Annotated in this window: 51 protein-coding genes (1 of these 51 running past the window's edge); 35 read left to right on the forward strand and 16 right to left on the reverse strand. The window is 40.8% G+C overall.

The window, feature by feature from the left end; all coding sequences use genetic code 11:
* The first annotated feature begins 377 nt into the window (after positions 1-377).
* The 6 genes from tig to CWB65_RS05385 all read left to right on the forward strand — a co-directional run bounded on the left by tig (position 378) and on the right by CWB65_RS05385 (position 8,948).
* Complete coding sequence (tig, locus tag CWB65_RS05360) at positions 378-1,682, forward strand: trigger factor (RefSeq protein ID WP_008126620.1); 1,305 nt, start codon at positions 378-380, stop codon at positions 1,680-1,682.
* A gap of 165 nt (positions 1,683-1,847) precedes the next feature.
* Positions 1,848-2,465 (forward strand): ATP-dependent Clp endopeptidase proteolytic subunit ClpP, encoded by a 618-nt coding sequence (gene clpP / locus CWB65_RS05365; RefSeq protein WP_008126622.1) that lies wholly within the window; start codon positions 1,848-1,850, stop codon positions 2,463-2,465.
* Between the two features lie 133 nt (positions 2,466-2,598).
* The gene (gene clpX / locus CWB65_RS05370) at positions 2,599-3,882 is read left to right on the forward strand and encodes an ATP-dependent protease ATP-binding subunit ClpX (protein WP_006794855.1); all 1,284 of its coding nucleotides are present in this window, start codon (positions 2,599-2,601) and stop codon (positions 3,880-3,882) included.
* Between the two features lie 149 nt (positions 3,883-4,031).
* Positions 4,032-6,392, forward strand: coding sequence for an endopeptidase La (gene lon / locus CWB65_RS05375; protein ID WP_008126626.1), 2,361 nt, complete (start codon positions 4,032-4,034; stop codon positions 6,390-6,392).
* A 186-nt stretch (positions 6,393-6,578) separates the two neighbouring features.
* Positions 6,579-6,875, forward strand: a complete 297-nt coding sequence (locus CWB65_RS05380; protein WP_286364811.1) for an HU family DNA-binding protein — start codon at positions 6,579-6,581, stop codon at positions 6,873-6,875.
* Positions 6,876-7,046: 171 nt separating this feature from the next.
* A complete protein-coding gene (locus CWB65_RS05385) occupies positions 7,047-8,948 on the forward strand; it encodes a SurA N-terminal domain-containing protein (RefSeq protein ID WP_058429502.1) in 1,902 nt (633 codons plus the stop codon).
* A gap of 104 nt (positions 8,949-9,052) precedes the next feature.
* Here CWB65_RS05385 and CWB65_RS05390 read toward each other — a convergent pair whose 3' ends face one another.
* The 7 genes from CWB65_RS05390 to pspF all read right to left on the reverse strand — a co-directional run bounded on the left by CWB65_RS05390 (position 9,053) and on the right by pspF (position 15,964).
* Positions 9,053-9,535: a VOC family protein gene (locus CWB65_RS05390; protein WP_138740104.1), complete on the reverse strand. Its 483-nt coding sequence runs from the start codon at positions 9,533-9,535 to the stop codon at positions 9,053-9,055.
* Between the two features lie 73 nt (positions 9,536-9,608).
* Positions 9,609-10,370, reverse strand: a complete 762-nt coding sequence (locus CWB65_RS05395) for an ATP-binding cassette domain-containing protein (protein WP_138740105.1) — start codon at positions 10,368-10,370, stop codon at positions 9,609-9,611.
* A complete protein-coding gene (locus CWB65_RS05400) occupies positions 10,370-11,362 on the reverse strand; it encodes a peptide ABC transporter ATP-binding protein (RefSeq protein WP_058429500.1) in 993 nt (330 codons plus the stop codon). Before CWB65_RS05400 ends, CWB65_RS05395 begins: the two co-directional genes overlap by 1 nt.
* Positions 11,363-12,256: an ABC transporter permease subunit gene (locus CWB65_RS05405; protein WP_006793652.1), complete on the reverse strand. Its 894-nt coding sequence runs from the start codon at positions 12,254-12,256 to the stop codon at positions 11,363-11,365.
* On the reverse strand, positions 12,243-13,277 hold the full coding sequence (locus CWB65_RS05410) for an ABC transporter permease (protein WP_008126634.1): 1,035 nt from the start codon (positions 13,275-13,277) through the stop codon (positions 12,243-12,245). Before CWB65_RS05410 ends, CWB65_RS05405 begins: the two co-directional genes overlap by 14 nt.
* Entirely contained in the window at positions 13,277-14,884 is a 1,608-nt protein-coding gene (locus CWB65_RS05415; RefSeq protein WP_008126635.1) for an ABC transporter substrate-binding protein, read from the reverse strand. Before CWB65_RS05415 ends, CWB65_RS05410 begins: the two co-directional genes overlap by 1 nt.
* A 15-nt stretch (positions 14,885-14,899) precedes the next feature.
* On the reverse strand, positions 14,900-15,964 hold the full coding sequence (pspF, locus tag CWB65_RS05420; protein ID WP_008126638.1) for a phage shock protein operon transcriptional activator: 1,065 nt from the start codon (positions 15,962-15,964) through the stop codon (positions 14,900-14,902).
* A gap of 186 nt (positions 15,965-16,150) precedes the next feature.
* Between pspF and pspA the strand changes: the two genes are divergently transcribed.
* The 9 genes from pspA to CWB65_RS05465 all read left to right on the forward strand — a co-directional run bounded on the left by pspA (position 16,151) and on the right by CWB65_RS05465 (position 23,987).
* Positions 16,151-16,810, forward strand: a complete 660-nt coding sequence (pspA, locus tag CWB65_RS05425) for a phage shock protein PspA (RefSeq protein WP_006793648.1) — start codon at positions 16,151-16,153, stop codon at positions 16,808-16,810.
* A 66-nt stretch (positions 16,811-16,876) separates the two neighbouring features.
* Positions 16,877-17,110, forward strand: coding sequence for an envelope stress response membrane protein PspB (gene pspB, locus CWB65_RS05430; RefSeq protein WP_006793647.1), 234 nt, complete (start codon positions 16,877-16,879; stop codon positions 17,108-17,110).
* Positions 17,107-17,508, forward strand: a complete 402-nt coding sequence (pspC, locus tag CWB65_RS05435) for an envelope stress response membrane protein PspC (RefSeq protein WP_006793646.1) — start codon at positions 17,107-17,109, stop codon at positions 17,506-17,508. The genes pspB and pspC overlap by 4 nt, the downstream gene beginning before the upstream one ends.
* A gap of 55 nt (positions 17,509-17,563) precedes the next feature.
* Positions 17,564-18,988 carry a YcjX family GTP-binding protein gene (locus CWB65_RS05440; protein WP_008126642.1) on the forward strand — a complete coding sequence of 475 codons (1,425 nt, stop codon included), beginning with the start codon at positions 17,564-17,566 and terminating at the stop codon, positions 18,986-18,988.
* Positions 18,985-20,013, forward strand: coding sequence for a TIGR01620 family protein (locus CWB65_RS05445; RefSeq protein ID WP_008126644.1), 1,029 nt, complete (start codon positions 18,985-18,987; stop codon positions 20,011-20,013). The genes CWB65_RS05440 and CWB65_RS05445 overlap by 4 nt, the downstream gene beginning before the upstream one ends.
* A 140-nt stretch (positions 20,014-20,153) precedes the next feature.
* Positions 20,154-21,335: a methionine gamma-lyase gene (gene megL / locus CWB65_RS05450; RefSeq protein ID WP_008126646.1), complete on the forward strand. Its 1,182-nt coding sequence runs from the start codon at positions 20,154-20,156 to the stop codon at positions 21,333-21,335.
* Between the two features lie 237 nt (positions 21,336-21,572).
* The gene (gene phhA, locus CWB65_RS05455) at positions 21,573-22,370 is read left to right on the forward strand and encodes a phenylalanine 4-monooxygenase (protein ID WP_008126648.1); all 798 of its coding nucleotides are present in this window, start codon (positions 21,573-21,575) and stop codon (positions 22,368-22,370) included.
* 37 nt (positions 22,371-22,407) lie between these two features.
* Positions 22,408-22,752: a 4a-hydroxytetrahydrobiopterin dehydratase gene (locus CWB65_RS05460; protein ID WP_008126650.1), complete on the forward strand. Its 345-nt coding sequence runs from the start codon at positions 22,408-22,410 to the stop codon at positions 22,750-22,752.
* A 203-nt stretch (positions 22,753-22,955) separates the two neighbouring features.
* Entirely contained in the window at positions 22,956-23,987 is a 1,032-nt protein-coding gene (locus CWB65_RS05465) for a DUF2804 domain-containing protein (protein WP_008126652.1), read from the forward strand.
* Between the two features lie 124 nt (positions 23,988-24,111).
* Here the strand turns inward: CWB65_RS05465 and dapD are convergent, their stop codons facing one another.
* The 3 genes from dapD to map form a co-directional block, all read right to left on the reverse strand.
* On the reverse strand, positions 24,112-24,939 hold the full coding sequence (gene dapD, locus CWB65_RS05470; RefSeq protein ID WP_138740106.1) for a 2,3,4,5-tetrahydropyridine-2,6-dicarboxylate N-succinyltransferase: 828 nt from the start codon (positions 24,937-24,939) through the stop codon (positions 24,112-24,114).
* Positions 24,940-24,949: 10 nt separating this feature from the next.
* On the reverse strand, positions 24,950-27,568 hold the full coding sequence (gene glnD / locus CWB65_RS05475) for a [protein-PII] uridylyltransferase (RefSeq protein ID WP_008126657.1): 2,619 nt from the start codon (positions 27,566-27,568) through the stop codon (positions 24,950-24,952).
* 62 nt (positions 27,569-27,630) lie between these two features.
* Positions 27,631-28,416 (reverse strand): type I methionyl aminopeptidase, encoded by a 786-nt coding sequence (gene map, locus CWB65_RS05480; RefSeq protein ID WP_006793637.1) that lies wholly within the window; start codon positions 28,414-28,416, stop codon positions 27,631-27,633.
* A gap of 272 nt (positions 28,417-28,688) precedes the next feature.
* Here map and rpsB point away from each other — a divergent pair, with 272 nt between their 5' ends.
* The 14 genes from rpsB to CWB65_RS05550 all read left to right on the forward strand — a co-directional run bounded on the left by rpsB (position 28,689) and on the right by CWB65_RS05550 (position 42,068).
* Positions 28,689-29,417 carry a 30S ribosomal protein S2 gene (rpsB, locus tag CWB65_RS05485; RefSeq protein WP_006793636.1) on the forward strand — a complete coding sequence of 243 codons (729 nt, stop codon included), beginning with the start codon at positions 28,689-28,691 and terminating at the stop codon, positions 29,415-29,417.
* A gap of 104 nt (positions 29,418-29,521) precedes the next feature.
* Complete coding sequence (gene tsf / locus CWB65_RS05490; RefSeq protein ID WP_006793635.1) at positions 29,522-30,373, forward strand: translation elongation factor Ts; 852 nt, start codon at positions 29,522-29,524, stop codon at positions 30,371-30,373.
* A 158-nt stretch (positions 30,374-30,531) separates the two neighbouring features.
* A complete protein-coding gene (gene pyrH / locus CWB65_RS05495; protein ID WP_006793634.1) occupies positions 30,532-31,281 on the forward strand; it encodes a UMP kinase in 750 nt (249 codons plus the stop codon).
* Positions 31,282-31,330: 49 nt separating this feature from the next.
* Complete coding sequence (gene frr / locus CWB65_RS05500) at positions 31,331-31,852, forward strand: ribosome recycling factor (RefSeq protein WP_282447153.1); 522 nt, start codon at positions 31,331-31,333, stop codon at positions 31,850-31,852.
* Positions 31,853-31,933: 81 nt separating this feature from the next.
* Positions 31,934-32,713, forward strand: a complete 780-nt coding sequence (gene uppS / locus CWB65_RS05505; protein WP_008126663.1) for an undecaprenyl pyrophosphate synthase — start codon at positions 31,934-31,936, stop codon at positions 32,711-32,713.
* 20 nt (positions 32,714-32,733) lie between these two features.
* Positions 32,734-33,600: a phosphatidate cytidylyltransferase gene (locus CWB65_RS05510; RefSeq protein ID WP_006793631.1), complete on the forward strand. Its 867-nt coding sequence runs from the start codon at positions 32,734-32,736 to the stop codon at positions 33,598-33,600.
* On the forward strand, positions 33,597-34,802 hold the full coding sequence (gene ispC / locus CWB65_RS05515; protein WP_033024913.1) for a 1-deoxy-D-xylulose-5-phosphate reductoisomerase: 1,206 nt from the start codon (positions 33,597-33,599) through the stop codon (positions 34,800-34,802). The genes CWB65_RS05510 and ispC overlap by 4 nt, the downstream gene beginning before the upstream one ends.
* A gap of 1 nt (position 34,803) precedes the next feature.
* The gene (gene rseP / locus CWB65_RS05520; protein WP_008126669.1) at positions 34,804-36,156 is read left to right on the forward strand and encodes a sigma E protease regulator RseP; all 1,353 of its coding nucleotides are present in this window, start codon (positions 34,804-34,806) and stop codon (positions 36,154-36,156) included.
* A 96-nt stretch (positions 36,157-36,252) separates the two neighbouring features.
* Entirely contained in the window at positions 36,253-38,724 is a 2,472-nt protein-coding gene (gene bamA / locus CWB65_RS05525) for an outer membrane protein assembly factor BamA (RefSeq protein WP_008126671.1), read from the forward strand.
* A gap of 11 nt (positions 38,725-38,735) precedes the next feature.
* Positions 38,736-39,254, forward strand: coding sequence for an OmpH/Skp family outer membrane protein (locus tag CWB65_RS05530; RefSeq protein WP_006793627.1), 519 nt, complete (start codon positions 38,736-38,738; stop codon positions 39,252-39,254).
* 7 nt (positions 39,255-39,261) lie between these two features.
* A complete protein-coding gene (gene lpxD, locus CWB65_RS05535) occupies positions 39,262-40,284 on the forward strand; it encodes a UDP-3-O-(3-hydroxymyristoyl)glucosamine N-acyltransferase (protein WP_006793626.1) in 1,023 nt (340 codons plus the stop codon).
* A 27-nt stretch (positions 40,285-40,311) separates the two neighbouring features.
* On the forward strand, positions 40,312-40,764 hold the full coding sequence (fabZ, locus tag CWB65_RS05540; RefSeq protein WP_006793625.1) for a 3-hydroxyacyl-ACP dehydratase FabZ: 453 nt from the start codon (positions 40,312-40,314) through the stop codon (positions 40,762-40,764).
* A gap of 2 nt (positions 40,765-40,766) precedes the next feature.
* Entirely contained in the window at positions 40,767-41,537 is a 771-nt protein-coding gene (gene lpxA, locus CWB65_RS05545) for an acyl-ACP--UDP-N-acetylglucosamine O-acyltransferase (RefSeq protein WP_008126674.1), read from the forward strand.
* Positions 41,538-41,675: 138 nt separating this feature from the next.
* A complete protein-coding gene (locus tag CWB65_RS05550) occupies positions 41,676-42,068 on the forward strand; it encodes a septal ring lytic transglycosylase RlpA family protein (RefSeq protein ID WP_006793623.1) in 393 nt (130 codons plus the stop codon).
* Here CWB65_RS05550 and cydC read toward each other — a convergent pair.
* Genes cydC through CWB65_RS05575 form a run of 5 tightly spaced genes read right to left on the reverse strand, consistent with a single transcriptional unit; the run spans position 42,051 to position 48,456 of the window.
* A complete protein-coding gene (gene cydC, locus CWB65_RS05555) occupies positions 42,051-43,793 on the reverse strand; it encodes a thiol reductant ABC exporter subunit CydC (protein WP_138740107.1) in 1,743 nt (580 codons plus the stop codon). The two genes, CWB65_RS05550 and cydC, sit on opposite strands and share 18 nt — an antisense overlap.
* A complete protein-coding gene (gene cydD, locus CWB65_RS05560; protein WP_008126680.1) occupies positions 43,786-45,573 on the reverse strand; it encodes a thiol reductant ABC exporter subunit CydD in 1,788 nt (595 codons plus the stop codon). Before cydD ends, cydC begins: the two co-directional genes overlap by 8 nt.
* On the reverse strand, positions 45,563-45,727 hold the full coding sequence (gene cydX / locus CWB65_RS05565; RefSeq protein WP_006793620.1) for a cytochrome bd-I oxidase subunit CydX: 165 nt from the start codon (positions 45,725-45,727) through the stop codon (positions 45,563-45,565). Before cydX ends, cydD begins: the two co-directional genes overlap by 11 nt.
* 12 nt (positions 45,728-45,739) lie before the next feature.
* Positions 45,740-46,879 carry a cytochrome d ubiquinol oxidase subunit II gene (gene cydB, locus CWB65_RS05570; RefSeq protein WP_008126682.1) on the reverse strand — a complete coding sequence of 380 codons (1,140 nt, stop codon included), beginning with the start codon at positions 46,877-46,879 and terminating at the stop codon, positions 45,740-45,742.
* Between the two features lie 2 nt (positions 46,880-46,881).
* Positions 46,882-48,456 carry a cytochrome ubiquinol oxidase subunit I gene (locus CWB65_RS05575; protein ID WP_008126684.1) on the reverse strand — a complete coding sequence of 525 codons (1,575 nt, stop codon included), beginning with the start codon at positions 48,454-48,456 and terminating at the stop codon, positions 46,882-46,884.
* 299 nt (positions 48,457-48,755) lie between these two features.
* Between CWB65_RS05575 and lpxB the strand changes: the two genes are divergently transcribed.
* The 6 genes from lpxB (at position 48,756) to CWB65_RS05605 (ending at position 56,717) form a co-directional block, all read left to right on the forward strand.
* Positions 48,756-49,913: a lipid-A-disaccharide synthase gene (gene lpxB / locus CWB65_RS05580; protein ID WP_006793617.1), complete on the forward strand. Its 1,158-nt coding sequence runs from the start codon at positions 48,756-48,758 to the stop codon at positions 49,911-49,913.
* Positions 49,903-50,508: a ribonuclease HII gene (gene rnhB, locus CWB65_RS05585; protein WP_006793616.1), complete on the forward strand. Its 606-nt coding sequence runs from the start codon at positions 49,903-49,905 to the stop codon at positions 50,506-50,508. The genes lpxB and rnhB overlap by 11 nt, the downstream gene beginning before the upstream one ends.
* A complete protein-coding gene (dnaE, locus tag CWB65_RS05590; protein WP_008126688.1) occupies positions 50,508-53,999 on the forward strand; it encodes a DNA polymerase III subunit alpha in 3,492 nt (1,163 codons plus the stop codon). Before rnhB ends, dnaE begins: the two co-directional genes overlap by 1 nt.
* Before the next feature lie 16 nt (positions 54,000-54,015).
* Complete coding sequence (accA, locus tag CWB65_RS05595) at positions 54,016-54,972, forward strand: acetyl-CoA carboxylase carboxyl transferase subunit alpha (RefSeq protein ID WP_006793614.1); 957 nt, start codon at positions 54,016-54,018, stop codon at positions 54,970-54,972.
* A gap of 92 nt (positions 54,973-55,064) precedes the next feature.
* Positions 55,065-56,369: a tRNA lysidine(34) synthetase TilS gene (gene tilS, locus CWB65_RS05600; protein ID WP_008126690.1), complete on the forward strand. Its 1,305-nt coding sequence runs from the start codon at positions 55,065-55,067 to the stop codon at positions 56,367-56,369.
* Positions 56,370-56,717: a hypothetical protein gene (locus CWB65_RS05605; RefSeq protein ID WP_008126693.1), complete on the forward strand. Its 348-nt coding sequence runs from the start codon at positions 56,370-56,372 to the stop codon at positions 56,715-56,717.
* Positions 56,718-56,783: 66 nt separating this feature from the next.
* Here the strand turns inward: CWB65_RS05605 and CWB65_RS05610 are convergent, their stop codons facing one another.
* A protein-coding gene (locus tag CWB65_RS05610; RefSeq protein ID WP_006793611.1) for a GGDEF domain-containing protein crosses the window boundary here: on the reverse strand, positions 56,784-57,671 show its 3' portion. Its footprint extends 9 nt past the window's final position; 888 of the gene's 897 nt are visible here — the last part of the coding sequence; its start codon lies beyond the right edge, outside the window — the gene reads right to left on this strand; its stop codon occupies positions 56,784-56,786.

Below are 57,671 nucleotides of genomic sequence, written 5' to 3' on the forward strand. Positions count from 1 at the left end.
AAATCCTGCATCGCCGACCATTTTCTTTTCGAACACTCCTCTGTATTTTTTTAAAATCTATTTTTATATTTCTATAAATAAAACTAAATTAAATTCCTGAAAACAATGGTTAGCCTGTTTTTTACTCGGTTAGGTGCTGTAGTACCCAATCTATCCCAAATAATTGCCCCCCATACTCGACTATCATAAATATTAGGTTATAATGCCGCGTCTATTGTTTAACATAGTGCCCTAAGGGCAAAGCAGCAATGGTATCTCATGGTAGCGACGGATGCTTTTAAGTGTGAAAAATCGCTTAAACTTTATCAAGACTCATGCAGATCACTTTGTTTGTAAGGAAGGCGAACAGTCGCCAAAATTGAATATTGAGGTAAATCATGCAAGTTTCTGTTGAGACGACCCAAGGCCTTGAGCGCCGTATAACTATCACCGTTCCTGCAGAGAACGTTGAGACCGAAGTAAAAAAACGCCTACAACAACTGTCAAAAACACAGCGTATAGATGGTTTCCGTGCTGGTAAGGTACCTGTATCTGTAATTAACAAGCGTTTTGGCGCTGCAGTTCGTCAAGAAGTTGCTGGCGAAGTAATGCAACGTAACTACATTGAAGCAATCGTTGCTGAAAAAATTAACCCTGCTGGCGCGCCTTCATTCGCTCCTAAATCACTTGAAGCAGGTAAAGATTTAGAATTCTCAGCTACATTTGAAGTTTACCCTGAAGTTGAAGTTCAAGGTTTAGACAAAATTGCTGTTGAAAAGCCAGCGGTAACAGTAACTGACGAAGATTTAGCTAACATGCTAGAAACTCTTCGTAAGCAACACGCAGAATGGGCTGAAGTTGATACAGCTGCTGGCGAAAGTGACCGTGTAACAGTTGATTTCGTAGGTACTATCGACGGTGAAGTATTTGAAGGCGGTAAAGCTGATGACTTCCCATTAGAGCTTGGTCAAGGTCGTATGATCCCAGGTTTTGAAGATAACATCGTTGGTAAGAAAGCAGGCGAAGAAGTTGTTGCAGATGTAACATTCCCTGAAGATTACCATGCTGAAAACCTTAAAGGTAAAGCAGCTCAATTCACTATCACAGTGAAAAAAGTAGAAGCGCAAGAGCTTCCTGAATTAAGCGAAGAGTTTGCAACTAAATTCGGTGTTACCGAAGGCGGCGTAGACGCGCTTAAAGAAGAAGTTAAAAAGAACATGACGCGTGAACTTGACCAAGCGGTTAAAGCTAACGTTAAAGACCAAGCAATCAAAGGTCTTTTAGAAAACAACGAAATTGAAGTGCCAAAAGCACTTGTTGATCAAGAAGTTGACGCACTACGTCAGCAAGCAGCTCAACGTTTTGGCGGCGACGCTAAAAACATGCCTGAGCTTCCAGCTGAATTGTTCCATGAGCAAGCTGTAACACGCGTTAAAACTGGTCTTTTATTAGGCGAAGTAATCAAAGCTAACGACATTAAAGTTGATGATGCTAAAGTTGAAGCATTAATTGCAACAGTGGCTTCTGCATACGAAGATCCAACTGAAGTAGTAGAATACTACAAAGCAAATGATCAACTTATGCAACAAATGCGTAATGTTGCAATGGAAGAGCAAGCTGTTGAAGCTATTTTAGCTAAAGCAAATGTTTCAGACGTTGAAAAAGCATTTGATGACATCATGAATCCGCAGCAAGGTGCTTAATAAGTCATTGACTTAAGCTCTCGCTAACGATTAAATGGCTCGTGTTACACTGTTTAAACAGCGTGCCCGGGCCATTTTTAGTTTTTGGCTCTTAATTTGCGAAAAACGATAACTATGCTTCCTTATAATAAGGATAAGTATAAGCGCATAAGGAATTAAATAAGTATGAATACTGGTATTACAGATCCCCTAAATGCATTGGTCCCTATGGTTGTTGAGCAAACACCAAAAGGTGAGCGCTCGTATGATATTTATTCGCGACTTTTAAAAGAGCGTATTATTTTTTTAACAGGCCAAGTTGAAGACAACATGGCAAATCTAATTTTAGCGCAAATGCTATTTTTAGAATCAGAGAACCCTGATAAAGATATTTTCTTATACATAAATTCACCGGGTGGCTCAGTAACTGCTGGTATGGCAATTTACGACACAATGAACTTTATCAAACCTGATGTGAGTACTATTTGTGTAGGACAAGCAGCGAGCATGGGGGCATTTTTGCTTACCGCTGGTGCTAAAGGTAAACGTTTTTGCTTACCTAACTCTCGTGTAATGATCCACCAACCTTTAGGTGGTTTCCAAGGTCAGGCGTCTGACTTTGAAATACATGCCAAAGAAATACTATCTATTAAAGATAAGCTAAATCGCTTGATGGCAGAACACACGGGTCAGCCGTTAGATGTGATTTCAAAAGATACTGATCGTGACAACTTCATGAGCGCTTCAGAAGCTGTAGAGTACGGCTTAGTTGACTCAGTATTTGCAAATCGCGATAAAAAGTAAGCGCTTGGTGAGCAGGGGACCTGTTAATCACTTTTAGTTACTATGCGAAAAACAATAAATTTTGTTATAGTTAAGCGTATTGAAATAGCCACCATAAATTTTGGTGGCCAACGTAATAAGATGAGGTAGCTGAATGTCTGACACTCCTACAGACGGCGACAAAAGTAATAAATTGTTATACTGCTCTTTTTGTGGCAAGAGCCAGCACGAAGTACGCAAATTAATTGCAGGCCCTTCAGTATACGTTTGTGATGAATGTGTAGAGTTGTGTAACGATATTATCAGGGAAGAGATCAAAGATATTGCTCCTAAGCATGACTCGTCTGATAAACTACCTGTTCCAAAAGAAATTCGAAAACACCTAGACGACTATGTTATCGGCCAAGACCATGCGAAAAAAGTATTGTCTGTTGCTGTTTACAACCATTACAAACGTCTTCGTAATCAATCAACCAAGCAAGATATTGAGCTTAGCAAAAGTAATATTTTGCTAATAGGTCCGACTGGTAGTGGTAAAACATTACTAGCAGAGACGCTGGCTCGTTTACTTGACGTACCGTTTACAATGGCTGATGCAACGACACTTACCGAAGCCGGTTACGTGGGCGAGGATGTAGAAAATATCATCCAAAAACTATTGCAAAAATGCGACTACGATGTGGAAAAAGCACAGCGTGGTATTGTATACATTGATGAAATAGACAAAATTTCTCGCAAATCAGATAACCCATCAATCACGCGCGATGTGTCGGGTGAAGGTGTGCAACAAGCATTACTTAAGCTGATTGAGGGTACGATTGCTTCTGTGCCTCCTCAAGGTGGACGCAAACACCCACAGCAAGAATTTTTACAAGTAGATACGTCTAAGATCTTGTTTATTTGTGGTGGTGCGTTTTCAGGGCTTGATAAAGTAATTGAGCAACGTAGCCATAAAAATACTGGCATTGGTTTTGGCGTTAGTGTTAAAGAGTCTGCAGAAACGCGTTCTTTAAGCGAAACGTTTAAAGACGTAGAGCCTGAAGACTTAGTGAAATACGGTTTAATACCTGAATTTATTGGCCGTTTACCTGTAGTTGCTACACTCACAGAGTTAGATGAAGCTGCACTCGTACAGATTCTAAGTGAGCCTAAAAACGCGATTACTAAACAGTTCTCAGTGTTGTTTGGTATGGAAGATGTAGAGCTTGAGTTCCGTGATGATGCTTTATCTGCTATCGCTCACAAAGCAATGGTTCGTAAAACCGGTGCACGTGGCCTTCGCTCTATCGTAGAAGGTATTTTACTAGATACCATGTACGAACTTCCATCTATGGATGATGTCAGCAAAGTAGTTATTGACGAAACGGTAATTAAAGGTGAGTCTGATCCAATCTTGATATATGAAAATAATAATCAAGATAAAGCAGCATCTGAATAGTTTTTAAGCTATTTGCATTGAAAAGGAGCCTAGGGCTCCTTTTTTTATAATTAATTTAAACGAGTCGGGGAAAATTGTTGAACTTTAATGTGGTTATCCCCATATACTTGAGTAATCTTTTAAATAAATGAAGTGCGAAGAGAAATATAATGACGCTTGAGAGAACCGACCAAGTCGAAATCCCAGTGCTAGCACTGCGCGATGTTGTGGTGTACCCACACATGGTGATCCCGCTTTTTGTAGGCCGTGAAAAATCAATAAAATGCCTTGAAGCGGCAATGGATAAAGACAAACAAATTTTCTTGGTTGCACAAAAAGATGCAACTGTAGACGAACCAGAGCAAGATGATATTTATCGCATTGGTACTATTGCAACTGTACTTCAATTATTAAAACTCCCTGACGGGACAGTAAAAGTATTGGTAGAAGGCACACAGCGCGCTGAAATTAAAGACTTTGTTGATAACGACGAGTTTTTTGTTGCCGATGCTCAATTTATTGAATCAGATTTAATTGATGAACAAGAGCAAGATGTATTTATTCGAAGCGCAATTAGCCAATTTGAAGGCTATGTAAAGCTCAATAAAAAAATTCCACCAGAAGTGCTCACTTCGGTATCAGGTATTGATGAACCAGCGCGACTTGCAGACACAATGGCTGCGCATATGCCGTTAAAAGTGCCTGAAAAACAAAAAGTGTTAGAAATTTCAAGCGTGACAGAGCGTTTAGAATACCTAATGGCCCTAATGGAAGGTGAGATCGACTTATTGCAGGTTGAGAAGAAGATCCGTACCCGCGTTAAAAAGCAGATGGAAAAATCTCAGCGCGAGTATTACCTCAACGAGCAAATGAAAGCCATTCAAAAAGAGCTTGGTGAACTTGATGATGTTCCTGATGAGTTTGAAGCGCTCAAAAAGCGTATTGAAGAATCGGGTATGTCATCAGAAGCACAAGAAAAAGCCACGACAGAACTTAATAAACTTAAGATGATGTCGCCAATGTCCGCTGAGGCAACGGTTGTGCGTTCTTACATCGATACATTAATTAACGTGCCATGGAAAAAACGTTCAAAAGTTAAAAAAGATTTAGCTGGTGCACAAAAAATATTAGACAGTGAGCATCATGGCCTTGATAAAGTAAAAGAACGTATTTTAGAGTACCTAGCGGTACAACAGCGTACTAACAAGCTTAAAGGACCAATTTTGTGCCTTGTAGGACCTCCAGGTGTGGGTAAAACATCACTTGGTCAGTCGATTGCCCGTTCTACTGGCCGTAAGTATATTCGTATGGCGTTAGGCGGTGTTCGTGATGAAGCCGAAATCCGAGGCCATCGTCGAACGTATATTGGTTCTATGCCTGGTAAGCTAATTCAAAACATGACAAAAGTAGGGGTCAAAAACCCACTATTTTTATTAGATGAAATCGACAAAATGTCTTCAGATATGCGCGGCGACCCAGCTTCAGCATTGTTAGAAGTACTGGACCCTGAGCAAAACAGCCATTTTGCCGATCATTATCTTGAAGTAGATTTTGATTTATCGGATGTTATGTTTGTCGCTACTTCGAATAGTTTTAACATCCCTGGTCCTCTTTTAGACCGTATGGAAGTTATTCGTTTGTCAGGATACACAGAAGACGAAAAGCTTAATATTGCAAAAGAGCACCTGATCACTAAGCAAGTAAAGCGTAATGGCTTAAAAGACAACGAGATTGAAATAGACGATAGTGCAATTATCGGCATTATTCGCTATTACACACGTGAAGCGGGTGTGCGTAATCTAGAGCGAGAAATTTCTAAGTTGTGCCGCAAAGCTGTTAAAAATATTCTGATTGAAAAAGACACTAAAACGGTGACTATTAATCAAGATAATTTAGAAGAGTACTTAGGCGTTCAACGTTTTGACTATGGTAAAGCAGAAGATGGTGATCGAATTGGTCAAGTTACAGGTCTTGCATGGACTGAGGTTGGTGGTGATTTACTGACAATCGAATGTGCAGCCGTGCCAGGAAAAGGTAAATTGACTTACACCGGTTCACTTGGCGATGTAATGCAAGAGTCGATTCAAGCAGCAATGACCGTTGTGCGTAATCGTGCTGATACTTTTCGGATTAACAGTGATTTTTATGAAAAGCGTGACATTCATGTTCACGTTCCTGAAGGTGCAACACCAAAAGATGGCCCAAGTGCTGGTGCAGCCATGGTGACTGGTCTGGTGTCGAGTTTAACAGGTAACCCAGTTAAAGCTGATGTTGCTATGACTGGCGAAATAACGCTTCGTGGTGAAGTTCTGCCTATTGGTGGCTTAAAAGAGAAGTTACTAGCTGCGCACCGTGGTGGAATAAAAACCGTTATTATTCCAAAAATTAACGAACGTGACTTAAAAGAGATCCCAGATAACGTACTGGCAGGTCTTGATATTCACCCAGTGACATGGATTGATGAGGTGTTAAAACTTGCTTTGGTACATCCTGTTGAGAGTTTTTCAGTCGAAACAGAGAAAAAGCAGTAAAAAACGTAAAAAAAGTGCTTTTTAGGGCTTTTCAAATCTAAACGGTATGATAAGTTAAGCACTGGTTTTCAAGCCTAGGCCTTATGTGGCCTAGGCTCAAGAAAAATATAATCATGTGAGCATTACAAGTTTGCTCTAAAATTTTCAAAAAAGTGATGTTAGTTTAAAAAACCATCGCTCTTGATAATAACAATGAAAGAGGATGATATTGTGAATAAATCTCAATTAATCGATCAAATCGCAGCTGATGCTGACATTTCTAAAGCGGCTGCAGGTCGTGCACTTGATTCATTCATCGAATCTGTATCTGGCGCGCTAAAAGATGGCGACTCAGTTGCACTTGTTGGTTTTGGTACTTTCTCAGTACGTGAACGTGCTGCACGAGCTGGCCGTAACCCACAAACTGGTGAAACTATTCAAATCGCTGCTGCAAACATTCCAGCTTTCAAAGCCGGTAAAGCGCTTAAAGACGCAGTAAACTAATCAATAGTTTAAACAGATTAGTTATGGCGAAAGTAAAGTTACTTAATCAGCCTAACAGTTGAATTGAGTAACTTTACCGCTAGTTACTTCAAGTGAAAAAGCGTATCTGGTAAGATACGCTTTTTTTACATGTGACAAGGTATTGAGCCTTGATCAAAAAGAGATAAACAAATGCTTGAGAAAATCAGAGAAGGTTCGCAAGGACCTGTAGCCAAAATAATTTTAGGCGCGGTGATTTTATCTTTTGCTTTAGCAGGGATCGGTAGTTACCTAGGTCAAACCACGGAACAACCTGTTGCTGAAGTAAACGGAGTTAAAATTAGCCAAACGGAATTTAACCGCGCGTACCAAAACGAACGTAATCGTTTAGAGCAACAATTTGGTGAGTACTTTACACAAATTGCTGCAGATCCAAATTATATGGCACAAATTCGCCAAGGTGTAATTGACCGCTTAGTACAACAAGAATTGCAATCACAGTTAGCGGCAGAATTAGGCCTTCGCGTGAGCGATGATACAGTTCGTAAAACAATTTTAGAATTGCCTTACTTCCAACTTGGCGATAAATTTAATAACGATCGTTATTTACAAGTAATTCGTCAAATGAACTTCCAACCAGATACTTTTCGTGAATACCTTCGCGAAGACATGACACGCAGTCAGTTAGTATCAGCAGTTGCAGGCACAGACTTTGCGCTTGAAAGCGAGCTTAAAAGTGCTATTGCTCTTCAACAACAAACTCGTAGCATTGATTACTTAGTAATTAATAAAGAGTCACTTGCAGATAATGTTGAAGTATCAGAGCAAGAAGTTTCAGATTACTATGACCTAAATGCATCGCAGTTTTTATCACCAGAACTTATCTCGGTGAACTATGTCGAATTGAAAGCTGAAAATATTGTTGTTGGTTCAGTGACTGAAGAAGATGTGAAAGCGTCTTATGAGCAAAATAAGGCGCAATATGTTGAGCCTGAAAAACGCCGTGTGTCACACATATTAATAGATAATAGTGAAGACGATGATGCAGCTAAAGCTAAAGTCGATGCGCTTTATGCTGAGCTTCAACAAGGTGCAGACTTTGCTGAACTCGCAGAGTCTTCATCTGATGATATCGTTAGCGCAGAGATGGGCGGTGACCTTGATTGGATTGAACGTGATGTAATGGATCCTGCATTTGAAGATGCAGCATTTTCACTTGAAGCGAAAGGTGATTTTTCAGAAGTGGTTGCGTCAGAGTTCGGTTATCACATCATTAAACTGACTGATATTCAGCCACAACAAGTTAAACCATTTGATGATGTAAAAGCGGACTTACGTGCTGAATTAGAGCGTGCTGAAAAAATTGATGCATTTTACGATAAGCAAACCGAAATGGGTGCAATTGCGTTTGAAATTTCAGATCGTTTAGATGATGCTGCAGAAGTTGCTGAACTAGAAGTTCAGTCAACCCCTCTTTTAGCATTGAACGCTTTACCTGAGCCGCTAAATACACCGGCTGTTATTACTGCACTCACATCTGTTGACTTACTTGAAGACAAAGTCAATTCTGAAGTTATTGAGTTGGGCGATGAGCACATTGTTATCGTGCGTATTAACGAGCATCAGCCAGCGTCAACCAAACCATTAAGTGATGTAAGTGAGCAGATTAAAACACGCTTGGTAAATGACAAGACCTCTGAGCTTGCCAAAGATAAAGCGCGTAGTTTATTTGCTGAAATTCAAGCAGGTAAAAGTTTGAATGATATTGCAACTGAGCAAGGCTTAACGCTTCGTCAAGAGTCACAACTAAATCGTCAAAGTTTTGCTGTGTCGCCTGCGATTGTTACTCAGGCATTTAAAATGGCTCACCCAGCAGACACTGCAGTGGTAGATGTTGTTGACTTAAATAACGGTGATGCAGCGATTGTTGCACTTAACTCAGTGACAGATGCTACAGTAACGGCTGATATTGATCCACAAGCTAAACAAAGCATTACAATGGCTCAAGCAAACAAAAACTATATGGTTTTCATAGAGTCGCTTAAAGCTAAAGCTGAACTTAATTTACCAGTAGTTGAACAAGCTGCTGAATAAGTTAATTTTGGTTATTAAAAAAGGCGCTTATGAGCGCCTTTTTTATTGTTTTAAATTCGAGTGTGTTTTTACCACTGCGTAATAATACTAATCATTTTAGGGCGCTAGATAGGCCTCGCAATAAATTCAATACGGTTACCGCTAGGCTCTCTTATCATCATGTGCTGCGCAGGGCCTTTACCCAAATTCTCTGGTGCAAATTCTATAGTAATATTATTTTGCATTTTTAAGTGCTTATGCAGCTTGCTTAACTTTTCAATGCTCTCAACACTGAGTGCTAAATGGTGTAGGCCCACATTTTCTGCTCGATTAAACTCTACACGTTTTTCATTATTCTTAATTCGCCACAATGTAATGGTTGTTTTTTTATTAGATAAAAAGTACGCAGGATAAGTTGGATCATTTCCCAGCACTTTAAAACCAAGCACATCAGTAAAAAACGCTTTAGATGAATTTAAATCTGAAACAGTTAAACCTAAATGATCGATTCCGCCAACCCAGTTTTTAACTTTGTTAGAGGGCTCGGCAATAGCAGAGGCTGATAAAATCAGTAGGGGAGTAATACTAAGTAGTGTGTGTTTGAGCATGGAGTGGCCTTGTTAAAAAGTAAAAGTTAATAACAAGACCTTCTAAAATGCACTTACATAACAAAAAATTGCATTAACAGCTTAATAGACGCTGCGTTATTTTTGACTGAGGGTTATTAAATACATTTTCTGTTAAACCATACTCAACCACCTCGCCTTTATCTAGCACTATGACTTGATCACTAATATGGCGTACTAAACTAAGGTGATGGGTGATCATGACATAAGTTAAACCCGTTTCACGTTGTAACTTGAGTAATAAATTTACTATTTGGGCACGTATAGAAGGGTCTAAAGACGATACGGCTTCATCGAGTACCATCACCTTAGGATCTAAAATAAGCGCTCTGGCAAAAGCCACACGTTGTAATTGGCCAACACTGAACATATGTGGATAGTAATGTTGGTGATCGACTAGCAATCCAACTTTAGAGAGTGTTGTATTTATTTTTTCTGAGCGTTCTTCTTCATCAAAGTCCGTATTGTATTGCAAGCAATCATCAAGCATGTCGCCAATAGTTAAACCTGGGTTTAACGACGCCCCTGAGTCTTGGAAAATCATTCTAATGTGACGACATTGGTTATCACGAATACCGTTATCTTCTATTACGTTGCCTTCAAGTAATATTTGCCCAGCGTTTGCGTTATCGGCACCGGCAAGTAACTTAGCTAACGTACTTTTCCCCGAGCCTGTTTCACCAATTACGGCAATGGTTTCACCTTTACCAATACAAAAAGAAATGTTTTTTAGCACTTCAAATTTTTTGCGTTTAAATAAACCCGCTCGCACATCAAATGTTTTAGATAGCGCTTGTACTTTGAGAGTAGGCTGCATTACTTCACCTCCTTTATAAGCGGAAAGTGACAAGCGTAGCTGTGCCCACTGTGTTTAGTGAGAGCAGGTGTAACTACACATTCCTTTTGTGCTTGTGGGCAACGTGGCCCAAGTCGGCAACCAATTGGTAAATGTTGTAAAGTAGGAATAGTACCTTTAAGCGCATAAAACGGTTCTTTATGAGCCAAGCCTTGCTCGTAATCTGGCAAGCTTTTCAAAAGTGCTTGTGTGTATGGGTGGCGAGGTTGCTTAAATATTTTATGAGTTGGACCTGCTTCAACCATTTGCCCGCAATATAAAACATGAATCCCATGAGACCAATCAGCAATCTCTTCAAGCTCGTGTGAAATCATTAAAATAGACATATTCTTGAGTTGATTAAGGCTTTTTAATAACCTAAACACTTGCGCACGGGTAGTACTCTCAAGTGCCGTAGTCGGCTCATCAGCAATTAATAGCTTAGGTGTTCGGGCAATTGCCATTGCAATCATTACCTTTTGGCACACACCTTCTGAGAGCTCATGAGGGTAGCTGTCTAGTACTGCTTCATGGTTTTTGATACCAACTTTATGGATAAGTGCTTTAACGCGGTCTTTTCGTTCGCGATTTCGTTTTAAAAAGAATCCCTTGCGAGCGACTTCAGGTAAGGTTTCAGCAATTTGATTAAAAATTTTCGCTGTAGGGTCAAGGCAACGGCTAGGATCTTGATAGATCATTGCAATATCTTTGCTAACCGTTTGTCTGCGTTGCTCCGGAGTTAGGCGCATTAGGTCAACACCACGCCAGTGAATTCTATCAGCGGTTATATTCCAGCGTTCGTTTAATACACCTACTATTGCTTTTGCGATTAGGCTTTTACCTGAGCCTGACTCACCTACAAGCGCATGCACTTCACCTTCTTTTAAGCTAAAGCTGACCCTATCAACTGCTCTTATAACTGTTTCTGAAGTGCGCAGTTCAATGGTTAAATTTCTAACATCTAATAATTGCATTTAATCGGCCTTGCGTTCTTTTAGCACTTGTCTAAGTCCATCGCCTACTAAATTGGTCGATAATACCGCTAAAAATAATAATACGCCTGGTAAGGCAACCGTCCAAGGTGCTAAATAAATTAGGCCAAGGTTTTCTGCCAATATGGCACCCCATTCAGTGGTTGGGGGTTGTGCGCCTAACTTTAAAAAACCCAACGCAGAAATATCTAGTATGGCCGTAGACAGTGCCATAGTAAAAATAACCACTATGTGTTCATAAATATTAGGAAAAATACCGCGCGATATAATATGCCAATTTGAAGCGCCGTCGAGCTTAAACGCCGTAATGTAATCTTTGCTTAGCTCTTCTACTATTAGGTTTCTAATCGAGTGAATAAACTGCGGTAGTAAGGCTAAAATAATAGCCCATACTGTATTCATCAAGCCCGGGCCTAATACTGCAATAATGATAATAGCCAATAATAAAGACGGTATTGAAAGAGTGATATCAAGTAAGTGGTTTAAAAAGCTTGAACGCATACCTCGACTAATGCCAGCAAATGTGCCGACTAATACACCAATTATGGTGGTCAATAATGCAGCGACGACCGATAAACCAAATGTATAGGTTGCGCCGTTCATTAAACGCGACAACACATCGCGTCCTAAATCATCAGTGCCTAAAATAAAACGCACATCGCCCATTTCTCGCCACGAGGGTGGAATAAGTAGCGCATCACTGTGCTGCTGGTTTACCCCATAAGGCGCTAAAAATGGTGCGCTGGCAGCGAGTAAGGCAAATGCCAAAAACACCCATAAACCAACAAGGGCAGGGTGGTTGTTTTTAAATTTTCGCCAAAATCGCGCCAGTGGCGATTTATTCGACTCTTCAGAAAATACCTTAAACTTTGCCATGGGCTTGGTTCCGTGAGAGTGGGTCGAATAAACTATAAAGAAGTTCGGTTGTTATAGTGGCTAAAATAACAAATAAGGATACAGCCATTAGGCCTCCCTGAATTGCAGGAAAGTCGCGCTGGTAAATACTGTCTATCAACCAGCGGCCAATACCAGGCCACGAAAAAATAACTTCGGTGATCATAGCAAGTGTTATTAGTGTACTGAATTGCAAGCCAATTTTTTTAATTACCGGTAAAAGCGCATTGCGCAGTGCATGATGCATGATTAATTGGCGTCTGTTTAATCCCTTCGCGCGTGCTGTTTTAATAAAATTCTGATCCATTATTTTCAACATTGATTCGCGGGTAAATCTTACAAGCACGGTGGTTGGGTATGTGGCAAGCACAATTGTGGGCAGTGTTAAGTGGTGTAATGCATCTACAAATGCCATTCCTTTATACGGAAAGCCGGCAAGCATGATATCAATGAGCATAAACCCGCTGGCTGCTGGAATTTCATAAAGAAGCCCCATTCTACCCGACATAGGAAACCACCCCAATTTGAGCGAAAAAATCATAATTAGTAATAAAGCTAACCAGAATACAGGCATAGAATAGCCCACAATAGTGGTTGAATTAATAAGCTTATCTGGCCAGCGATTGTAATACGCTGAGCCTATAATACCTGCAGGCACGCCAACAAATATAGACACAATAAGTGCATACACACTAAGCTCTAATGTGGCTGGTAATAAATCAAGGATATGTGAAAAAACATTGTCGCCAGAGGCAAACGATAATCCCCAATCACCCTGAAAAACTCGCCCTAAAAAGGCGAGGTATTGCATAAAATAATTACTGTTATAAAAGTATTTATCTTCTAATTGCGTATTTTGAGAAAAATTATTACTCGGAACGCCACTTAAATTACTTAATGGATCACCAGGGAATAAGTACGCCAACGAAAATGTAAAAATGCTGAGCATGAGCAACATAAAAAGTAATAAACCAAGACGGCGTAAAATATAATCGAGGATCATTACTTTTTCCTCGCATTGGCTAACGAAATAGCCCCAAATGGGCCAAGCTCTATGCCGTCTACATCGGCACTGCTTGCTTGAAACCGTAACCCATGAGCAATGGGCAACAAGGGTAATTCATCCATGATAAGCGACTGCACATCTGCGTAGTATTTTTTTCGCATATTTAAGTCTGTCGTATCGAGTGCTTGCGCCAGTAATAGATCAAATTTAGGGTTGCACCAATTGGCTGGGTTTTTGCCACTAAATGTTGCTGAGCAGCTTAATAACGGGCTAAAGAAGTTATCGGGGTCTGGCGTATCTGCTGCCCAGCCGAGGAGCACGCTATCGTGTCTGTGCTCTCCAATTCGCTGAATAAACGTATTCCACTCGTATTCTACAATACTGACGTTAACACCTACTTTGCGTAAGTCACTTTGCATTAATTCAGCCATTTTACGTGCATTGGGGTTATAAATACGACTCACTGGCATGGCCCAAATATTCATATCAAACCCATCAGAAAAGCCGGCTTCAGCGAGTAGCTTTTTAGCAAGGTCAGGGTCAAATGATGGCATACTTGTTTGAGCGTTAAAAGCCCATGAGGTTGGTGGTAACATCGATTCGGCACGTGTTCCATTACCGTAATATACCGCTTGCATTATTTTATCTGTATCAATTGCATGTGCAAGCGCCTTGCGAACTCGAATGTCGTCAAAAGGTGGGCGTTCTGTGTTAAAAGCCCAGTATCCAACATTGAGGTTGGTTTCTTTTTCAATATTAATATCTTCACGCTGAGCTAAAATACTCAACTGAGCACTACTAGGATGAGCGGCTAAGTCGCACTCTTTAGTAAGGAGTTTTGCGATTCGGGCTGTGCCATTAGGGGTAATGTCGTAAACGAGTTGTTCAAGGGCAACGTCGTGTTTCCAATAATCGGGGTTACGGTAAAAGCGGACTAAATTATCACGGCGATATTCACGATAAATATAAGGACCAGTGCCTACAGGGTATTGATCAAAAAATTCTTCTTGCTCTGCAGCTTTACGTTTCATTGCATACTCGGCCGATAAAACAACCGCAAAGTCAGTGGCCATGTTAGCTAAAAAACTACTTTCAGCATTAAATAATTCAAATCTAACTTGGTGGTCAGACACGCGAACAATTTTACGAATAAGCTGATCAACGCCTACACTTTGAAAATAAGGGTAACTGGCATCACCCACAAAATGATAAGGGTTGTACACATCAAATAAGCGGCTAAAGGTAAAAATTACGTCATCGGCGTTAAAAGTCCGGCTAGGTGTAAAGTACGCGGTGGTATGAAATGGTACGTCTTTGCGAAGCGTAAAGGTGACCGATTTACCATCTTTACTTACTTTCCAATCTGTTGCGAGTTCGCTCTGAAACTCAGCAGTAACCGGATCAATACTTATTAAGCGGTCATAAAGCTGATTGGCAATAATATCAATAGTTGAGCCTGTGGTTGTCACTTGTGGGTTAAACGACACAGGGTTTGCCTCGGCGCAATAGACCAAGCCTTGGTTTTTTTCTTCAATAACGCGTTCTTCACTATCTAAGCAGCCAACTAAAGTGCCTGCTAGTAAAGCAAGTAAAAATTTATGCACACGCATAACCTCTAACTATTGTTGATCCAACAAATTGTATTTTTTTAGATACCCACGTAATTGATGATACGTTAAACCAAGGACTTCTGCAGTTTTCTTTTGATTAAATTGGCTGTGCTCAAGCGCTTTGTTAATCATATTTATTTCAAATTCATTTGAGCGTTCTTTTAAGCTACAAGGAAATTGAATATTGGCTTCAACTTTTTGCTCAGAAACGTTTACAGGCGCTGCAACAGAAACAGGCTCAGCACTAACATGTTGAGTGGTTATTGGTGCTTTAATACGCGCTTTAGGTCTAAATGGACTTTCGAATGGGTCTAAAATAATCTGGTGAACGGGAATATGTTCACTTCCGTGGCGATATAAGCTACGTTCAACCACATTTTTAAGCTCACGAATATTACCAGGCCAGTTATACGATAAAAGCGTTTCTGTAGCGCTTCGAGTAAACCCGCTGAATAGCTCCCACTCTAAATCGCGTGCCATGTTCATCGCAAATTGCTCTGCAAGCAGCATAATATCGTCTTGACGTTCACGCAGTGGGGGAAGCGTTATTACATCAAATGCTAATCTATCAAGTAAATCACTTCTAAACTCACCTTGTTCAGCAAGGTGTGGTAAGTCTTCATTGGTGGCGCATACTAGGCGAGTATCTACTTTTACAGTTTGCTTGCCGCCAACACGTTCAAACTCACCATACTCTATAACGCGTAGGAGTTTTTCTTGCACCATGGCGGATGTATTTGCTAATTCATCCAAAAATAGTGTACCGCTGTTAGCTCGTTCAAAACGGCCTTCGTGACGTTTACTGGCCCCCGTAAATGCGCCGCTTTCATGACCAAACAATTCACTTTCGAGCAGGTTCTCGTTCAATGCAGCACAATTTAGTTTTACGTAGTTTTGATCCCAACGTTTAGATAAAAAATGCAGGCGGGCAGCTATAAGCTCTTTACCTGTGCCTCGTTCGCCAATAATAAGCACCGGCTTATCTAGATTAGCTAGTTGCGATACTTGATCCAAAACAGATAAAAAGCTGTCTGATTGGCCCAGTAAATTGTCTTGTTGGCGATATTGGCTCATATTCCCTAAGTCTTAGTCATTTTTACTAACTGTTAGTGTATTTCATAATTATGAATAACTAAAGTAATTTGTATATTTAGTTTAACTTAATGAAAATACAGTGTATTTTAGTTTTTAAAAAGTTGGCAAGCATATTGATACTAGTTAAAGCAGACTAACTAAGTTTTAATTACAGAGGTAAATGTTATGGGAATTTTTTCACGTTTTGCAGATATTGTTAATTCTAATATCAATGCCATTTTAGATAAAGCAGAAGACCCAGAGAAAATGGTGCGTCTGATTATCCAAGAAATGGAAGATACACTAGTAGAGGTTCGCTCTACGTCAGCTAAAACTCTGGCAGAGAAAAAAGAAATTGTTCGCCGCCTAGATACACTTAAAGTTCAAGTAAGTGACTGGCAAGAAAAAGCTGAGTTAGCACTTAGTAAAGACCGCGAAGATTTAGCTCGTTCAGCATTGCTCGAAAAGCAAAAGTCGGCAGATGCAGTGACGGCTGTTGAAGGTGAACTTGAGCATGTAGAGTCTCATATTGAGAAGCTTCAGCAAGAAGTGACCACGTTACAAGAAAAGTTAGCTGATGCTAAATCACGTCAAAAGGCAATAATTCTTCGTCAGCGTTCAGCTGAGTCGCGCCTAGAAGTGAAAAAAGCACTTGATAGCTCGAAGGTAGAAGATGCACTTAATCGCTTTGAACGTTACGAAACTAAAATTGATGGACTAGAATCTCAAATAGAGTCTTACGATTTAGGTAAGCAAACGTTAGCAGACGAAATTGCTGATTTACAAAAAAATGAAAAAATTGATGATGAGCTAGCTGAACTTAAAAAGAAGCTTGCTGATAAGTAATTTACGCAGGGGCATGTAATGTGCCCCACTGCTTAACAAATTTGAACGGATTGTCAGGAGAGGGTTATGTTTGATCCAGAGATACTAGTTGCACCATTTATCTTGTTTATGATTTTTGTTGCGCCACTGTGGTTAATTTTACACTACCGTAGCAAAAAACAAGTAAGCCAAGGGTTAAGTGAACACGAACATCGCCAGTTATTAGAACTAGCACACAAAGCTGAACGTATGGCTGATAGAGTCGAAACACTTGAAGCATTGCTAGACCAAGAGTCACCACAATGGAGACGCAAAGTATGAATGCCAAACGCGAATTATTAAGAGACCCACAACGCGGTAAAATAGCCGGAGTATGTGCGGGATTAAGTGACTACTTTAATATGGAGTTATGGTTAGTTCGCATTATATTTGTTAGTGCGGTACTGCTAGCAGGTGGCCCATTGTTTGTGGTAGCGTATATTGCAGCGTGGTTTATATTAGACAAAAAAGAGCCAACGACTGCACATGCGAGCAGCTCAACAAAAGCTGACGATCCGTTAGAGGTAAAATTTAAAGTATGGCAAAAGGGTGAGCCACCGCGCCGCGCTTTACAAGATTTAAAAGAGCGTTTAGCGCGAGTAGATACACGCCTTCAGGATATGGAACGCCATGTTACCTCAAGCGAGTTTACGGTAAGCCGTGAAATCAACAAACTTTAAAGGATTTAATAGCACTTTGTTCGGTGATTAAGCATCAATGAAGTGCTAGCCCATTATGAGTCGTACTTCATTTGCTAAAAAGACCTTTAAAAGTATTAAAGGCAATGCCCAAAAAGCCCTTCACCGTAGTTTAGATCAGCATGTAAAATTGGCTGTAACTGGGTTAAGCGGTAGCGGTAAAACCGCCTTTATTACAGCTCTAGTCAAGCAGTTAACTACACAGGCTAACGATAAAAACCTTCCTTTTTTTGATGTAATGCGAGAGCAGCGCCACATAGCCACTAAAGTTGTACCGCAAGAGGCGTTAAAGGTCCCAACTTTTGACTATCCGCGAGCACTCAATGCTTTACTCCCAAGTGATGGGATGCCTACATGGCCTGCATCAACCGAGCGTATTAACACCTTGCGTTTGGCTATTAAATACCAAAGTGCCTCAGGGTTACGTGGGCATTTTTCGCCACAATCTACGTTGTATTTAGATATTATTGACTACCCTGGTGAATGGCTACTTGATTTACCTATGCTTGAGCAAAGCTATAGCCAGTGGTGCGAGCAACAATATCCGCTGTTATTACAGCACCCGCGTGTGAACACCTCTAGTGAATTTTTAAATGCGCTTGATCAGCTTGATTTAAACGCGCCTGTGGATGAGAGCGTACTTGCGAAAATTGCTGAACTTTATCAACATATGCTTGTGGGTCTCAAGAAAGACACCAAACTAGCTATGTTACAACCTGGGCGAATGCTTATGCCTGGTGATTTAAAAGGCGCGCCGCTATTATTGTTTTTCCCTGTTAATTTTAAGCAGGTTAATAGCGATGATATTATTGCTGGGTCAAATTTAGAGCATCTCATTAAGCGCTTTAATGCCTATGTAAAAGAAGTGGTTAAGCCTTTTTATAACGAGCACTTTAAACATTTTGACCGCCAAATTGTGTTAGTTGATGTATTAAGTGCTTTAAACGAAGGCCACGAAACACTACAAGAGCAAAGTAGCGTAATCAACCAATTACTCGCTCACTTTAATTACGGCGAATCGGGCTTTTTTAAGCGTTTATTTAAACCCAACATAGATAAAATACTCTTCGCGGCTAATAAGTCAGATCACATAAGTGCCAAGCACCACAAAGACTTAGCACTTCTACTTGATTCGCTAGTGCATGAGCAAACTAACTATTTAAAATTTGATGGCGTACAAATAGAAACCATGGCTATGTCGTCAATTACTGCAACGCAGCCGCGCCAAGTTACCGATAAAGGCCAAACACTAGAGTGTATTTACGGCAAGCCACTTAACGAGCAAGATTGGCTAACCTACTTACCCCCACAACCACCTAACCGCATGCTTAATAAAAATGAGTGGCCAGCGCAGGGTTTTGAGTTTTTGTCGTTTGCGCCTATGCCAACCCCCGACAAGCAACTTAAACATATTCGCCTTGATCATGTGATGCAGTATCTATTAGGAGACAAATTATCATGAGCGACACACAGCAAACTTTTCAAGCAGGTAGGCGAATTGATACCCAAGCAGATGAGCAGGTTGAGCCTACGCTTGCTCCTGCAAAAATAATTACTCAGGGTCAAAGTGAATACATTGAAGAGCCTGATGAAGAGTTTATTGAAGATGAAATAGACCTAGAGCCGGTATATAAAAAGTCAAAATGGCAAACGCTTAAAGGTGTGTTTGCCATAAGCTTTTTAGTACTGGTGTTACTTGAATTTGCTTATTCATTAGTATTTGCATTTCAACAGTCGATTGTTTTAGGCGGTGTGTATTTAACCGCAGTGGTAAGTGGTGTGCTTCTTATTGGGCGCATGTTATGGCGCGAATATAGAATGTTGCGCAGCCTTAAGCGCAATCAGTTACACCGCCAAGAAGCCGACAGGCTCTTAAATAGCGAGCAAGTAGGCGGCGCATTACCGTGGCTTAAAAAACTAAACAAGCACCAAAAGCTTAATAATTTTGACAGCTTTAAAAAGCAAGTTGCACTGCATCACAGTGATAAAGAAATAATGACCCTTTACGCAAATAGCTTGCTTATAACGCAAGACACGCAAGCTAAAAAGCTTATAAACCGTTTTGCAACAGAGTCAGCTTTATTAGTTGCACTGAGCCCCCTTGCGCTGGTGGATATGATGGCTGTGCTTTGGCGTGGTACTAAGTTAATTGAGCAAATAGGTAAAATTTATGGCATTGGTTTTGGTTACGCAAGCCGCATTAAGCTTTACCGTATGCTTATAAAACAAGTTATGTTTGTAGGCAGTGCAGAGCTTATCTCTGATTTAGCAGCCACTGCTCTCAGCGCAGAATTGCTTGGTAAGCTATCTGGGCGAGCCGCACAAGGTGTGAGTGCAGGGATTTTTACAGCGCGAATTGGCTATAAAGCAATGGAGTTAAGTCGCCCACTGCCAAAACTAGAACACAAGCGCAGCCTGTTGAAAGGGACCGTTCAGAGCATTGCAGGTAAAATTTTAAAACGAGGAAAAACAGAGCCCACACAATAACATGGAAATATTTGTGTACAGGTAAATGGGTAAACTTTGCACAAATAGCCATCTGAGCATCCGGCATGCTTGTGATTTAAACTGTGGTACGTTTTTATCTATGTCACTAACAACACATAATAAAAATGAGCACAAAGATAATGACCAAGCATCATCTTCATACACAATGTATCCATGGCCCGCAAAAAGCAAACGACCCGCATGGCGCACTTACGTCGCCTTTGTATCAAACCTCAACCTTTCATTTTGAAAATGCAGCACAAGGTGCCGCACGTTTTGCAGGTGATGAACCTGGTTATATTTACACCCGTTTAGGTAACCCAACGACCACCGAACTTGAACAAAAGATAGCACAGCTAGAGGGCTGCGAAGCCGCTGCGGCAACGGCTACAGGCATGGGCGCTGTGTCGGCATCGGTATTGAGCTTTTTATCACAGGGCGACCATCTTGTAGCATCAAGTGCATTATATGGTTGTACGTTCGCGTTTTTTGCACACATGTTACCGCGTTGGGGAATTGAAGTTACTTTTGTTGATATGACCTGCGAGGACGAGCTACGGGCTGCCATTAAACCTAATTCCAAAATGATATTTGTAGAAACACCAATAAACCCAACAATGGCTGTGATTGATTTAGCACTTATTGGCGCTATTGCTAAACAGCACAGCTTAATTAGCGTGGTAGACAACACCTTTTTAACGCCATTGCTGCAATCACCAAAACAATATGGCATTGATATCATTATGCACAGTGCAACCAAATACATAAATGGCCATGGCGATGTGGTGGCAGGACTTGTGTGTGGATCGCTTGAGCATATTACCTTGATAAAAATGACCGTACTAAAAGACATTGGTGCAACCATAAGCCCACACGATGCATGGCTTATAAATCGCGGATTAAAAACCTTAGCCATACGCATGGAGCGTCACTGTCAGAGTGCACAAACAGTGGCTGAATACCTAGAGGCGCATCATAAAGTTAATATTGTTTATTACCCCGGGCTTAAATCACACCCAGGAAATAAATTTATTGGTAATCAAATGAAAGCTGCAGGTGGCGTGATTGCGTTTGAAATAAAAGGCACTTTACAACAAGGTGCGCAATTTATTGATAGCATGAAGCTTTGTACACTTGCTGTAAGCCTAGGCGATGCCGAAACACTGATTCAGCATCCTGCGTCTATGACCCATTCTCCTTATTCACCAGAAGAGAGAGCTGCCGCTGGTATCAGTGACGGGTTGATCAGGCTCTCTGTTGGGCTTGAAGATGTTAACGACATTATTAGTGATTTAGACCAGGCGTTTACTCAAATCTTTTAGCTGTATTTATTTGTTTACACTTAATGCTGCACTTAAAGCCTTTAAATGTGAGGTTGTAACTTTAATGTGTCACATGTGTAATTTTAACTTTACGAATGAGGTAATCGCGCCAAGTACAGATGTTAGCTTGTCTATTAAACTTTTCTTCACTTTTACATAGTATGGGGTCACTCGATATTCAATAGGTTTGAGTATCACACTGACACCGATTTAGGGCTCACAACCCAGAAGGTACTTATGGCTAAAGCAAGTAAATACACATCCAAAACACCAGACGAAAATGGTGTTATACATTGGAGTGATGAAGAAAATAAAATTTGGTCTGAGCTTGTAGCACGCCAACTTGCGTGCATAGAGGGCAAGGCCTGCGATGAGTATATGGAAGGACTTAAAAAAATAAATCTTCCACACGACCGTATACCGCAACTAAGCGAGCTTAACGAGGTACTTCTTGCCACCACCGGTTGGCAAGTAGCGCCTGTGCCTGCACTTATCGATTTTGATGAGTTTTTTAGGTTGTTAGCAAATAAGCAGTTTCCGGTTGCCACGTTTATTCGAAGCCGTGAAGAGTTTGACTATCTTCAAGAGCCAGATATTTTTCATGAAATATTTGGCCACTGCGCTATGCTAACAAACCCTGATTTTGCCGAGTTCACACACAAATACGGGCAATTAGGGTATGCAGCGCAGAAAAAAGATCGTGTTTACCTAGCACGCATGTACTGGTTTACCGTTGAGTTTGGTTTAATGCAAACCGAAAACGGCCTGCGTATTTACGGTGGCGGAATTTTATCAAGCCCGGGTGAAACGCAGTATGTGTATTCAGATACACCAGAAATAACGCCTATGAGCGTAATTGATGTACTGCGAACGCCTTATCGCATTGATATTATGCAACCGCAGTACTACACCATTAATTCGATTCATGATCTGTTTGATATATCGCAAATGGATATTATGACTTTGGTTGAGCAAGCTAAAGAGCTTGGCTTGCATGACCCAAAATTTCCACCAAAAGAAAAATTAGCCAGTTAACTTTAATTTAAAAGAAACGCTAAAGTAAGGATTTAAAATGTCTTCATTAAGTGAACAAAAATGCGAAGCTTGCCACGTAGATGCACCAAAAGTGTCTGACGAAGAGCTTGCACAGCTTATTACAAAAATACCAGACTGGGTACCAGAAGTACGCGACAGCATTATGCAGCTAGAGCGTGTTTATAAATTTAAAAACTTTAAACAAGCTATCGCGTTTACTAACAAAGTAGGCGACATGGCAGAAGACGAAGGCCATCACCCTGGTTTATTAACCGAGTGGGGCAAAGTAACTGTAACGTGGTGGAGCCATTCAATTAAAGGCTTGCACAAAAACGACTTTATTTGCGCAGCTAAAACAGACGACGTATTTAACGCGCTGTAATTAAAAAATTAATTGAGCAAACCTAAAAGCACTTATTTTTATAAGCGCTTTTTTATTGGTGTTGGTAAACTATCACCCTTTATTAAAATTGTTACGACAAAAGCATATGGATAACAAAACGAATATTTACCATGTAATTATCTTCTTAGGTTGATTGTTTTGTGTCCGAGAATAATATAGGCTGTAAATGAAAGGATAGTTACATGCCAAAAAAACTGCAGCTGATTAACCCTGATGGACAGGCTAACTTTGGTTTATTCCCACAGGGGATTGAGCATATTAATTACTTAGATTTTGATTTAAGAAACGCAATGGATAAGCCATGCGGTAAACTTGCAAAAAAATTTAAGTTTAACCAGTTTCAGTTTATAAGCATTACTTGCGATGAATTAGTTATTGGGCTTGCAATCGTTGATTTAAAAATTGCCAGCAACTGTTTTGTTTATGTTTACAATTTAAAAACAGAGCAGTTAGACGAGCACAGCTTTGTAAATTTATTTTCTAAAAACACATTAATTGAGCCGCTGCCAAATTCTGGCAATAGTTATTTTAAAAAGGGTGATAACAGCGTTTACGTTAATACCACAGATAGACCCGGTGAACGAAAGGTAACAGTTAAAATAAGTACCACGCTGATCCTTGATGCAATAATTAACGAGTCAGATAATTACCTTCCTTTGAGTGTATGTGCTCGAGCTGGTTATGTTGGTTTTCATTTCACCCAAAAATCAGCCGCGCTAAATTGCTCTGGCACGCTTCTATTAAAAAATACCCGCTACGATTTTAGCCATATGAACGCATTGGCCTGTGTAGATTGGAGTGCAGGCTATATGCGTCGTGAAACATTTTGGAATTGGGCAAGCCTTGCCTGCAAATTACCTGATGGACGCTACTTGGGATTAAACCTTTCAGCAGGTGTAATTGAAACAGGATTTACTGAAAATGCTATTTGGCTTGACGGAAAGCTATACAAAATTGATATGGTTGATTTTAAGTTTAATCGTTATGGTAACGAAATTGATTGTGACAAGTGGGAACTCCACTCAAACGACGGCCTGATTAATCTTACTTTTGAACCTGTAAGCCAACGTTTTGATAAAACTAATTTACTCATTGTGGCCACGAATTTCACACAAAAAATCGGTCGTTATTTCGGTCAAATAACGCTTCCTAATGAAGTGATAACACTCAACGGGCAGTGGGGCTTAGCAGAAGATCACTATTCAAAATGGTAGATGTAGCTTTTGGGAATTAACGTATATAAACGAACGCTTTAAAAGAATGTAAGGCTCTAAATCTAAAAAGGTTCAGAGCCTTATTTTTTCATCAATAATTTATACTAATGCCATTGTTTTCTATTTAATCATCAATCGAGCGAAGTAGGGCGTTGATGCCTACTTTTTCGCGTGTTTGTTGATCTACTTTTTTCACAATGATTGCAGCGTAAAGGCTGTGTGTGCCATCTTTTGATGGTAGTGCACCTGGTACAACTACTGCGCCTGCAGGTACGCGGCCGTAGTGAATTTCGCCGGTTTCACGGTCGTAAATACGAGTGCTTTGGCTGATATAAACCCCCATTGAAATAACAGCGCCTTCTTCTACTACCACACCTTCAACAATTTCAGAACGTGCGCCAATAAAACAATTGTCTTCAATGATGGTTGGGTTAGCTTGTAGTGGCTCTAAAACGCCGCCTATGCCAACGCCGCCAGATAAGTGTACGTTCTTACCAATTTGTGCACATGAGCCAACAGTGGCCCATGTATCAACCATGGTGCCCTCGTCAACGTATGCGCCAATGTTTACGTACGAGGGCATAAGTACGACGTTTTTACCTACAAAGCTGCCTTTACGTGCTACTGCGTTAGGCACTACGCGCATGCCGCCTTGTTGAAATTGCTCTGGCGTGTAGTCGCTAAATTTAAGCGGTACTTTGTCGTAAAACTGATTAACGCCGTCGTTCATTGGTTGGTTGTCGCGAATACGAAAAGATAGTAAAACTGCTTTTTTAAGCCATTGGTGTACAACCCATTCGCCTGATATTTTTTCAGCAACACGCGCGGCACCGCTATCAAGTAGTTCTAGCGCGTCAATAATAGCTTGTTTTACATCGCTAGATACAGTGCTTGGGCTAATGTTGTCGCGGTTATCCCATGCGTTTTCGATCATTGTTTTTAAATCTGACATGTGTGTCCTCTTATTCTGTTTCGGCGTTGAATTTTTTACGTAATGCCTGATGAATTTTTGCTTGTTCTTCATCAGTCAGGGCTTGGTATTCGTTATTTGATACGACAAAGAAATCCTCTGCACGTTCACCTACCGTTGTTATGCGGGCTGCATGAATATGGAGTAAATGTGCTTGGAAAACTTCGGCTATTTTGGTTAGTAGACCGGGTATATCAACCGCTTGTATTTCAATTAAGCTGCGATCTTTTCTGGCATGTGGGCGCAGCACAATTTTGGGTTTGATATTAAAGTCTTTAAAACGTTGTGAGCGACTCTTTTTAAAGCGAATTTTTTTACGCGGGTCATTAAGTGCTTGCTCAAGGCCGCGTTTAATCGATTGCGCGCGGCTACTTGCGATAGGGTCGCCGCTGACTTCAAGAATAACAAAGCTAAACAGTACATAACCGTCTTTGGTGGTCAGTACTTGTGCGTGTTGGATCTGTGCCTTTTTAGTACCAATTATGTTTACTAAACGGGCGAATAGGGCACCCGAGTAAGGACTGTAAACAAACACTTGCGTGCCGCCGTGCATAGGCGCATTCGACACAATTACACTCGGTTGACTTAAATCGGTGCTATTTACTAAATGCTCGGTTTGCCACGATATTTGCTGCTCGCTAAATGCAGTAAAGTAGTTTGCTTTAAAGCGGCTCCAAATTAAGTCAATTTTTTCTTCAAGGTACCCTAAATTAAGCAGGCGTTGTTTTGCTTGGTGCTTTTTATCACGAATTTGGTCGCGTTGGTCCATTGGGTTTTCAAGGCCCAAACGCAATGCACGTTGTGTGTGCAAATAAAGTTCGCGCAATAAGGTGTTTTTCCAATCGTTCCATAGGTTGTCGTTAGTGGCACGAATATCTGCCACAGTTAAACAATAAAGGTAATCGAGTTGGCGCTCTGTTTTTACACGTGTTGCAAAGTCTTTGATTACTGTAGGGTCGTTTATGTCTTTTCTTTGTGCAGTTACCGACATAAGTAAGTGATTACCAACAAGCCATGCGATAAGCTTGCCATCGGATGATGAGAACCCATGTAACTTAGCAAATGCAATAGCATCGACCGACCCTAGCTCTGAGTGATCGCCACCACGGCCTTTCGCAATATCATGAAAAATACCGGCTAAATATAAAAGCTCGGGTTTATCCATTCGGGTGACTATTTCACTACAAATTGGAAATTCACTCACGCCCGTTTTATCAAAGTATTGGTAAATATTATTGATTAACTTGTGGGTGTGCTCGTCTACCGTGTAGGCATGAAATAAATCAAACTGCATTTGCCCAAAAATATTACGCCATTGCGGTAAGTATGCTGCCAGCATGCCGTGCTTATGCATTAATGTGAATGCGCGGCCCATACCGTTAGGGTGTTTTACCAAGCGTAAGAAAGCTTCACGGCAGGCCGCGTAATCTTGCAGGTCACCCAACAAACGACGGCGTACTTGGCGAATAGTGCGTATAGTGCTTGGGTAAATATGGGTAATTTCTGGATTTTCAGCAATGTGCTCAAACAGAACAAAAAGTTGATCGCGCCTAAAAAATACAGATGGGTCTTTAACACGAATTTGATGGCCAACACGCTCAAAATTTCTGTCGAGTACCTCAACAACGGCTTCGCTGCTTAGTGGCGAAATGCTTTGCTCAAAATACGAAAGCAGCATCTGATTGAGTTCGCGTACACGGCTCATTATACGAAATAAGCGCTTCATCATACGTTCAACCGACGCTTTACCATCGCTACCAAAGCCAAGTATTTCTGCAGCGAGGGGTTGGTGATCAAATAGTAAACGGTTTTCTGATCGTCCTGCGGCTAAGTGCAGGGCAAAGCGAATGTTCCATAGGTTTTCTAAACACTCTGAAAGCTCTTGAAACTCTTCATGGGTTAAGTAGCCATGGTTTATGAGCTCTTGGAGGGTTTCGGCTCTAAAATGCTTTTTGGCTACCCAAATAATAGTTTGTAAATCGCGAAGACCGCCTGGGTTTTCTTTTATGTTTGGCTCTAAGTTGTACGCTGTTCCGTGACATTTACGGTGACGCAAATTTTGCTCTTGTACTTTGGCTTCAAAAAAGTCGTTAGAGCCCCATACTGGCGTTTCGAGTATAAAGTTTTTAAGCTTTTCAAACTCAATATGGTTACCAAAAATTAGTCGGCTTTCGAGTAAGCTGGTGGCAAAAGTGACGTCTTCGCGTTTTTGCTCTATTGCTTGATCAATTGTACGAACGCTGTGGCCAATCTCTAAGTTAAGATCCCACAGCATAGTGACAAATTGACCTATTTTTTCACATACCGCTTCATTTGGTTGCTCTGTTACAAGCAGTAAGAAGTCGATATCTGAATAAGGGTGAAGCTCACCCCGTCCGTAACCGCCTACGGCAATCAGCGCTAAATCAGGCTCATGAGATAGATCATAAACATGAAATAATTTGATCAACAGGCGGTCGATAAACTCAGCCCGGGCATTAATTAAATTACCAACTGGTTGTTTTGAAAATTCGTTATGCAACCATTTGTAAAAATAGCTGGAACAATCGCGATAGTCACTTAGTTGCTCAGCATCGCTAAGCAACTTTTTTACTTTGTTGGGTAATGCCACGTGGGCTGGCTCCTCATTGAACCTTCCACATTGATAAACGTACTATCAACTGCGTAGGTTTATTAGTGTTCGATAATCCTGTCGATAGTATCATCTGATCGTAGCGTTAAAATTTCAACACCATTTTCAGTCACTAATAACGTGTGTTCCCACTGTGCAGACAAACTGCGGTCGCGTGTTACAACCGTCCACTCATCTTTAAGCAGTTTACATTGGCGCTTGCCCGCATTAACCATTGGCTCAATAGTTAAACACATACCCGCTTTTAATGTTTCACCGGTACCGGCTTTACCGTAATGCATAACCTGTGGTTCTTCGTGAAATTCGCTACCAATACCATGGCCGCAATATTCACGTACTATTGAGTAGTTGAAGCTCTCGGCGTATTTTTGAATTGCTTCGCCAATATCACCTAAACGTACACCCGGCTTTACCATTTTAATGGCAAGATATAAGCTTTCTTGTGTTACTTCAGCCAAACGCTTGCCTTGAATGTTTGGTTTACCTACGTGAAACATTTTAGATGTATCGCCGTGGTAGCCATCTTTGATAACAGTGATGTCGATATTTACGCTGTCACCTTCTTTTAACGGTTTGTCGTTAGGAATACCATGACAAATTACATGGTTAACAGAGGTGCAAATTGATTTTGGAAAACCATGATAGTTTAAAGGAGCAGGGACTGCTTTTTGCTCGTTAACAATATAATCATGACAAATAGTATTTAGCTCATCAGTGGTGATCCCCGGCACGACATGTGGGCCGATCATTTCAAGTACGTCTGCTGCTAAACGCCCAGCTACACGCATTTTCTCTATTTCTTCAGGGGTCTTGATAATAGCGCTCATTGAGGCTCCAAAGTTGCGTTTCTAACATTTTATCGCTGCATAATTTTTGCACGCGATGTTGAGTATTTAATTTTAATATGGTATAAAGCGCGCCGTCTTTTTACAAATAAATTCTTAAATGATTTTTTGTATTTAAGGCAAACACAATTTGATTTTAACACACACACGTATCGTCACATACACTTGGGTGCATTAGAAGTTTAAATACTTCGGTGTTGGTGCTATGGGATATGTGGAGGCCTAACCCTAAACAACTATAGAGGATCTATAAAATGGCAAACGTTTCAATGCGCGACATGCTTCAAGCTGGTGTTCACTTTGGTCACCAAGCACGTTACTGGAACCCTAAGATGAAGCCTTTCATCTTCGGCACTCGTAACCGTGTACATATCATCAACCTTGAGCAAACTGTACCAATGTTCAACAACGCACTTAAGTTTTTAAGTGGCGCTGCTGCAAACAAAGGTAAAGTTCTTTTCGTTGGTACTAAGCGCGCAGCAAGCGACGCAGTTAAAGAAGCTGCTATCGCAAGCGATCAGTTTTACGTTAACCACCGCTGGTTAGGTGGCATGTTGACTAACTGGAAAACAGTACGTCAATCAATCAAGCGTCTTAAAGACCTTGAAATCCAAAGCCAAGACGGTACTTTCGAGAAATTAACTAAGAAAGAAACGTTAATGCTTAACCGCGAAATGGAAAAGCTTGAAAAGAGCCTTGGTGGTATCAAAAACATGGGCGGTCTTCCAGACGCGATCTTTGTTATCGATGCTGACCACGAGCACATTGCTATCCGTGAAGCTAACAACCTAGGTATTCCAGTTGTTGCAATCGTAGATACTAACTCTAATCCAGACGGCGTTGATTTCATCGTTCCTGGTAACGATGATGCTATCCGTGCTGTAACCCTTTACACTAGCGCTGTTGCAGCTGCTATCACTGAAGGTCGCGAGAATAACATCGTTGCTCAAGCTGAGAATGACGATTTCGTTGAAGCTGAGTAATTAGCTGTCATCAAGTCTTCATCTTAATAGGATGAAGACTTGCTATTCTTGTAGAGCGGGTAACCCGCTTATCTAAACCAGATTTCAGATTTGAGGATTTACTAATGGCTGTAACTACTGCCCTAGTTAAAGAATTACGCGAGCGTACAGGCGCTGGCATGATGGATTGTAAAAAAGCGTTAACTGAGACTGATGGTGACATCGAGTTAGCGATTGAAAACATGCGTAAGAGCGGTGCTGCAAAGGCTGCTAAAAAAGCAGGTAACATTGCTGCTGAAGGTACTATCATCATCAAGCAAAATGCAGGTGTTGCGGTACTTGTTGAAGTTAACTGTCAAACAGACTTCGTTGCAAAAGATGTAAGCTTCTTAGCATTTGCTAACAAAGTTGCTGACGCTGCAATCGCTGAAACAATTTCTATCGAAGACTTACAAGCTAAGTTTGAAGAAGACCGTGTTGAGCTAGTAACTAAAATTGGTGAAAACATCAACGTACGTCGTCTACAGTACATCGCTGGTGAAAACCTAGTTGAGTACCGTCACGGTGAGCGTATTGGTGTTGTTGTTGCTGGTGTTGCTGATGAAGAAACACTTAAGCACGTTGCAATGCACGTTGCTGCTTCAAGCCCTGAGTACTTAACACCTGCTGATGTTCCTGCAGATGTTGTAGAAAAAGAGAAGCAAGTTCAAATCGATATCGCGATGAACGAAGGCAAGCCTGCTGAAATCGCTGAAAAAATGGTTGTTGGTCGCATGAAGAAGTTTACTGGTGAGGTTTCTCTTACTGGTCAAGCATTCATCATGGAACCTAAAAAATCTGTTGGCGATGTTCTTAAAGAGAAAAACGCAACAGTTACTGGCTTCGTACGTGTAGAAGTTGGTGAAGGTATCGAGAAAAAAGAAGAAGATTTTGCTGCTGAAGTTGCTGCTCAAATTGCTGCTGCTAAAGGTGAGTAAGATTGACTAACTGTGAAGGACAAGGAAATTAGATGCAATTAAAGTACTATTTGCTTTTGCTTCACGCTTAGAAATTCTTTAAAATAACCGCGCTTTTATGTTTAACATAAGCGCGGTTATTTTTTATCCATAATTCAATAAAAGTTGGCCCCAAAACTATGACTATCAATCGCAAACCTATTTTTAGACGTGTTCTTCTCAAATTAAGTGGTGAAGCTTTAATGGGAGACGAAGGCTTCGGCATCGACCCTAAAGTTTTAGACCGTATGGCACAAGAAATTAAAGAGTTAGTAGAGCTCGACGTAGAAGTGGGTTTAGTTATTGGCGGCGGTAATTTTTTACGCGGTGGGTCATTAGCTGAAGCGGGTATGAACCGTGTAGTAGGCGATCACATGGGTATGCTTGCAACGGTAATGAATGGCCTTGCAATGCGTGATGCGCTGCATCGTGCTTTTGTAAACTGTCGATTAATGTCTGCTATTCCACTTAATGGTGTATGTGATGCATACAACTGGGCTGAAGCAATAAGCTTATTAAAAACTGGCCGCGTTGTTATTTTTGCAGCGGGTACGGGTAACCCGTTTTTCACTACAGATTCTGCTGCGTGTCTACGTGGTATTGAGATTGAAGCTGATACAGTAATTAAAGCAACAAAGGTTGATGGCGTATTCAGTGACGATCCTGTGAAAAACCCAGAAGCGACACTTTACCGTCACTTAAGCTACAATGAAATTATTGATAAAGAATTAAAAGTTATGGATTTAGCGGCATTTACTTTAGCCCGCGATCACAATATGCCATTAAGCGTATTTAACATGAATAAATCAGGCGCGTTAAAACGCGTAATTATGGGTGAAGAAGAAGGAACACTTATCTCTTCACAAGCCTCAGATGAAGTAATCAAATAATTAGGATTGAACCGTGATTAACGATATTCAAAAAGATGCGCAAGCGCGCATGCAAAAGAGTGTAACAGCACTAGGTAGCCAACTTTCTAAAATTCGTACTGGCCGTGCTCACCCTGCAATTTTAGATGGCATTATGGTGTCTTACTACGGTGCTCCTACACCGTTAAATCAAGTTGCAAATGTAACAATTGAAGATTCACGTACGCTTGCCATTGGTGTTTTTGATAAGTCATTAGCACAAGCCGTTGAAAAAGCGATTATGGCGTCTGACTTAGGTTTAAACCCTATGTCGGCTGGTACAGTTATTCGTGTGCCACTTCCTCCACTTACAGAAGAGCGCCGTAAAGATTTAATTAAAATTGTACGTGGCGAAGTTGAAGGCGGCCGTGTTGCTGTTCGTAATATTCGCCGTGATGCTAATGGTGATATTAAAGCACTATTAAAAGATAAAGATATCTCTGAGGACGAAGCGCGCCAAGGCGAAGATGCAATCCAAAAGTTAACAGATAAATTTATCAAAGAAATGGACACTCAATTAACAGCGAAAGAAGCTGAATTGATGGAAATCTAAACAGCTAAATAAGCTGAGCTAGTGTATACAAATATATTAGTTTTGAAACGCCGTCTGGGTTATACTAGGCGGCGTTTTTTTATGGAATACTCGATATTTATGGCTTTAAACGCTGATACAATTTCACAACAATGTTTACCTAAGCATGTTGCTATCATCATGGACGGGAACGGGCGTTGGGCGCAAGCTAGAAATAGGCCTCGTGTGTATGGGCACAAAAAAGGCGTGGACGCTGTTCGTCAATCTGTTCAGTTTTGTACTAAATTAGGCGTACAATCGTTAACCTTATTTGCATTTAGCAGTGAAAACTGGCGCCGCCCTGAAGACGAAGTAAATACGTTAATGGAGCTTTTTTTGTTTGTATTAACAAAAGAGGTTAAAAAGCTTCACAAAAACAATGTAAAACTAACCATCATTGGAGACCTATCTCGGTTTTCTGAAGGGTTGCAAAACAAAGTACATAGTGCGCAGCAACTGACAGAAAATAACACAGGGTTGTGTTTAAATGTGGCTGCCAATTATGGTGGCCGTTGGGATATGGCAAACGCGGCTAAACAACTCGCAATGCAAGTTGCAAGCGGTGACATTGACGCACAAGATATTACTGAAGAGCGTATTGCGCAGCATATGAGCATGGCCGATCAACCTGAACCCGATTTACTGATTCGAACGGGGGGCGATGTTCGCATTAGTAACTTTTTACTATGGCAAGCAGCTTACGCAGAACTTTACTTTACCGAAACACTTTGGCCTGATTTTAATGAAGCAGCATTTGCTGAGGCCATTGCGTGTTACGTTGCTAGAGAGCGACGATTTGGTTGTACGGGCGAACAAATAAAACAATTACTCGCTCAAACCTAAATAGATTAAGGGTCACAATTTTGTTAAAACAACGCATTTTAACCTCGCTAGTGTTAGCACCCGCAGCGCTTGCCTTGGTTTTTTATACACCATTGACGTTATTTAGTTACTTTGCCGCCGCCATCGTTTTAATGGGCGCTTGGGAGTGGTCTGCTTTTATGGGGCTATGTGACAAAATAAAAAGAGGCGCCTTTGTTGTGCTTGTTGCAGCTTTACTCGCTGTGCTTAATTTACACTGGCCGATAGAGTCGCTTTGGCAAAATGGTCAGCTAGTGGGCGATGCTAATTATTTATTTACTTTGGCGTTTGCATGGTGGATTGTTGCTAGTTACTTAGTATGGCGTTATCCAGCAATGGCAAAAGCGTGGAATGAAGGGCTAGTAATGCGTGGCATTGCAGGGCTTCTGACTTTAGTGCCGTTATGGCTTGCGCTCAATACGCTTCGTAGTGCGCAATACCTTGAATCTACTCACTTTGGCTCTATGCTGATTTTGGTTGTATTAGGTATTGTATGGAGCGCTGATATTGGTGCGTATTTTACAGGTAAAAGTTTTGGTAAACACAAGCTTATGCCAAAAGTAAGTCCAAATAAAACAATTGAAGGCCTTGCCGGTGGTATTGTTGCATCAGTATTATTTGTTATGGCGTTTTGTCACTTTACCGACGTGGATTTAGCCGTATGGCCGATTTACGCCATTATGACGGCATTTATAGCGCTATTTTCAGCAATTGGCGATTTACTTGAAAGTATGTTTAAACGCGAAGCAGGCCTTAAAGACAGTGGTAAATGCTTACCTGGGCATGGCGGTATTTTAGATCGCATTGACAGCTTAACAGCAGCCGCGCCTATGTTTGTAATGTGTTATGCATGGACTTTAAGTTTATGAGTCATAAGCAGCAGCTAGTTATTTTAGGTGCTACGGGGTCAATTGGTTTAAGTACACTTGATGTTGTAGCAAAAAACAGTGATTTGTTTGATTTATTTGCTTTAACAGCGGGTCAAAATGCAAAAAAAATGGCTGAGCTTTGCATTAAGCATTCACCCCTTTATGCTGTCATGGCAACACAAAGTGCAGCAGAAGAACTGTCATTGCATTTAAAGGGTACAGCGTGCCAAACTCTGATTATGCATTCACAACAGGCAATGAGTGATTTATGTGCGCACCCTGATGTAGATATAGTTATGTCTGCCATTGTTGGAGCCGCAGGCTTGTTACCTACACTCAGTGCGGTTGAAGCAGGTAAAAAAGTGTTGCTTGCGAATAAAGAATCGCTGGTTATGTCGGGCCAATTGTTTATTGATAAAGTTAAAAAGCACAAAGCAACTTTACTGCCAATCGACAGCGAACATAACGCTATTTTTCAGTGTCTACCTCACTCACTACAAAATGCTCAAAGTGATAAAAACCTGCAAGATAATGGTGTCAGTAAAATCTTACTTACCGGTTCAGGCGGTCCATTTTTAACGCGTGATATACGTACTTTAAAAGATGTCACCGTTAGTGAAGCGGTAGCTCATCCTAATTGGTCTATGGGTCAAAAAATCTCAGTAGACTCCGCAACTATGATGAACAAAGGCCTTGAGTTTATTGAAGCCAAGTGGCTATTTAACTGTAATAGCGATGATATTGACGTTGTTATTCACCCTCAAAGCATTATTCACTCAATGGTTCAGTATCATGATGGCTCAATTTTAGCGCAAATGGGTAATCCTGATATGCGTACGCCTATTGCCCATGCATTAGCGTTCCCAAAACGAATTGACGCAGGTGTTAAACCGCTTAATTTTTCTGATATTTGTGATTTTTCGTTTACCAAACCTGACTTTACCCGTTACCCTAATTTGCAACTTGCTATTGATGCATGTTCGGCGGGGCAGGGGGCAACGACGACCGTTAATGCTGCAAATGAGATAGCTGTTGCTGCATTTTTAAAAGGTAAAATTGGTTTTACAGATATTTATAAAATTAATGCGCAAACCTTAGAGTCGGCTCAATACACCAACGTACAGAGTTTAGATGAAATATTACAATGCGATGAGCTTGCACGTGTCAACGCAACTCAGTTTATAAATAAAGTGGCTCATTAGTATGTTTGATTTTATTTGGAATCTTGGCTCATTTATTTTGGCATTAGGTATTTTAGTTACTGTGCATGAGTATGGCCATTTTTGGGTAGCACGAAAGGCGGGTGTTAAGGTGCTACGCTTTTCTATTGGTTTTGGTAAGCCCTTAATTAAATGGCACGATAAATACAATACAGAATATGTTATAGCAGCTATTCCACTAGGTGGATATGTCAAAATGCTTGATGAGCGTGTGGACGATGTTCCAGCAAATCAGCGACATTTATCGTTTAACTCAAAGTCAGTACAAGCACGTATTGCCATTGTTGCAGCTGGGCCTATGGCAAATTTTTTGTTTGCTATTTTTGCGTTAGCGGTTATGTACATGGTGGGTGTGCAATCGGTAAAACCAATCGTAGGCAGCATTACTGAAGGGAGCCGAGCAGAGCAAGCCGGGCTTATGCCGAGCCAACACATTATTAAAATTGGTGATGATAATATAACCACGTGGCAAGACGCGACGTTTGCTTTTATGTCGCGATTAGGTGAAGAGCGCGTAGAGATTACAGTTCGCGATGAAAACTTACAAACACGAGTCAAAACGCTCAATATTGATGGTTGGAAGCTCGACCAACAAGATGTTCCTCCACTAACCTCTTTGGGTATTGTACCCTTTAGGCCACAAGCCACATTAACGGTTGCGGCGGTGACTAAAAATTCAGCAGCAGAACAAGCAAATTTGCAAGTTAACGATACTATTCTGGCTGTAAACGGTGAAACTATAAGCAATTGGCCGCAATTAGTTAATGTAATTACGCAATCGGCTAACAAATCTTTACAATTTAGTGTAAAAAGACAAGATAGTATAAAAAGCATAAAAGTGACCCCACAAGGGCGTGTTGGCAACAATGGTATAGAACAAGGTTTTTTAGGTGTAGCACCTGTTGTTCAGCAATGGCCAGAGGGGTATGTACAATCCCGAAGTTTTGGACCACTTGATAGTATTGTTCGCGGTACAAAAGAAACCTGGCGGTTGATTACGCTGAGTTTTGACATGATTGGTAATTTAATTACAGGTCAGGTTTCGGTTAAAAACTTAAGTGGTCCTGTTGGTATTGCAGTGGGAGCGGGGACTAGCGTAAGCTATGGTTTAGTTGCTTTTTTAAGCTTTTTAGCCCTGATAAGCGTTAACTTGGGCGTATTTAATTTATTACCTCTGCCAGTGCTTGATGGTGGACACTTAATGTATTACATAATTGAACTTTTTCGTAAAAAGCCGGTCTCTGAAAAGACGCAAGAATTTGGTTTTAAAGTGGGAGCGTTGCTACTCATTTTTCTAACATGTTTCGCTTTGTTCAATGATGTATCGCGTTTGTAATTACAGCGCAACATTTACTAATTAGAACACGATTGTAACGCACCCGTATTTTAGGTGTTAAGCGGTAATACAGTTGTAAAGGATAAAGATAATAAAATGGCTATAAAAAAACATTTGGCAGTTTCAAGTTTATTGGGTGCAAGCTTTGCCGCCCTAGGCCAAACTTCCTTTATTGTTGAAGACTTGAAAGTTGAAGGCTTACAACGCGTAGCACTTGGTGCTGCATTGACTCATATTCCTATTAACGTAGGCGATAATGTAGATGACTACACAATTTCAAAAACAATAAAGTCACTTTATCGTTCTGGTCACTTCGACAACATCAAAGCATTACGTGATGGCAACAACGTTATTTTTAAAGTAACAGAGCGCCCAACAATTAGCTTTATTGAGTTTGAAGGCAATAAAGATATCAAAGATGAGCAACTTAACGAGTCGCTTGATCAACAAGATATTCGCCAAGGCGAACCATTAGATAAAACCGTAATTGATAATATTGAAAAAGGCTTAGTAGAGTTTTTCCATAGTATTGGTAAATACAATGCAACGGTTGATATCAGCGTTACTAAATTGCCACGTAACCGCGTAAAACTTAAACTGGAGTTTGATGAAGGTGATGCCGCGTCTATCCGCCAAATTAACTTAGTGGGTAACGAGCTTTTTTCTAACGAAGAATTATTAAAACTTGCTGAGTCTCAGCAAGATTTACCTTGGTGGCAATTTATGGGTAGCGACCGCTACCAAAAACAAACCATTGAAGGTGATTTAGAAAAAATCCGCAGCTTTTATTTAGACCGTGGTTACTTACGTTTTAATATTGATTCGACGCAGGTATCGGTAAGTCCAGAGCGTGAGTCTGTATATGTTACGGCCAACCTCACCGAAGGCGTTAAATACAAGGTTAAAGGCTTTGATTTTATTGGTGACTTACTCGGTCGTGAAGATTTAATTAAAAGTGTTATCCCACTCAGAGCTGGTGAGCTTTACAATGGTTCTGTTGTAACATCTTCAGAAGAGTTTATTAAAAGTTATTTAGCACGTTTTGGTTATGCAAATGCTGAAGTGCGCACAATTCCAGAAATTGATGACGAAAAGCAAGAAGTTCAGTTAACTTTATCTGTTAACCCAGGTAAGCGTGTTTATGTTCGTCGTATAATTGTTGGTGGTAACCAAAACACCGCTGACGAAGTATTGCGCCGTGAAATGACGCAGCTAGAAGGTGCATGGTTATCAAACCAAAACCTCGAGCGTTCAAAGCTACAAATTCAACGTTTACCGTACATGGAAACTGTTGATTTTAATGTAGTCCCCGTGCCAGGTGTAGACGATCAAGTTGACGTAGATTTCACAGTAAAAGAACAATCAGCCGGTAGCTTTAATGCGGGCCTTGCTTATGGTTCATACCTAGGTCTACAGTTTAATATTGGTGTGACTGAATCTAACTTCTTAGGTACAGGTAACCAAATTGGTTTAAATTTAAATACTTCTACTGGCTCTGAAAGTGTCAGTTTATCGTATACCGACCCTTATTTTACACCAGATGGTGTTTCACAAGGCAGCAGTATTTTTTACCGAAACTACGACGCAAGTAAGTTTAGTCTTGTAGATTACAAATCAAAAAGTTATGGTTTAGGTACAAATATTGGTTTTCCAATTGATGCAATCAACCGGGTTAATTTTGGTGTTCGTTGGATAAAAGAAGAGCTGTCAGATATTGCCGAGTACGAGCAAACGCGTGTATTACGTGAGACATTTTTTGACCCTGAACACCCTGATGCAGGCTTTGACTTTACCAAATATGAATTAAGTGTTGGTTGGTCACGTATAACGGTTAACCGTGGTTTATTCCCGACAGCGGGTTCACGCCAAACGTTAAATTTAACGGGAACTACACCGAACTCAGATTTAACTTTCTTCAAGCTTAATTACGATTCACGCTTTTATTGGCCAATATCTAACGACCATCGCTGGGTTTTCTCGGCTCGTGCGGCGCTTGGTTATGGTAATGGTTATGGGTCAACAAATGGATACGATCAAACGCTTCCATTCCAAGAGTTCTTCCGTATTACGGAAATGGAACTACGTGGCTTTGACCGTAATACAATATTGCCACAAGCTGTGTCACGTATTGCAACGACGATTCCTGGGACACTAAACCCAGATGGTTCTACCTCAGGTCCTATCAATAGTGCGTCGGAGTTTGACCAGTTAATACCACAAGGTCGAATTGGTGGTAACGCCAAAGCGGTGGCAGGTATGGAGTTAATCGTTCCTACACCGTTTTTGGATGAAGAAAACACAAGTTCAGTGCGTACCAGCTTTTTTGTTGATGCTGCGAACGTATGGGACACAGAGTTTAGCGTAGACCGTTATCAAAACTTACTCGTAGACCAACGCAATAAGCTGGATGATTATTCAGATCCTATGCGTTTTAGAGTATCGACCGGTTTATCATTACAGTGGATCTCTCCAATGGGTCCAATGCTGATTAGTTTTGCGTATCCATTGCAAAAAGAAGAAGATGACGATACGAAGACCATCAGTTTTAATATTAGTAACACTTTCTAAAGGAGTTTTTTATGACTAAATTATTTAAATCAACGGCAGTGGCTGTTTTAGCAACGTTAATGATGGGTACTTCTGCTAGCGCTCTTGCGCACAAAGTAGGTGTTGTAGATATGCAAGAAATCTACAAGCAAATTCCTCAAATGGCTAAAATTGAGCAGTCACTACAAAGCGAATTTGCTGAGCGTCGCCAAGAGCTTGAAAAGTTACAAGGTGATATTCGCTTTGAAGCTGAGAAGTTTAAGCGTGAGAGCACAACGATGAGCCAAGCTCAAAAAGATGCACTACGTGATAAAATTCAAGGTATGCAAAAAAACCTTGCTGAAGTAGGTCGTCCTTTAGAGCAAGAAATCAAAGCTCGCCAAAACCAAGAGCTTGCAAAAGTTCAGGGCTTAATTATTAAAACAATTGAAGAGATTGCTAAAGACGGTGACTTTGATGAAGTTAAAGTAAAAGACACTACAATTTACTTCAACCCTAAAGAAGTAACAGACCTTTCATCTAAAGTAGTAACAGCTGTTAGCAAGAAATAATCACTCTATGCAAAATTATACGCTTTCGCAAATTGCGGAACTTCTAGGCGCCGAACTTCAGGGTGATGGCGCTTTAGAAATAACAAAAATAGCGACACTTGCAAATGCCCGTACTGGGCATATTGCATTTTTAGCGAACTCAAAATATCGTGTTCAACTTGAAGCCACTCAAGCCAGTGCTGTTATCGTTAACCAAGCAGATGCAGCGCATTTTAATGGTAATAAAGTGATTGTTTCAAATCCGTATGTCAGTTACGCAAAGCTTGCGCAATTTATGGATACAACACCACGTTCTGCCTCTTTGGGTATTCATCCAAGTGCAACAATTCACCCTAGTGCAAATATAAGTAAAAGTGCTGCTATAGGCGCTAATGCTGTTATAGAGGCTGGTGCAGTTGTTGGTGATAACGCGCAAATTGGTCCGAACAGTTTTATCGGAGAACGTGTTAAAATAGGTGCTGGGACAAAGCTTTGGCCTAGTGTGACTATTTACCATGACGTTGAAATTGGATCGGATTGTTTGTTCCAGGCAAATAGTGTTGTTGGTAGCGATGGGTTCGGTTATGCAAATGAGCGTGGGCAGTGGCTTAAAATTCCTCAGCTAGGCTCTGTGATCATAGGCGATAAAGTAGAAATAGGCGCCAGCACTACAATTGACCGTGGTGCACTTGATAATACGATTATTCATAGCAATGTGATTATTGATAATCAATGTCAAATAGCACACAACGTTGAAGTTAACTCGGGCACAGCAATTGCTGGCTGCTCTGTTCTTGCAGGTAGTGTTACCATAGGTAAAAACTGCCAAATTGGTGGTATGACTGCAATTAATGGTCACATGTCAGTATGTGATGGTGTTATAATTACGGGTATGAGCATGGTGACAAAATCAATCACCGAACCCGGTATTTATTCATCAGGTATGCCCCATACAACTAACAAAGAATGGCGTAAATCAATTGCTCACTTGCGTAATCTATCAGACATGAAGTCTCGTTTGAAAGCGCTTGAAGCACTGGCTAAGTCATAAACGTTGAACACATAAAAGGATGCTATTTTGGCAAACGAATTAAATAGCCTTGATATTCAAGAAATCTTAGCTTTATTACCACACCGTTACCCGATGCTTTTAATAGATCGTGTTATTGATTTTACTCCGGGTAAGACATTGCATGCCATTAAAAATGTATCTATAAACGAGCCTATTTTTACTGGCCATTTTCCAAACCAGCCTATTTTTCCTGGTGTGCTAATATTAGAAGCTATGGCACAAGCTACAGGTCTTCTTGGTTTTAAAACAGTTGAAAATCGCAGCGAAGACGAGCTTTACTTATTTGCAGCAGTAGACAACGCTCGTTTTAAGCAACCGGTTGTGCCTGGTGATACATTGCATTTGCATGTAGAGTTTTTAAAAGAGCGCCGCAATATATGGAAGTTTGCTGCTGAAGCTAAAGTTGACGGCAAAGTAGTATGTAGTGCCGAAATTATGTGTGCGAGAAGAGAGTTTTAATAGTGATCCATTCTACAGCAATAATCGAACCTGGCGCTAAACTAGGCAACAATGTCTCAGTTGGTCCATATAGTTATATAGGCAATGATGTTGTTATCGGTGATAACTGTATTATTGAATCTCACGTTGTTGTTAAAGGACCGTCTACCATTGGTTCTGGAAATCATATTTTTCAATTTGCGTCTGTCGGTGAAGCTTGCCAAGACAAAAAATACAACAACGAACCCACTACATTAATCATTGGTGACAATAATGTTATCCGTGAGTGTGCAACCATTCACCGTGGTACTATTCAAGACCAAGGCGTAACAAAAATTGGTAGCAATAACTTATTTATGGCTTATACCCACGTGGCACATGACGCAGTGATAGGCGATAACGTAATTTTTGCCAATAATGCCAGTGTTGCAGGCCATGTTCATGTTGCTGATTGGGTTATCTTAGGTGGTAATTCTGGGGTTCATCAGTTTTGTAAAATAGGGGCACATGCGTTTATTGGCATGTACTCTGGCGTTAACAAAGATGTTCCACCATTTGTGACCACAATTGGTATGCCAGCAGGTCCTGCTGCAATCAATAAAGAAGGTATGAAACGCCGAGGCTTTGAAAGCGATGAAATAATGGCTGTTCGCCGAGCGTATAAAGCGTTTTATCGTAAGAGTTTAGGTGTAGATGAAGCAATTGAATCACTAAGTGAAGATGCGGCTAAATACCCTGCAGTACAAACTATGATAGATTTTGTTAAAAGCTCTGAGCGCGGGATCGTAAGATAAGCACTTTTTGTTTTTAAATAAACCACCTTAGAGAAATCGACGGTGGTTTTTTATTGCCTTTAAAATATTTTAATTCAGTATGCACTCAGCGAGGCAAGGTTAACCTTTGCGAAAATTTACTATATTTAAAGCACAGCTATGTCTCTTACGAAGTTAATTTTACCCCTCAGTTTTTTGTCTATCTTGGCTGCGTGTAGTAGTCAACCTGTCGTTACCACAGCTAATGGAGAGCGTACTCAGTTAGGGAAAGCCTCTTATTACGCTAATAAATACCATGGCCGCACAACGGCAAATGGTGAAACCTTTAATCAAAACGCTGCCACTGCTGCACATTTAGAGTTTGATTTTGGTACTAAGGTAAAGGTCACTAATTTAGCTAACAATAAATCGGTAATCGTAAGAATAAACGATAGGGGCCCGTACGTTAGAGGGCGGGTTATTGATTTATCGTTAGGTATGTTTAAAAAAATAGCCGACCCTAAAGTCGGCGTTATTGATGTCTCAATCAGCGTGTTAAAAACGGGTGGTTAGCGACACATACTCCTGATGTTTTTCGCTAAGCTCTTTGTGGCTACCTTGCGCTACAAGTTTGCCATTTTCTAGCCAAATAATGTTATCCATTTTCGCTAGAAGAGCAGGGTCGTGGGTAATTGTAAGTACGCTTGCGTCACTCATTACGTGCATAATGGCGTTCATTACAGTTTGCTTAGATTGGTTATCTAGCCCTTCAGTGGGTTCATCAAGTACTAAAATAGCGGGGTTTTGTAATAAAGCCTGCGCAATCGCTATACGCCTTGATTGCCCTTGGGATACGCTTCTGCCGCCTGTCCCTAAACGTGTTTTTAAACCCTCTTGTAGCTCATTAAACCAAGGCTCTAGCTGTGCAAGGTTAATGGCTTCAAGCATTTCTTCTTTTGTAGCGCTTGGCTTTGCATAACGCAAGTTTTCACTTAATGTACCATCAAAAATATGATGTTGCTGCGCTAATATATTTATAACGTTTGCTCGGCTGTCACTGCTAAGTGAGTGAAGGTCTTGCGCGTTATTATGGTCACCCAATGTAATACTACCTTGCTGAAGTGGCCATAAACCGGTTAGCAAATTAACTAAGGTGGTTTTACCGCTCCCGCTTCGACCTACAATGGCTACTTTTTGCCGCGATTTAAGCATAAAACTGACATTAGTTAATGCGTTATGCTCATCGTATTTATAGCTAATGTTATTAAGTGTTAGCGCAATATTATTTTTATCAAACTGAGTATCAATTAAAGCGCTACAATTATTGCTTTGATCAGATGCTTTATCTTGGAGGGTAAATAACCGCTCTGCGGCTTTTAGTACATTAGGCAGCTCTATAAATGCATTAGGCAGTAGCAATACGCTTTCAAAGCTTGCTAATACAAAAAGCGTTAACATGGCAAGTTCTACGTTAACCATGGAACTAGTATAAACCAATGGGGCTATCGTCACTATGCTAGCTAACATGGCCATTTGTACTATTAGTAGAGTCAGTCCATCTGCATTTGCTAACGCCTTATGACGAACAAATAATTGTTGGTTGTACTGCTCGTTTAATCTATCGCATTTATTTAACTGCTCAGTACGGGCTTGATAAATACTAAGCTCTCTGAGGCCTGTTAAGGTATCTGATAATTCGGCCCGTAACTGTGCACTAAGGTGTGTTTCTTTGTGACTATTTTTTGTAAGTGAAGCACTTAAAAGCGCAGGTATGACAACGCCAATTAATAAAATTCCGATAAAGCAAATGAGTGCTACATTTGCATTATAAGCAGACATGAAAAGCAAAATGATTGGCACGCTTAACAAAGCAACCATCATGGGCATTAACACGTTTAAATAAAATTTATCGAGTGCGTCAACATCGTTCTGTAGTCGATTCAGTAAATCAGCGCTGCGGCTCATGGCTAAATCAACATTGTTGAGCTTACTGAGTGTTGCAAACATATTTACGCGAATTTCACTCAACAATAAAAAAGTCGCATTATGAGTAACTAAGCGCTCAGCATAACGAGAAGCCGTTCTTACGATAGCTAAAAAACGTATTGTGCCAGCGGGTGTAAAATAGTTCATTTGCACGCCAGCAATACCTGCAGCTGCCATAGATGCTAAAAACCAGCCTGAAATAGCCAGTAGGCCAACGTTCGCAAGCACCGTAATTGTTGCTAACAGCGTACCCAGTGGCATGGCTTTATAATGAGGGCGGCAGAGCTTTATCAATCTAATAAAGTTACTCATCGAAACCTCCTTGCTTAGCGGCATTTATCAAATTATAAAACACGCCATGTTGAGTGCTTAGTTTTTCAAAGCTACCTTGCTCAGTGACCTTACCCTGGTCCATTACAATAATATTGTCGGCGTGTTTTACAGTGTTTAATCTGTGTGCGATTACCAGTACTAAATTGTTTTTAGCGTACATATTAATGGCGTGTTGAATGTGTTGCTCTGTTTGGCTATCAAGGTGCGCTGTTGGCTCATCAAGCATTAATATAGGAGCGTTTTTTAAAAATGCCCGAGCAAGTGCAACGCGTTGTTTTTGCCCTCCAGAGAGCCCTTCACCTTGCTCTCCTATTAACGTATCAAAACCTGAGGATAGGGTATTTATAAACTCAAGGGCGCCAGCTTGTTGCGCTGCTTGCTCTAGCTCTTGCTGTGATGCGTCTGGTTTGGCTAATTTTATATTAGCGCCAATGCTATCGAAAAATAGTGTTGGATTTTGTGGTATCCACGCAACTTGATTCTGTAGTTGGGTAATATCGTTTGCTGCTAATGGCAATCCGTTAATATAAATACAAGGTATTACTTGGGGGTGAAAACCTAGCAGGCAATCAAATAAAGTACTTTTCCCTGAGCCACTGTTACCCACAACTGCCACCAAGCCTTTTTTTGGTAGGCTTAAGGTGACATCGTGAATGCCTTCGTTACTGTCAGGGTAAATGTAGGTTAAATTTTTAATGTTTATTGAATCAATAGTATCAGACGTGCTGTATTCGGTTGTATTGTTAACTAGTTCAGTATCTTGATAGGGTAAGGGGGCATTTAAAATAGTCACCATGTCAGCAGCGGCGCTAATACCTTGCAAGCGAGCATGATAATGGCTTCCTAATTGACGAAGCGGTAAATAAAACTCGGGAGCTAAAAGCAGCACAACAAAGCCAGTAGAAAAATCAAGTGTGCCAAAAAAAAGCCTAAAACCAATAATTACAGCCACTAAAGCCACACTGATTGTAGCTAAAAACTCTAAGGCAAAAGATGATAAAAACGCAATTTTTAACACGCCTAGCGTGGTATGCCTAAAGTCATCAGAAATTTTAGCTATTTGTTTTAATTCGGTTTGCGTTGCATTAAATAGTTTTAGCTGGGTTAATCCCTGTACTCTGTCAAAAAAGTAATTACCAAGAACAGCAAGTTGTTGCCAACGCTTTTGATTTAACGCTTCTGCTTTTGATCCAACTAAAATCATAAAAAAAGGGATAAGCGGAGCTGTTAATAAAAATATTAATCCCGCTTTATAATCGGTCGGAAAAATAACAACCAAGATTGCTAGTGGAATAAGGGCACTGTAAGCAACACCAGGCAGGTATTTAGCGTAATAGTCGTGAAGTTCTTCTACACCATTGTGCAATGTATTTAAAGTTGCACCTTGACCGTGTTGCTCAATATAACTAGGGCCCAGCAAGCTTAATTTAGTTAACAGTGTTTGGCGCATAGCCGACTTTATTTTAAGGGCAGCAAAAGCACTTAGCCTTTCACTTAGCGCTAAAAAAATAGCGCGAAGCAAAACAATACCTGCTAATGGCCACAGCAAGTGAGTGACTTCACTTAAGCTACTACCTTCAAACATTACGTTATGAATAGCCTGAGCGAGTAAATATGCTCCGGCAATCATTAAAATAGCGTTAAAAGTACCCAGTGCAATACTGAGCTTTAACCATAATGAGGCGGGTTTACTTTGTGTTTTTAAAAAAGCGCGCAGTGTTTGTTGCTGCGCGCGATTTGGTCGGGGGTTAGTCGTCATTGTTGGTCGAGTTAGCCTCGTTCAATAAATCATGCATCGGTTGTTCATCATCAGCAATGCTGTTTTTATTTTGATGAAATTCGTACCACATTACATTTATTACCCCTAAGGTACAGGCTAAAAGTACACCTAAAATCCAAGCAAAATACCACATAGTTCAGTCTCCTTAGTAGCTGCCGTGAGTGTTAGTTTCAATTTCTTCTACGGTTACTCTGCGCCACATTTTTACATAACACCACGTGGTGTAGGCTAAAATTAATGGTACAAAAATGGCCACGGCTACAAGCATAATGTTAAGCGTTTTATGGCTCGAAACGGCATCCCAAATTGTTAAGCTAATATTTGGGTTGTTAATTGATGGCATAATAAATGGGAATAATGAAACGCCCGCCGTCATAATGACACCTACTAACATAAGTGCAGTCGAAATAAGCCCTAACGCTGGTTTATTGAGCTTTGAAAATACTAATGCACTCAATGCCATAGCAAACGCTAGAACAGGGAAGGTTACTGTCCATGCGCGCTCAGTGTAATTATTTAGCCAAGCGCCTTTTGCTGTGGTAACTACTTTAGCGAGCGGATCAGAATGGCCTTGAGTATCGCCCATAGACACAATTTGGTAGCCGCTTAAATTAGCCACCCAAAATCCGGCCGCGGCAAATAAAACAATAAATGCAATCAATGCATAACGTCCGTATTGGCCAGAGCGTTCTGCAACCGCATCTGCTGTGCGAAGTTGTAACCACATACCTGCATGTGCAATAAGCATAGCTATACTAATTAAACCAGCGAGGAGTGCAAATGGGTTTAACAAGCCAAAAAACGAACCTTGGTAACTTACACGTAATAAATTATCAATATTGAATGGTACACCTAAAAACAAGTTACCAAATGCTACACCAAATACTAAAGCCGGAATTGCGCTACCTGCAAATAATCCCCAATCCCAGTTATTACGCCAGCGCTTAGAATCAATTTTAGAGCGGTAATCAAAACCAAGAGGTCTAAAAAAGAGTGCAAATAGCACCAGCATCATGGCAAAGTAAAACCCCGAAAAAGCGGCCGCATACACCATTGGCCAAGCCGCAAATAATGCTCCGCCTGCGGTGATAAACCAAACTTGGTTACCATCCCAGTGTGCGCCAATTGTATTAATTACAGTGCGTCGTTCTAAATCTGTTTTACCAACTAGGCGAAGGAGCATAGCAACCCCCATGTCCATACCATCGGTAATTGCAAAGCCGATTAAAAGGATACCAATGATCAACCACCACAACATTTTTAATGTTTCATAATCAAAAATCATGATTATTCTCCTTTTGCTTGTGTGTTGTTTGGCAGCTCAAAATGGTATTTACCAGTATGTAATGAGCTAGGGCCTTTTTTAATAAAGTGAATCATTAACCAGCCTTCAACAATGGCAAGGCCAGTGTAAAAAATGATGAAGCCCGTTAAGCTAATTAAAATGTCATTGACCGTTAATGACGACGTTGCTAAAAAAGTCGGTAGTATTTCAGAAATAGCCCAAGGTTGGCGTCCGTATTCTGCAACAATCCAGCCAAATTCAATCGCAATCCATGGCAATGGAATACTTAACACTGTAGCCCAAAGTAACCAGCGTTTTTGCTCAATAATACGGTGTGCATTGTAGTAAAATGCTAATACAAACACAGCAAGCATAGCGACACCACACGCAACCATAATCCTAAACGACCAAAACATGGGGCCTACTTTTGGGAATGAATCTTTCACTGCTTTTTGAATTTGCTCTTCTGTGGCATCAACAACATCAGATGTATATCGTTTAAGCAACAAACCGTAGCCTAAGTCATCTTTTACTGCGTCAAATTTAGCAATGTTTTCAGGCGTATCTTCGCCGTTTCTTAGTTTAGTGAGATACCCATAGGCAATCATGCCGTTACGAATACGTATTTCATGCTTTTTCTCTAAATCAGAAATACCCGTAACTTTTTCGTCAAATGAGCGTGTAGCAATAATGCCCAGTGCATAGGGTATTTTTACAGCGGCATGGGTTACTTGCTCTTCAGAGTCAGGAAAACCAAATGCAGTAAACGCAGCGGGCGCTTCTTCTGTGTGCCACTCGGCTTCAATAGTTGCTAATTTTACTTTTTGAATTTCGCCTACTTCATAGCCTGATTCATCACCAAGTAAAATAACACATAAAATTGAGGCTAAACCAAACCCTGAAGCCACTGAAAATGAACGTTTAGCAAATGCTAAATCGCGACCTTTTAGTATGTACCAACTACTTATACCTAAAACAAACATAGACGCGGCGACATAGCCTGCAGATACCGTGTGAATAAACTTAACCTGTGCAACAGGATTAAATACCAGCTCTGCAAAGCTGGTCATTTCCATTCGCATAGTTTGGTAGTTAAATTCAGCACCTACTGGGTTTTGCATCCAACCATTAGCAATTAATATCCATAATGCTGATAAGTTTGTACCCAGTGCCATTAAAAAGGTAGCGCCTAAATGTTGACGTTTAGAAAGTCTATCCCATCCTAAGAAGAACATACCCACAAAGGTTGATTCTAAAAAGAATGCCATTAACCCTTCAATAGCCAGAGGGGCACCAAATACATCACCCACATAGTGTGAGTAATAAGACCAGTTAGTGCCAAATTCAAACTCCATAGTGAGGCCTGTGGCAACACCAATGGCAAAGTTAATACCAAATAACTTACCCCAAAACTTAGTCATATCACGATAAATTTCGCGACCAGTCATAACATAAACTGATTCCATAATAACTAAGATCCAAGTCATACCTATTGTTAACGGTACAAATATGAAGTGAAAGAGTGCGGTAACAGCAAACTGTAGTCGCGATAGATCCACAAAGGTTTCATCTATCATTTTATGCTCCTTGAATGTGACGGATTAACTGGGCAATGAGTTATTGGCAGAGTTAATGATTGAATGAACTTTCAGTAATTACTGAAAGTTTGCAATATTATTCACAATTGCACAATACTTGTCAATATATATTAGTAAAACTTAATATATAATTTATATGCTACATCAGTATTAAAAATAAACAACAATAGAGATTATATTTACAGTTAAAAAACGAGTTATTTAAAGCGTTTAAACACATACCAAAACGCGGTAAACTAAACTCATGGCGCCCGATTAAAATATGAACTAAAAAGCAAATGACGAAAGAAAAAAAACAACTACGAATAGGTATAGTGGCAGGCGAACTGTCGGGCGATATTTTAGGCGAAGGCCTAATAAAAGCATTAAAAGTACATTTTCCAGATGCCACCTTTGAGGGGATTGCAGGACCAAAAATGCAAGCTCAAGGTTGTAAAACTCTGTACGATATGGATGAGCTGTCTGTAATGGGCTTGGTTGAAGTACTCGGGCGTTTACCGCGTTTATTAAAAATCCGTAAACAATTGGTTCAACATTTTATAGATAACCCACCCGATGTATTTATTGGAATAGACGCCCCTGATTTTAATCTTCGCGTTGAAAAACCTTTAAAAGATGCAGGCATTAAAACAGTTCAATACGTAAGCCCTTCAGTTTGGGCATGGCGAGAAAAACGTATTCATACTATTAGCGCAGCTACTAACTTAGTACTTGCACTATTGCCGTTTGAAAAAGAATTTTACGACAAACACCAAGTACCGTGTACGTTTGTAGGGCACACATTAGCAGACGACATAGCGCTTGAGCACGACGATAGCCAAGCACGTGCAAAACTAGGTTTAAGTCTTGATGACAAAGTACTGGCATTATTGCCAGGTAGCCGAGGCTCTGAAGTGGGCTTACTGAGTGAAACCTATATAAAAACAGCGCAGCAACTTCAAGCTCAAAACCCAGACCTTAAAATTGTGGTTCCACTGGTCAACGAAAAGCGCAAAGCGCAGTTTACTGATATTTTAAATGCTACAGCGCCTAGCCTTAATATTAGCTTGCTAGATGGGCAATCTAAATTAGCAATGCAAGCGGCAGATGCCATTTTACTTGCGTCTGGCACCGCCACACTCGAAGGCATGCTGTATAAAAAGCCAATGGTTGTTGGGTATAAAATAAAACCATTAAGCTACTGGATTTTTAAAACCCTGTTTACCTTTAACATTAAATATTTTTCGTTGCCAAATTTATTGGCCGATGAAGAGCTTGTGCCTGAGTTTTTACAAAGCGACTGTAACGTTAAAAACTTAACTCAAGCACTTACCCCAATGCTAGAAACAGACAATAGACAATTAAAAGCACGTTTTTTAGCAATTCATGAAAACATTAGATTAAATGCCAGCGAGCAAGCAGCCAAGGCTGTGGCGGAGTTAATACATGCAAATTGAACGACCTAACGTAACCTTAATTGCCGGTGTTGATGAAGTAGGGCGAGGCCCGCTGGTTGGCGACGTTGTTACCGCTGCGGTAATACTTGACCCAACTAAACCAATAGCGGGTCTAGCCGACTCTAAAAAATTAACAGATAAAAAGCGCCAAGCATTAGCCACCGAGATAAAAGAAAACGCATTATGCTATGCCTATGGCCGTTGTAGTCCATCAGAAATTGATGACTTAAACATTTTACACGCTACCATGCTTGCTATGAGCCGCGCAGTGGAAGGGTTAAGCACACAGCCTGAGTTTGTATTTATAGATGGGAACCGCTTACCTAAATTAGCTATGCCTGCTCAAGCGGTTGTTAAAGGCGATAGCCTAGTTGCCGAAATATCAGCAGCCTCTATTTTAGCCAAAGTAGCGCGTGATGATGAAATGCTTGAACTTGATAAACGCCACCCGCAATACGGGTTTGCAGGGCATAAAGGTTACCCAACTAAGGCGCACTTTGCAGCACTTGAGCAGTATGGCGCAATAGATGAACATCGTAAAAGTTTTAAACCCGTGCAGCGTGTACTTATGCAAGCAAAAGGCGAGGCAAAATAATGGCAGCACCTGATTTTGTACATTTAAGGGTCCACTCAGACTTTTCGATGGTTGATGGCTTAGCTAAAACCAAGCCAATAGTCGCTAAGGCGCAAGAGCTAGAAATGCCCGCGATTGCTATTACCGATCAAATGAACTTTTGTGGATTAGTACGCTTTTATGGCGCTACCCATAATGCGGGTATAAAGCCGATTGTGGGTGCTGACTTTTGGCTGCGCAGCCCTGAATTTCCGGATGAGCCATGTCGCATTACAATTTTAGCTAAAGATAATGTGGGTTATAAAAATATAACGCTATTAATTTCTGAGGCGTATCAGCGTGGTCATGTATTTCATCGTCCAGTAATTGACAGAGAATGGTTAGCTAATCATAAAGAAGGATTAATTATTCTTTCGGGCGCAAAAGACGGTGATTTAGGTAAGGCATTATTAAAAAATAATCCCGGCGTTATAGAAAGCGTAATTAGCTTTTACAAGCAGCACTTTAGCGATCATTACTATTTAGAGCTTGTACGAACTAACCGCCCGCTTGAAGAAGACTACCTGCACATGGCGGTAGAGCTTGCAGCTAAAGAGCAGCTGCCCGTTGTTGCAACCAACGAAGTGGTATTTCTAAAACCTGAAAATTTTGAAGCGCACGAAATTCGTGTAGCTATATTTGATGGCTACACACTTGATGACAAACGCCGTCCAAAACGTTTCTCAGAAGAGCAATACCTAAAAACGCCTGAGCAAATGGCTGAGCTATTTAGTGATATACCTGAAGCACTGCAAAATACGGTAGAAATAGCTAAACGCTGCAATGTGACTGTAAAGTTAGGCGAATACTTTTTACCAGATTATCCAACAGGCTCTCTTAATATTGATGAGTTTTTGGTTAAAGTGTCAGAAGATGGCCTTGAAGAACGACTCCAGTTTTTGTTCCCTGACGAAGAAGATAGAAAAGTAAAACGTGTTGAATACGATGAACGTTTAGCGGTAGAGCTTGGCGTAATCAACCAAATGGGTTTTCCGGGTTACTTCTTAATCGTAATGGAGTTTATTCAGTGGAGTAAAGATAACAATATACCGGTAGGTCCAGGTCGTGGTTCAGGTGCAGGTTCATTAGTAGCATACGCACTTAAAATTACCGATTTGGATCCCCTTGAGTTCGACTTGCTTTTTGAGCGATTTTTGAATCCAGAACGTGTATCAATGCCCGATTTCGACGTCGATTTTTGTATGGACAGGCGCGACGAAGTAATTGATCACGTATCGGCATTGTATGGGCGTGACGCGGTATCACAAATTATTACTTTTGGTACTATGGCCGCAAAAGCGGTAATACGCGATGTAGGTCGTGTACTTGGTCATCCTTATGGTTTTGTTGATCGTATTTCGAAACTGATCCCAGGCGATCCGGGGATGACCCTTGCCAAAGCCTTTGAAGTAGAGCCGCGTTTGCAAGAAGCCTACGATGGTGACTCAGAGGTAAAAGATTTAATCGATATGTGTCGCATCCTAGAAGGGTGTACGCGTAATGCCGGTAAACACGCCGGTGGTGTTGTAATATCGCCGACCACCATTACCGACTTTGCTGCACTTTACTGTGACGATGAAGGTAAATTTCCGGTAACACAGTTTGATAAAAACGACGTAGAAACCGCGGGCCTTGTTAAGTTCGATTTCTTGGGTTTACGTACCTTGACCATTTTGCAGTGGGCAGTGGATATGACCAACGTGCGTATGCAGCGCGAAGGCAAAGACCCTGTTGATATAAACACTATTCCACTGGATGATAAAAAAAGCATAGAGCTATTACTGCGCGCCGAAACAACCGCGGTGTTTCAGCTAGAATCGCGCGGCATGAAAGATTTAGTACGCCGCCTTAAGCCCGATTGCTTTGAAGATATGATTGCATTAGTAGCCTTGTTCCGCCCAGGTCCATTGCAATCAGGCATGGTAGATAACTTTATCGACCGAAAACTGGGTAGAGAGGAAATTTCATACCCAGATGCGCAGTACCAACACGAAAGCTTAAAACCAATACTCGATCCCACTTACGGCATTATTTTGTATCAAGAACAAGTAATGCAAATAGCGCAGGTACTCGCAGGCTATACGCTGGGTGGTGCAGATATGTTACGCCGTGCTATGGGTAAGAAAAAACCTGAAGAAATGGCAAAGCAGCGTTCAACGTTTGAAGATGGCGCGCGTAATAATGGTATTGATGGCGAACTGGCGATAAAAATCTTCGACTTGGTAGAAAAGTTCGCAGGTTATGGTTTTAATAAATCTCACTCAGCAGCTTATGCACTGGTTTCGTACCAAACCTTGTGGATGAAAACGCACCACCCAGCTGAGTTTATGGCTGCGGTAATGTCGGCCGATATGGATAACACCGACAAAATAGTGATTTTGGTGGATGAATGTGAAAACATGAAACTTACCTTATTACCGCCCGATGTAAACGCCGGTGAGTTTAAGTTTACGGTAAACCTGCAAGGCGAAATTGTTTATGGCATTGGCGCAATTAAGGGTGTAGGTGAAGCGCCAGTAGACGCTATTTTAGAAGCGCGCGCAAAGGGCGGCCCGTTTAAGGATTTATTTGATTTTTGTGCTCGCGTTGACTTAAAACGTCTCAATAAACGTGTCACCGAAAAATTAATTTATGCCGGTGCACTTGATAAGCTTGGGCCAGAGAAAACCCAAGCAGGGCGTGCAACATTACTGGCAAGTTTAAAAGACGCTATGCGCGCGGCCGATCAGCACAACAAGGCAGAGCAACTTGGACAAAGCGATTTATTTGGTTTATTGGCTACCGAGCCAGACGAAGTAGAGCAAGCCTTTATTAAGGCCACGGGCCTGACCGACAATGAATGGCTTGAAGGTGAAAAAGATACCCTAGGCCTTTATTTAACTGGGCATCCGATAAATCAGTATCGCAAGGAGCTTAGGTATTACACCAGCGGAAAGCTGGTGGATTTACAACCAACTAATCGTGATGTACTCTCTACTGCCGCTGGTCTAGTTATTTCAGCGCGGACCTTAATTAATAAAAAAGGCAACCGTTGGGGCTTAATAACTTTAGATGACAAGAGCGCCCGTATTGATGTACGCTTGTTTCCAGAACAGTTTGAAATGTACCAAGAAATGCTTCAAGTTAACAATATCTTGGTAATATCTGGACAGGTCAGCTTTGATAACTTCTCCGGTGGCATTACAATGACCGCCAGAGAAATAAACACCATTGCTCAAGCGCGTGAAAAACGTATTAAAGCGATTAAAATGACGCTGAACATGGTGCAAATCGAGGCAGGTTTCTTCGATAAATTACAAAAAGTACTCGAACCTTATAAAATGGGAACGTGTCCGATCAAGGTTTATTACCAACGCCCAGATGCGTTGGCGCAATTAACCCTAGGGATCGAATGGTGTGTCACGCCGAGCGACGACTTGATTCACAAGTTATCACTCATGGCGGCACAAGATGTAGAACTAGAATTTAACTGATTAGGTAGTTTAGAGCATGAGCCTCAATTATCTTGATTTTGAGCTTCCGATTGCAGAATTAGAAGCAAAAATTGAAGAATTACAAAGCATAAGCCGCGCTGGCGAATTAGACCTTGAGCTAGAAGAGGAAGTCAGCAAATTAAAAGAAAAAAGTGCTAAGCAAAAAGAGGAAATTTTCTCAAATTTAGGCGCTTGGCAAGTATCGCAGTTAGCGCGTCATCCGTTGCGTCCTTATACTCGAGATTATATCGAGCGCATTTTCACGGAATTTGACGAGTTTGCAGGCGATCGTACTTTTGCTAACGATCCGGCTATTTTAGGCGGTGTTGCACGTTTAGATGGCGAACCCGTTATGGTTATTGGCCAACAAAAAGGCCGCGACACAGCTGAAAAAATTAAACGCAACTTTGGTATGCCAAAACCAGAAGGCTACCGTAAAGCACTTCGCTTAATGGAAATGGCCGAGCGTTTTAAAATGCCAATTATGACCTTTATCGACACGCCAGGTGCATACCCTGGTGTTGGAGCTGAAGAGCGTGGTCAGTCTGAAGCAATTGCACGTAACCTTAAAGTAATGGCGGCGCTTAAAGTGCCAACTATTTGTACGGTTATTGGTGAGGGCGGCTCAGGTGGTGCATTAGCGATTGGTGTTGGCGACAGAGTTAATATGTTGCAATACAGCACGTACTCGGTGATTTCGCCAGAAGGCTGTGCTTCAATTTTATGGAAAAGCGCAGACAAAGCGCCACTTGCTGCAGAGGCTATGGGCGTAACCGCTGAGCGCGTTAAAGAGCTAGATTTAATCAACAATTTAGTTGATGAGCCTTTAGGTGGTGCACATCGTAATTACGATGCGATGGCGCGTAACTTAAAAACCCGTTTAAAACGTGATTTAGCAGACTTACAAGCGCTTTCGCTTGAAGATATGCTTGATCAACGTTACAAACGTTTAATGTCGTTTGGTTACTGCTAATAAAGTAGCTATTACATTAAATGTTAAAAAAAGCCGCTTATGCGGCTTTTTTGTTTTAAAATACTTCTAACACAAATTTTATAGCGTATTGCATGCAATCATCAGCCATTTATCAACACGTTAAACACGCTCTAGAGCACTTTTTTAAGCAACAACAGTTTAATTTTACTGTTGCGCTTTCGGGTGGGGTCGACTCAGTTGTATTGTTACATGTAATGCACGTGCTAAAGCAAGAAATGCCAAAGCTAAAGGTAAGTGCAATATACGTTAATCATGGCTTAAGCGAATACGCTAATGACTGGCAGGCTTTTTGCCAAAACCTATGCGTTGAGCTAGATATACCGTTTAATACCGCGCAGGTAACAATAAGCCGGCAAACACGAACAAGCCTTGAAGCGCAGGCACGTGAGGCACGTTATAAAGCACTTGATGAACTAAGCGCACCGCAAAGTGTTATTTTATTAGGCCAGCATTTAAACGACCAAATAGAAACGTTTTTACTGCGTTTAAAGCGTGGCTCGGGCTTAAAAGGGTTAGGTGCAATGCAAGCAATGCGTGAACTTCAAAGCGGGCGAATATGCTACAGGCCGCTTTTAAACATTACGCGCAGTGATATAGAGCACTTTGCCACAGCGTTTAATATTGCGCACATTACTGATGACTCAAATACCGATGAGCGTTTTGATCGTAACTTTTTGCGTGCACGTGTAGTGCCTGAACTGGCTAAGCGGTTTAAAGGTTTTGAACAGTGTGCTGGGCGCAGCATTGAGTTATTGCAGCAACAACAAGCGCTACTTGATGAGTACACTCAAATTGATCTAAGCCAAAGTTTAAATGACCAGCAAGCATTGTGTATTAGCCAAATAATTGATTATAGCGACGTGCGCATAACAAATGTGGTTCGTGCGTGGCTTAGCTTATTTACCCAAGTAATGCCATCTCAAAAGCAGTTGTCACAAATTATTAATCAGGCAATAAACGCTCAGGCCGATGCTAAAATTCAAATTGACTTAGTTGATGGACAGGTTAGGCGCCACCAAGGGTATTTATACTTTGTAACTCAAAAAAACATTGTGAATGATGATGAGTTAATCACTCATGAACTCACTCTCAACGATGGCCGCGTATTAACAAAGCAAAGAGGTGCAGGAATAAGAACACCGCATGCCAATGAGCAGGTTTCAGTAAGATTTAATTATAACAGCGCCCGTATAAAGCCTCTTAAAAAGCCCGGAAGTAACAGCGTAAAGCACTGGTTTAAGGACGCAAAAATAGCGCCTTGGCTTCGAAGTCAAGTGCCGCTTATTTTTTATAATGACGAGCTAGTACAAGTGGTTGGCTATTTTATAAGTGAAAAACATTATGATGAAAATGGTGTTTATTGGGAGTGTAAATAAATGAGTAAACAGCCACATGTTGGATTATCGCTAGTCAATAAAGCGCCACTAGGCATACTATTAACAGCCCTAATAGCGATAGTTGCTAATGTGTTGCTTGATTTGAACATTCTCACTTTAGCGTGTGCTATTTTGGGCGGTGCTGTATCAGCGGTTATATTAATGGCTTATTGGTTAGGTAAAGGAGGCATATTTTTTATATTGGGGGTGAGTTTACCACTCGTTTTAGTGTTATTTACGCCTCTTGATACCGTCACAGCCTTAATAAATTTAGTGAGTGGTTACTTTTTAGGTTTTTGTGTAACACTGACAATTTATAAATTTTTACCTGCAAAGTCTATTGAGTAATAGGGCAAGGGTTTACATAAAAAAGGCTTAGCGGGGGAAGCTAAGCCTTTTAAAAAAGCCTTATAATCAATATGCTTTAGCGCAGTTTCTGCCAGACGCTTTTGCTTTGTACAAGCCTTTATCTGCGCGAGAAAAGATTTCTATATCGCAGTCATTACTCATTGCTAAGGTATAGCCAATACTAACCGTAACTTCATGCTTTGACATTAAGCTAGATTGCTTTACAAATTGCATTATACGTTCAGATACAACCTGATTAGTTTTGAATTCAGGGTCTTCTATTAGTATTGCGAATTCATCGCCACCAAACCTAAATACGGTATCTGTAGCGCGTATACTTGAATTTAATACAGTTGCAAATTCTTTAAGTGTATCGTCGCCAATTTTGTGGCCAAATTTGTCATTTACCTGCTTAAAATTATCTAGGTCAAGTAACATTAGGCTAAAAGGGCGCTGATAACGGCGACAATTTTCAAGCTTTTGAGATAAAATGTCATTAAATTGACTACGGTTGTTTAAACCTGTTAATGAGTCTTTTGTAGCCAATTTAAGCACGCGGCTATACATCATCGCATTACGTAGTGGGTACACTAGCGCAGAGTGAAGCGAGCGTAACTTGCTTTCAATTGCTTTGCCTAAAGGGTACTTACTAAAATATATAAGTTGCCCTAAGTGCTCTCTTCCAATCGTTAAGTCAAAAATATAGGGCGTGCTATTAGTATCGCTTTCAGACGTTTGTGCAGTGCCAAGCGTTGATTGAAACTGCAATCCCGTAAAGTTTAAAAGCTTTTTTGTAAATTTTGCGTATATGGCCAATACATCTTCAATAACTAAACTAGTCTGTAGCTCAGCGACTAACTCGTGTGTTGCCGTTGTTTCATTATTTGGTGTGTGTTCAGCCGAAAACGGCAAAAAGTCGCCGCGACCAGAGACACGTTGCGTCAAAATATGGAC

The organism is Pseudoalteromonas sp. S554, from assembly GCF_005930865.1.
GTDB lineage: Bacteria > Pseudomonadota > Gammaproteobacteria > Enterobacterales > Alteromonadaceae > Pseudoalteromonas > Pseudoalteromonas marina.

Coding starts and splice junctions, on each gene's coding strand:
- cydC (WP_138740107.1), bottom strand. CDS start 43,793: ATGAGTAACTTTATTAGATTGATAAAGCTCTGCCGCCCTCATTATAAA.
- CWB65_RS05440 (WP_008126642.1), top strand. CDS start 17,564: ATGAGTCGTACTTCATTTGCTAAAAAGACCTTTAAAAGTATTAAAGGC.
- clpX (WP_006794855.1), top strand. CDS start 2,599: ATGTCTGACACTCCTACAGACGGCGACAAAAGTAATAAATTGTTATAC.
- cydD (WP_008126680.1), bottom strand. CDS start 45,573: ATGACGACTAACCCCCGACCAAATCGCGCGCAGCAACAAACACTGCGC.
- tsf (WP_006793635.1), top strand. CDS start 29,522: ATGGCTGTAACTACTGCCCTAGTTAAAGAATTACGCGAGCGTACAGGC.
- dnaE (WP_008126688.1), top strand. CDS start 50,508: ATGGCAGCACCTGATTTTGTACATTTAAGGGTCCACTCAGACTTTTCG.
- CWB65_RS05410 (WP_008126634.1), bottom strand. CDS start 13,277: ATGATCCTCGATTATATTTTACGCCGTCTTGGTTTATTACTTTTTATG.
- accA (WP_006793614.1), top strand. CDS start 54,016: ATGAGCCTCAATTATCTTGATTTTGAGCTTCCGATTGCAGAATTAGAA.
- phhA (WP_008126648.1), top strand. CDS start 21,573: ATGGCTAAAGCAAGTAAATACACATCCAAAACACCAGACGAAAATGGT.
- rseP (WP_008126669.1), top strand. CDS start 34,804: ATGTTTGATTTTATTTGGAATCTTGGCTCATTTATTTTGGCATTAGGT.
- pyrH (WP_006793634.1), top strand. CDS start 30,532: ATGACTATCAATCGCAAACCTATTTTTAGACGTGTTCTTCTCAAATTA.
- cydX (WP_006793620.1), bottom strand. CDS start 45,727: ATGTGGTATTTTGCTTGGATTTTAGGTGTACTTTTAGCCTGTACCTTA.
- pspA (WP_006793648.1), top strand. CDS start 16,151: ATGGGAATTTTTTCACGTTTTGCAGATATTGTTAATTCTAATATCAAT.
- CWB65_RS05390 (WP_138740104.1), bottom strand. CDS start 9,535: ATGCTCAAACACACACTACTTAGTATTACTCCCCTACTGATTTTATCA.
- ispC (WP_033024913.1), top strand. CDS start 33,597: ATGAGTCATAAGCAGCAGCTAGTTATTTTAGGTGCTACGGGGTCAATT.
- pspB (WP_006793647.1), top strand. CDS start 16,877: ATGTTTGATCCAGAGATACTAGTTGCACCATTTATCTTGTTTATGATT.
- CWB65_RS05395 (WP_138740105.1), bottom strand. CDS start 10,370: ATGCAGCCTACTCTCAAAGTACAAGCGCTATCTAAAACATTTGATGTG.
- CWB65_RS05445 (WP_008126644.1), top strand. CDS start 18,985: ATGAGCGACACACAGCAAACTTTTCAAGCAGGTAGGCGAATTGATACC.
- CWB65_RS05530 (WP_006793627.1), top strand. CDS start 38,736: ATGACTAAATTATTTAAATCAACGGCAGTGGCTGTTTTAGCAACGTTA.
- CWB65_RS05405 (WP_006793652.1), bottom strand. CDS start 12,256: ATGGCAAAGTTTAAGGTATTTTCTGAAGAGTCGAATAAATCGCCACTG.
- dapD (WP_138740106.1), bottom strand. CDS start 24,939: ATGTCAGATTTAAAAACAATGATCGAAAACGCATGGGATAACCGCGAC.
- lpxB (WP_006793617.1), top strand. CDS start 48,756: ATGACGAAAGAAAAAAAACAACTACGAATAGGTATAGTGGCAGGCGAA.
- tilS (WP_008126690.1), top strand. CDS start 55,065: ATGCAATCATCAGCCATTTATCAACACGTTAAACACGCTCTAGAGCAC.
- rnhB (WP_006793616.1), top strand. CDS start 49,903: ATGCAAATTGAACGACCTAACGTAACCTTAATTGCCGGTGTTGATGAA.
- map (WP_006793637.1), bottom strand. CDS start 28,416: ATGAGCGCTATTATCAAGACCCCTGAAGAAATAGAGAAAATGCGTGTA.
- CWB65_RS05550 (WP_006793623.1), top strand. CDS start 41,676: ATGTCTCTTACGAAGTTAATTTTACCCCTCAGTTTTTTGTCTATCTTG.
- uppS (WP_008126663.1), top strand. CDS start 31,934: ATGGAATACTCGATATTTATGGCTTTAAACGCTGATACAATTTCACAA.
- CWB65_RS05605 (WP_008126693.1), top strand. CDS start 56,370: ATGAGTAAACAGCCACATGTTGGATTATCGCTAGTCAATAAAGCGCCA.
- CWB65_RS05460 (WP_008126650.1), top strand. CDS start 22,408: ATGTCTTCATTAAGTGAACAAAAATGCGAAGCTTGCCACGTAGATGCA.
- lon (WP_008126626.1), top strand. CDS start 4,032: ATGACGCTTGAGAGAACCGACCAAGTCGAAATCCCAGTGCTAGCACTG.
- tig (WP_008126620.1), top strand. CDS start 378: ATGCAAGTTTCTGTTGAGACGACCCAAGGCCTTGAGCGCCGTATAACT.
- lpxD (WP_006793626.1), top strand. CDS start 39,262: ATGCAAAATTATACGCTTTCGCAAATTGCGGAACTTCTAGGCGCCGAA.
- CWB65_RS05385 (WP_058429502.1), top strand. CDS start 7,047: ATGCTTGAGAAAATCAGAGAAGGTTCGCAAGGACCTGTAGCCAAAATA.
- CWB65_RS05575 (WP_008126684.1), bottom strand. CDS start 48,456: ATGATAGATGAAACCTTTGTGGATCTATCGCGACTACAGTTTGCTGTT.
- pspF (WP_008126638.1), bottom strand. CDS start 15,964: ATGAGCCAATATCGCCAACAAGACAATTTACTGGGCCAATCAGACAGC.
- clpP (WP_008126622.1), top strand. CDS start 1,848: ATGAATACTGGTATTACAGATCCCCTAAATGCATTGGTCCCTATGGTT.
- CWB65_RS05465 (WP_008126652.1), top strand. CDS start 22,956: ATGCCAAAAAAACTGCAGCTGATTAACCCTGATGGACAGGCTAACTTT.
- pspC (WP_006793646.1), top strand. CDS start 17,107: ATGAATGCCAAACGCGAATTATTAAGAGACCCACAACGCGGTAAAATA.
- frr (WP_282447153.1), top strand. CDS start 31,331: ATGCAAAAGAGTGTAACAGCACTAGGTAGCCAACTTTCTAAAATTCGT.
- bamA (WP_008126671.1), top strand. CDS start 36,253: ATGGCTATAAAAAAACATTTGGCAGTTTCAAGTTTATTGGGTGCAAGC.
- cydB (WP_008126682.1), bottom strand. CDS start 46,879: ATGATTTTTGATTATGAAACATTAAAAATGTTGTGGTGGTTGATCATT.
- CWB65_RS05400 (WP_058429500.1), bottom strand. CDS start 11,362: ATGCAATTATTAGATGTTAGAAATTTAACCATTGAACTGCGCACTTCA.
- megL (WP_008126646.1), top strand. CDS start 20,154: ATGACCAAGCATCATCTTCATACACAATGTATCCATGGCCCGCAAAAA.
- rpsB (WP_006793636.1), top strand. CDS start 28,689: ATGGCAAACGTTTCAATGCGCGACATGCTTCAAGCTGGTGTTCACTTT.